60 protein-coding genes and 1 other RNA gene (1 of these 61 only partly in view) are annotated in these 54,746 nt (G+C 69.3%); 32 read left to right on the forward strand and 29 right to left on the reverse strand.

Annotated features, from left to right (window positions below):
* Positions 1-307, reverse strand: partial view of an ATP-binding protein gene (locus tag KB221_04680; protein ID WIY70329.1) — the 5' end (the start) only. 1,292 nt of this gene lie to the left of the window's left edge; 307 of the gene's 1,599 nt are visible here — the first part of the coding sequence; its start codon is at positions 305-307; its stop codon lies off the left edge, out of view.
* Positions 304-1,035, reverse strand: coding sequence for a response regulator (locus KB221_04685; protein WIY70330.1), 732 nt, complete (start codon positions 1,033-1,035; stop codon positions 304-306). The genes KB221_04680 and KB221_04685 overlap by 4 nt, the downstream gene beginning before the upstream one ends.
* Before the next feature lie 130 nt (positions 1,036-1,165).
* On the opposite strand from KB221_04685, the gene KB221_04690 reads away from it, so the two are divergent.
* Both KB221_04690 and KB221_04695 read left to right on the forward strand, forming a co-directional pair.
* The gene (locus KB221_04690; GenBank protein WIY70331.1) at positions 1,166-2,068 is read left to right on the forward strand and encodes a hypothetical protein; all 903 of its coding nucleotides are present in this window, start codon (positions 1,166-1,168) and stop codon (positions 2,066-2,068) included.
* 55 nt (positions 2,069-2,123) lie between these two features.
* Positions 2,124-3,407 (forward strand): S41 family peptidase, encoded by a 1,284-nt coding sequence (locus KB221_04695; GenBank protein ID WIY70332.1) that lies wholly within the window; start codon positions 2,124-2,126, stop codon positions 3,405-3,407.
* On the opposite strand, the gene purT is transcribed toward KB221_04695, so the two are convergent.
* From purT to tkt, 4 genes are read right to left on the reverse strand one after another with little or no spacing between them, the layout of a single operon-like run.
* Positions 3,404-4,597: a formate-dependent phosphoribosylglycinamide formyltransferase gene (gene purT / locus KB221_04700; GenBank protein WIY70333.1), complete on the reverse strand. Its 1,194-nt coding sequence runs from the start codon at positions 4,595-4,597 to the stop codon at positions 3,404-3,406. The genes KB221_04695 and purT overlap by 4 nt on opposite strands.
* Positions 4,598-4,614: 17 nt before the next feature.
* Entirely contained in the window at positions 4,615-5,460 is an 846-nt protein-coding gene (locus tag KB221_04705; GenBank protein WIY70334.1) for an alpha/beta hydrolase-fold protein, read from the reverse strand.
* A complete protein-coding gene (locus KB221_04710) occupies positions 5,457-5,855 on the reverse strand; it encodes a VOC family protein (protein ID WIY70861.1) in 399 nt (132 codons plus the stop codon). Before KB221_04710 ends, KB221_04705 begins: the two co-directional genes overlap by 4 nt.
* Positions 5,852-7,807, reverse strand: coding sequence for a transketolase (tkt, locus tag KB221_04715; GenBank protein ID WIY70862.1), 1,956 nt, complete (start codon positions 7,805-7,807; stop codon positions 5,852-5,854). The genes KB221_04710 and tkt overlap by 4 nt, the downstream gene beginning before the upstream one ends.
* Before the next feature lie 142 nt (positions 7,808-7,949).
* On the opposite strand from tkt, the gene KB221_04720 reads away from it, so the two are divergent.
* The 6 genes from KB221_04720 (at position 7,950) to KB221_04745 (ending at position 10,711) form a co-directional block, all read left to right on the forward strand.
* Positions 7,950-8,207 carry a hypothetical protein gene (locus tag KB221_04720; protein ID WIY70335.1) on the forward strand — a complete coding sequence of 86 codons (258 nt, stop codon included), beginning with the start codon at positions 7,950-7,952 and terminating at the stop codon, positions 8,205-8,207.
* Positions 8,207-8,524 carry a cell division protein ZapA gene (gene zapA, locus KB221_04725; protein WIY70336.1) on the forward strand — a complete coding sequence of 106 codons (318 nt, stop codon included), beginning with the start codon at positions 8,207-8,209 and terminating at the stop codon, positions 8,522-8,524. The genes KB221_04720 and zapA overlap by 1 nt, the downstream gene beginning before the upstream one ends.
* 51 nt (positions 8,525-8,575) lie before the next feature.
* Positions 8,576-8,736: non-coding RNA, 6S RNA (gene ssrS, locus KB221_04730), on the forward strand.
* Positions 8,737-8,852: 116 nt separating this feature from the next.
* On the forward strand, positions 8,853-9,398 hold the full coding sequence (locus KB221_04735; GenBank protein ID WIY70337.1) for a 5-formyltetrahydrofolate cyclo-ligase: 546 nt from the start codon (positions 8,853-8,855) through the stop codon (positions 9,396-9,398).
* Positions 9,395-10,219: a TIGR00282 family metallophosphoesterase gene (locus tag KB221_04740; protein WIY70338.1), complete on the forward strand. Its 825-nt coding sequence runs from the start codon at positions 9,395-9,397 to the stop codon at positions 10,217-10,219. Before KB221_04735 ends, KB221_04740 begins: the two co-directional genes overlap by 4 nt.
* A 207-nt stretch (positions 10,220-10,426) precedes the next feature.
* Positions 10,427-10,711, forward strand: a complete 285-nt coding sequence (locus KB221_04745) for a BlaI/MecI/CopY family transcriptional regulator (protein WIY70339.1) — start codon at positions 10,427-10,429, stop codon at positions 10,709-10,711.
* 1 nt (position 10,712) lies between these two features.
* Here KB221_04745 and KB221_04750 read toward each other — a convergent pair whose 3' ends face one another.
* From KB221_04750 to KB221_04765, 4 genes are all read right to left on the reverse strand, one after another.
* Positions 10,713-12,281: an alkaline phosphatase D family protein gene (locus KB221_04750; protein WIY70340.1), complete on the reverse strand. Its 1,569-nt coding sequence runs from the start codon at positions 12,279-12,281 to the stop codon at positions 10,713-10,715.
* A 52-nt stretch (positions 12,282-12,333) separates the two neighbouring features.
* The gene (locus tag KB221_04755; GenBank protein ID WIY70341.1) at positions 12,334-12,765 is read right to left on the reverse strand and encodes a DUF305 domain-containing protein; all 432 of its coding nucleotides are present in this window, start codon (positions 12,763-12,765) and stop codon (positions 12,334-12,336) included.
* Positions 12,765-14,981 (reverse strand): phosphoribosylformylglycinamidine synthase subunit PurL, encoded by a 2,217-nt coding sequence (gene purL / locus KB221_04760; protein WIY70342.1) that lies wholly within the window; start codon positions 14,979-14,981, stop codon positions 12,765-12,767. Before purL ends, KB221_04755 begins: the two co-directional genes overlap by 1 nt.
* A 68-nt stretch (positions 14,982-15,049) precedes the next feature.
* Positions 15,050-15,847, reverse strand: a complete 798-nt coding sequence (locus KB221_04765; GenBank protein WIY70343.1) for a hypothetical protein — start codon at positions 15,845-15,847, stop codon at positions 15,050-15,052.
* Between the two features lie 123 nt (positions 15,848-15,970).
* On the opposite strand from KB221_04765, the gene KB221_04770 reads away from it, so the two are divergent.
* Complete coding sequence (locus KB221_04770) at positions 15,971-17,002, forward strand: aspartyl/asparaginyl beta-hydroxylase domain-containing protein (GenBank protein WIY70344.1); 1,032 nt, start codon at positions 15,971-15,973, stop codon at positions 17,000-17,002.
* On the opposite strand, the gene KB221_04775 is transcribed toward KB221_04770, so the two are convergent.
* The 7 genes from KB221_04775 to KB221_04805 all read right to left on the reverse strand — a co-directional run bounded on the left by KB221_04775 (position 16,999) and on the right by KB221_04805 (position 20,712).
* Positions 16,999-17,544, reverse strand: a complete 546-nt coding sequence (locus KB221_04775; protein ID WIY70345.1) for a sugar O-acetyltransferase — start codon at positions 17,542-17,544, stop codon at positions 16,999-17,001. The genes KB221_04770 and KB221_04775 overlap by 4 nt on opposite strands.
* A gap of 77 nt (positions 17,545-17,621) precedes the next feature.
* Positions 17,622-18,284: a phosphoribosylformylglycinamidine synthase subunit PurQ gene (gene purQ, locus KB221_04780; protein ID WIY70346.1), complete on the reverse strand. Its 663-nt coding sequence runs from the start codon at positions 18,282-18,284 to the stop codon at positions 17,622-17,624.
* A 33-nt stretch (positions 18,285-18,317) separates the two neighbouring features.
* Positions 18,318-19,031 carry an HD domain-containing protein gene (locus KB221_04785; protein ID WIY70347.1) on the reverse strand — a complete coding sequence of 238 codons (714 nt, stop codon included), beginning with the start codon at positions 19,029-19,031 and terminating at the stop codon, positions 18,318-18,320.
* Between the two features lie 25 nt (positions 19,032-19,056).
* Complete coding sequence (locus KB221_04790) at positions 19,057-19,530, reverse strand: YbhB/YbcL family Raf kinase inhibitor-like protein (protein ID WIY70348.1); 474 nt, start codon at positions 19,528-19,530, stop codon at positions 19,057-19,059.
* Between the two features lie 56 nt (positions 19,531-19,586).
* Positions 19,587-19,718, reverse strand: a complete 132-nt coding sequence (locus KB221_04795; GenBank protein WIY70349.1) for a hypothetical protein — start codon at positions 19,716-19,718, stop codon at positions 19,587-19,589.
* The gene (purS, locus tag KB221_04800; protein WIY70350.1) at positions 19,715-19,954 is read right to left on the reverse strand and encodes a phosphoribosylformylglycinamidine synthase subunit PurS; all 240 of its coding nucleotides are present in this window, start codon (positions 19,952-19,954) and stop codon (positions 19,715-19,717) included. The genes KB221_04795 and purS overlap by 4 nt, the downstream gene beginning before the upstream one ends.
* Complete coding sequence (locus KB221_04805; protein WIY70351.1) at positions 19,954-20,712, reverse strand: phosphoribosylaminoimidazolesuccinocarboxamide synthase; 759 nt, start codon at positions 20,710-20,712, stop codon at positions 19,954-19,956. Before KB221_04805 ends, purS begins: the two co-directional genes overlap by 1 nt.
* A gap of 273 nt (positions 20,713-20,985) precedes the next feature.
* On the opposite strand from KB221_04805, the gene KB221_04810 reads away from it, so the two are divergent.
* Positions 20,986-21,309, forward strand: coding sequence for a DUF1476 domain-containing protein (locus KB221_04810; GenBank protein WIY70352.1), 324 nt, complete (start codon positions 20,986-20,988; stop codon positions 21,307-21,309).
* Between the two features lie 76 nt (positions 21,310-21,385).
* On the opposite strand, the gene KB221_04815 is transcribed toward KB221_04810, so the two are convergent.
* From KB221_04815 to purB, 3 genes are all read right to left on the reverse strand, one after another.
* Positions 21,386-21,979 (reverse strand): fasciclin domain-containing protein, encoded by a 594-nt coding sequence (locus KB221_04815; protein WIY70353.1) that lies wholly within the window; start codon positions 21,977-21,979, stop codon positions 21,386-21,388.
* A gap of 121 nt (positions 21,980-22,100) precedes the next feature.
* A complete protein-coding gene (locus tag KB221_04820) occupies positions 22,101-22,589 on the reverse strand; it encodes a DNA-deoxyinosine glycosylase (protein WIY70354.1) in 489 nt (162 codons plus the stop codon).
* The gene (gene purB / locus KB221_04825; GenBank protein WIY70355.1) at positions 22,586-23,887 is read right to left on the reverse strand and encodes an adenylosuccinate lyase; all 1,302 of its coding nucleotides are present in this window, start codon (positions 23,885-23,887) and stop codon (positions 22,586-22,588) included. The genes KB221_04820 and purB overlap by 4 nt, the downstream gene beginning before the upstream one ends.
* A 103-nt stretch (positions 23,888-23,990) precedes the next feature.
* On the opposite strand from purB, the gene KB221_04830 reads away from it, so the two are divergent.
* Entirely contained in the window at positions 23,991-25,340 is a 1,350-nt protein-coding gene (locus KB221_04830; GenBank protein WIY70356.1) for a Gfo/Idh/MocA family oxidoreductase, read from the forward strand.
* A gap of 17 nt (positions 25,341-25,357) precedes the next feature.
* Positions 25,358-26,008, forward strand: a complete 651-nt coding sequence (locus KB221_04835) for a glutathione S-transferase (protein WIY70357.1) — start codon at positions 25,358-25,360, stop codon at positions 26,006-26,008.
* Between the two features lie 187 nt (positions 26,009-26,195).
* On the opposite strand, the gene KB221_04840 is transcribed toward KB221_04835, so the two are convergent.
* Both KB221_04840 and KB221_04845 read right to left on the reverse strand, forming a co-directional pair.
* Entirely contained in the window at positions 26,196-27,821 is a 1,626-nt protein-coding gene (locus KB221_04840) for a lytic transglycosylase domain-containing protein (GenBank protein WIY70358.1), read from the reverse strand.
* Positions 27,822-28,024: 203 nt separating this feature from the next.
* On the reverse strand, positions 28,025-28,813 hold the full coding sequence (locus tag KB221_04845; protein WIY70863.1) for a uracil-DNA glycosylase: 789 nt from the start codon (positions 28,811-28,813) through the stop codon (positions 28,025-28,027).
* Between the two features lie 202 nt (positions 28,814-29,015).
* Here KB221_04845 and KB221_04850 point away from each other — a divergent pair, with 202 nt between their 5' ends.
* From KB221_04850 to KB221_04865, 4 genes are all read left to right on the forward strand, one after another.
* On the forward strand, positions 29,016-30,665 hold the full coding sequence (locus KB221_04850) for an electron transfer flavoprotein-ubiquinone oxidoreductase (protein ID WIY70864.1): 1,650 nt from the start codon (positions 29,016-29,018) through the stop codon (positions 30,663-30,665).
* A gap of 67 nt (positions 30,666-30,732) precedes the next feature.
* On the forward strand, positions 30,733-32,532 hold the full coding sequence (locus KB221_04855) for a tetratricopeptide repeat protein (protein ID WIY70359.1): 1,800 nt from the start codon (positions 30,733-30,735) through the stop codon (positions 32,530-32,532).
* A 3-nt stretch (positions 32,533-32,535) separates the two neighbouring features.
* Entirely contained in the window at positions 32,536-33,402 is an 867-nt protein-coding gene (locus tag KB221_04860; protein ID WIY70360.1) for a 4-(cytidine 5'-diphospho)-2-C-methyl-D-erythritol kinase, read from the forward strand.
* A 53-nt stretch (positions 33,403-33,455) separates the two neighbouring features.
* Positions 33,456-34,379 carry a hypothetical protein gene (locus KB221_04865; GenBank protein ID WIY70361.1) on the forward strand — a complete coding sequence of 308 codons (924 nt, stop codon included), beginning with the start codon at positions 33,456-33,458 and terminating at the stop codon, positions 34,377-34,379.
* A gap of 4 nt (positions 34,380-34,383) precedes the next feature.
* On the opposite strand, the gene KB221_04870 is transcribed toward KB221_04865, so the two are convergent.
* Positions 34,384-35,124 (reverse strand): polysaccharide deacetylase family protein, encoded by a 741-nt coding sequence (locus KB221_04870; protein WIY70362.1) that lies wholly within the window; start codon positions 35,122-35,124, stop codon positions 34,384-34,386.
* Between the two features lie 116 nt (positions 35,125-35,240).
* Between KB221_04870 and KB221_04875 the strand changes: the two genes are divergently transcribed.
* Together KB221_04875 and glyS are read left to right on the forward strand one after the other, a co-directional pair.
* On the forward strand, positions 35,241-36,128 hold the full coding sequence (locus KB221_04875; GenBank protein WIY70363.1) for a glycine--tRNA ligase subunit alpha: 888 nt from the start codon (positions 35,241-35,243) through the stop codon (positions 36,126-36,128).
* Entirely contained in the window at positions 36,128-38,218 is a 2,091-nt protein-coding gene (glyS, locus tag KB221_04880) for a glycine--tRNA ligase subunit beta (GenBank protein WIY70364.1), read from the forward strand. Before KB221_04875 ends, glyS begins: the two co-directional genes overlap by 1 nt.
* A 501-nt stretch (positions 38,219-38,719) precedes the next feature.
* On the opposite strand, the gene KB221_04885 is transcribed toward glyS, so the two are convergent.
* The 5 genes from KB221_04885 to KB221_04905 all read right to left on the reverse strand — a co-directional run bounded on the left by KB221_04885 (position 38,720) and on the right by KB221_04905 (position 43,501).
* Positions 38,720-39,712, reverse strand: coding sequence for a glycerophosphodiester phosphodiesterase family protein (locus tag KB221_04885; protein ID WIY70365.1), 993 nt, complete (start codon positions 39,710-39,712; stop codon positions 38,720-38,722).
* Positions 39,713-39,974: 262 nt separating this feature from the next.
* Complete coding sequence (locus tag KB221_04890) at positions 39,975-40,880, reverse strand: cobalamin biosynthesis protein CbiG (protein WIY70366.1); 906 nt, start codon at positions 40,878-40,880, stop codon at positions 39,975-39,977.
* A gap of 87 nt (positions 40,881-40,967) precedes the next feature.
* A complete protein-coding gene (locus tag KB221_04895; GenBank protein WIY70865.1) occupies positions 40,968-41,474 on the reverse strand; it encodes a hypothetical protein in 507 nt (168 codons plus the stop codon).
* 11 nt (positions 41,475-41,485) lie between these two features.
* Positions 41,486-42,283: an exodeoxyribonuclease III gene (locus tag KB221_04900; protein WIY70367.1), complete on the reverse strand. Its 798-nt coding sequence runs from the start codon at positions 42,281-42,283 to the stop codon at positions 41,486-41,488.
* Positions 42,284-42,502: 219 nt separating this feature from the next.
* Positions 42,503-43,501 (reverse strand): hypothetical protein, encoded by a 999-nt coding sequence (locus KB221_04905; protein ID WIY70368.1) that lies wholly within the window; start codon positions 43,499-43,501, stop codon positions 42,503-42,505.
* Between the two features lie 140 nt (positions 43,502-43,641).
* Between KB221_04905 and KB221_04910 the strand changes: the two genes are divergently transcribed.
* Genes KB221_04910 through KB221_04935 form a run of 6 tightly spaced genes read left to right on the forward strand, consistent with a single transcriptional unit; the run spans position 43,642 to position 48,508 of the window.
* Positions 43,642-44,733, forward strand: coding sequence for an MBL fold metallo-hydrolase (locus KB221_04910; GenBank protein ID WIY70369.1), 1,092 nt, complete (start codon positions 43,642-43,644; stop codon positions 44,731-44,733).
* On the forward strand, positions 44,730-45,506 hold the full coding sequence (locus tag KB221_04915; protein WIY70370.1) for an enoyl-CoA hydratase: 777 nt from the start codon (positions 44,730-44,732) through the stop codon (positions 45,504-45,506). The genes KB221_04910 and KB221_04915 overlap by 4 nt, the downstream gene beginning before the upstream one ends.
* 34 nt (positions 45,507-45,540) lie before the next feature.
* The gene (locus tag KB221_04920) at positions 45,541-46,029 is read left to right on the forward strand and encodes an N-acetyltransferase (GenBank protein ID WIY70371.1); all 489 of its coding nucleotides are present in this window, start codon (positions 45,541-45,543) and stop codon (positions 46,027-46,029) included.
* A 51-nt stretch (positions 46,030-46,080) separates the two neighbouring features.
* Complete coding sequence (locus tag KB221_04925; GenBank protein WIY70372.1) at positions 46,081-46,647, forward strand: DUF1285 domain-containing protein; 567 nt, start codon at positions 46,081-46,083, stop codon at positions 46,645-46,647.
* On the forward strand, positions 46,644-47,303 hold the full coding sequence (locus KB221_04930) for a CoA pyrophosphatase (GenBank protein WIY70373.1): 660 nt from the start codon (positions 46,644-46,646) through the stop codon (positions 47,301-47,303). Before KB221_04925 ends, KB221_04930 begins: the two co-directional genes overlap by 4 nt.
* Positions 47,300-48,508 carry a CCA tRNA nucleotidyltransferase gene (locus tag KB221_04935; GenBank protein ID WIY70374.1) on the forward strand — a complete coding sequence of 403 codons (1,209 nt, stop codon included), beginning with the start codon at positions 47,300-47,302 and terminating at the stop codon, positions 48,506-48,508. The genes KB221_04930 and KB221_04935 overlap by 4 nt, the downstream gene beginning before the upstream one ends.
* A 49-nt stretch (positions 48,509-48,557) precedes the next feature.
* Here KB221_04935 and KB221_04940 read toward each other — a convergent pair whose 3' ends face one another.
* Positions 48,558-49,469 carry an endonuclease/exonuclease/phosphatase family protein gene (locus KB221_04940; GenBank protein WIY70375.1) on the reverse strand — a complete coding sequence of 304 codons (912 nt, stop codon included), beginning with the start codon at positions 49,467-49,469 and terminating at the stop codon, positions 48,558-48,560.
* A gap of 120 nt (positions 49,470-49,589) precedes the next feature.
* On the opposite strand from KB221_04940, the gene KB221_04945 reads away from it, so the two are divergent.
* The 8 genes from KB221_04945 to KB221_04980 all read left to right on the forward strand — a co-directional run bounded on the left by KB221_04945 (position 49,590) and on the right by KB221_04980 (position 54,464).
* Positions 49,590-50,063 (forward strand): DUF4112 domain-containing protein, encoded by a 474-nt coding sequence (locus KB221_04945; GenBank protein ID WIY70376.1) that lies wholly within the window; start codon positions 49,590-49,592, stop codon positions 50,061-50,063.
* A gap of 61 nt (positions 50,064-50,124) precedes the next feature.
* Complete coding sequence (locus tag KB221_04950) at positions 50,125-50,685, forward strand: sigma-70 family RNA polymerase sigma factor (protein ID WIY70377.1); 561 nt, start codon at positions 50,125-50,127, stop codon at positions 50,683-50,685.
* On the forward strand, positions 50,682-51,407 hold the full coding sequence (locus KB221_04955; GenBank protein ID WIY70378.1) for an anti-sigma factor: 726 nt from the start codon (positions 50,682-50,684) through the stop codon (positions 51,405-51,407). The genes KB221_04950 and KB221_04955 overlap by 4 nt, the downstream gene beginning before the upstream one ends.
* A gap of 280 nt (positions 51,408-51,687) precedes the next feature.
* Complete coding sequence (locus tag KB221_04960) at positions 51,688-53,166, forward strand: DUF2793 domain-containing protein (protein WIY70379.1); 1,479 nt, start codon at positions 51,688-51,690, stop codon at positions 53,164-53,166.
* A gap of 8 nt (positions 53,167-53,174) precedes the next feature.
* A complete protein-coding gene (locus tag KB221_04965) occupies positions 53,175-53,330 on the forward strand; it encodes a hypothetical protein (GenBank protein WIY70380.1) in 156 nt (51 codons plus the stop codon).
* Entirely contained in the window at positions 53,327-53,602 is a 276-nt protein-coding gene (locus KB221_04970; GenBank protein WIY70381.1) for a hypothetical protein, read from the forward strand. The genes KB221_04965 and KB221_04970 overlap by 4 nt, the downstream gene beginning before the upstream one ends.
* On the forward strand, positions 53,599-53,982 hold the full coding sequence (locus KB221_04975) for a M15 family metallopeptidase (protein WIY70382.1): 384 nt from the start codon (positions 53,599-53,601) through the stop codon (positions 53,980-53,982). Before KB221_04970 ends, KB221_04975 begins: the two co-directional genes overlap by 4 nt.
* Entirely contained in the window at positions 53,979-54,464 is a 486-nt protein-coding gene (locus KB221_04980; GenBank protein WIY70383.1) for a hypothetical protein, read from the forward strand. The genes KB221_04975 and KB221_04980 overlap by 4 nt, the downstream gene beginning before the upstream one ends.
* Positions 54,465-54,746: the final 282 nt, after the last annotated feature.

The following is a 54,746-nucleotide window of genomic DNA, read 5'->3' on the forward strand; positions in this document are numbered from 1 at the left end:
CGTCCGGTTCAACCCCCAGCCGCTGGGCGAGTCCGGCGCGGATGGCCAGGGCCATCGGGTCCAGCCCGTTGTCGATCTCCGGTCCCGGCGGCCGGTCGACGATCCGGCGACGCAGGGCGCGGCCGTCGGCCGTCTCGGCCGGCTCGCCCTTCAGGGCGTCGGCCGCGGCGCCGATGCTGAAGCCGGCCGGGCGAGGCTCGGGCGCAAACACGACCACGCCGAAAGCCACCGCCTGGGACATGATCACGGCCAGCACGGCCAGGGCCGCTACCTGGACCATGACGGGGAAGGACGAGGGGCGCCTCATGCGGCACCCCGGATCGGACCGTTGTGGCGCTCGACCCTGACGTCGAACATATAGCCCTCGCCGCGCAGGGTCTGGATCATTTCCAGACCGGAGCCGTCATCCAGCTTCTTTCGAAGCCGACTGATCTGCACATCCATGGCCCGGTCGAAGACATCGGCCTCGGCGCCCCGGGCGCGTTCCAGCAGCTGGTCGCGGGTCAGGACACGGCCCGGCCGTTCGGCGAAGGCGCGCAGCAGGGCGAACTCCCCGGCCGACAGGGACACGGCCCGCCCATCCGGCCGGGTCAGTTCCCTGCGCAGAAGATCAAGCCGCCAGCCGGCGAAGGTCAGGGCCGGGCCTTCGGCCGCGGCTTCGTCGCGCGGGCGGCGCAGCACGGCGCGGACGCGGGCCAGCAGTTCGCGGGGATTGCAGGGTTTGGCCAGGTAGTCGTCGGCCCCGAGCTCCAGGCCGATGATCCGGTCGGTGTCCTCGCCCATGGCCGAGAGCATGACGATCGGTGGTCCCTTGCCGGCCAGACGGCGGCAGACCGACAGCCCGTCCTCGCCCGGCATCATCAGGTCAAGCACAATGAGATCCGGTGCCTGCTGCGCGACGGCACGATCCATTTCCGCGGCCGAGGCGGCACCGACCGCGTCGTAGCCGTGCAGGACCAGATAGTCGCACAGCACCTCGCGGATGCCGGGGTCGTCGTCGACAACGAGAATACGGGGAGCGGCGTCGGCTTGCATGGAGGACATTGTGGCGAACCTGACGCTCGCCGTCATTTCAGCTTTGAAACAAACGGCGCGACGCCTGAAACACTCCGGCAAGCCGGCCGTGTTCGAACAAGGGCCGCACAACAACGGGAGCCGACCGCTCATGCTGACCCTGATCGCCCTTTCCGCCGCCCTGCTGCAGGAGCCGCCGGCCCCGCCCGCACCGCCCGAGGTCCGTACCCGGATCATGCTGATGGGCGCAGATGGACCCGGCGGCCTCGACAAGGATGGCGACGGGCAGATCACGCGCGAGGAGTTCGCCGCGCCGATGAACGACCATTTCGCCCGTATGGATGCGAACAGCGACGGTCGCCTGTCGACCGGGGAACTGTCGGCCGGTCATGTGGAGATGGCGGGCGACGATCACGACATCATGATGATGCATGGTCCCGGTGGTCCGGGTGGCCCGGGCGAGCGGCATATCGAGATCCATCGTGTCGGTGGCGGCGAACCGGGTGTCCGGGTCGAGCGGGTGGTTACCCAGACACAGTTCGTCGCCGGCGAGCCCGGTGCAGACGGCCGGCGTGAGATCGTGATCCACAGCGGACCCGGAGGGCCCGATGGCCCGGCCGGTGCCGAGGGGCACCGCGAAACCTGGGCAGAATGGTCGGCCCGACGGGGGCAACAGCCGGGCGGAGGCCACGGCCCCGCCGGCGCGCCGCCGCGGATCGAGCTGCGCCGCGCAGACGGGCCGGGCGGTGAGCCCCGGGTCATGGTCTTCTCGGGCCCCGAGGGTCTGGCCGAACTCGGCGGGGCCCTCGGCGAGGGCGGGCCGGGTCAGCGGGTCGAGATCAGGCGCGTCGGAGGCCCCGGCGGTGAGAACGACCTGGACTCCGACAACGACGGCAAGGTCAGCGAGGCCGAATTCAGCGCCCCCCTGCGCGAAGCCTTCGCGCGGATGGATGCCGATCGTTCGGGCTTCATCGAGCCGGGTGAGCGCGGTTCCGGCGACGGCACCGAGGTCTTCGTGCATCGCTTTGAAATGCGACAGAACAGTGAAGACTGATCCGTAGGGCGGCCTGGTGGATTGAACCCTGGTCCTGGTGCCCTCTAATGGCACCATGATCCTGCGACGCTCCTTCCGGATGCTGACAGTCACGGCGGCGATGAGTCTTGTGCTCATCGCCGCGCCTGTCCTTGCGGCCGATCCCGAGGCGCCGACGCCCGTCCCTGTCGCCGCAGCCGTCGCCAGTCCCGAGCGGGCCCGGATGAACCAACGGGTCTTTGACCGCGTCTGGTATGAGGTGCGGGGCCAGTATTACGATCCCGAGCTGCACGGCGTGGACTGGAACGCTGCGCGCCGGACCTGGCGGCCGGTCGCGCTCGCGGCGCCGGACGACCGGACCCTTTACCGCGCGCTCGGTGAGATGCTCGATCTGCTGGACGACGACCATGCGGGGGCCTCTCCGCCGGCCGTGGCTCGCCGCCAGGACACGGTCCGTCAGCGCCGCGCCGCCATCGGCGTGTCCCTGCGCCCCGAGCCGTCGGGCGAAAGCTATCTGATCGAACAGGTCCGGCCGGACTCGCCCGCCGCAGAGGCCGGTCTGGCTGTGGGCTGGCGGCTGGTCACCGGCGAAGGGGCACCATGGACCCCCGAACAGGATATTGCCGAGGGTCGGCCCGTGACCCTGTCGCTGGTCGATACCGACGGCGCAGCCCGGACCCTGACCCTGATCCCGCGCCTGATGGAGCCCGCGCCGGCCTTTGTCGCTGACCATTCCCGACCGGGTGTGCTGGTGCTGACCGTGGACGGCTTCGAGGCGGGGCTGGGCCGGTGGATGGGCGATCAACTGGCGAACCTGCCGCCCGAGACGGACGTGATCATCGATCTGCGCGGCAACCCCGGTGGGCGGCTGGCCGAGGCCGATGCCGTGCTGAGCTGTTTCCTGCCGCGTGACCGGCTGTGGGCCGCGCGCACAGGCCGCTCGGGTCGCCGGGTGGACCTGAGGACCGCCGGCGGCTGCGGCGATCTGGATCAGCCCGTGACGAACGAGGTGGCGATTCTGGTGGACGCCAACAGCCGCAGCGCCGCCGAGCTGACGCCCGCCGCTCTTCAGGAGGCGGGACGCGCGGTGGTGGTCGGGGCTCCTACGGCGGGGTCCGTCCTGATCTCCCAGGAGACCCGGCTGCCGGACGGCGGACGCCTGAGCCTCAGTCGGGCTGACTTCGTCACGGTCGGCGGGGTTCGGCTCGAAAAGCGCGGCGTGACGCCCGATGTGGCCGCGCCCCTGACCCCGGAGGACCGGCTTGCCGGTCGTGACCCCGGTCTGGGGGCCGCCCTGGCCGCCCTGGCCGGCCCCCGTTCCGGGCCCGTGGTGGCGCTCCAGGCCGCCCCGGCGCTCTAGCCCGCGACCACCCGAACCCGCGACGCCGCCTCGCGCGCGCGTTCGCGGGCCTGTTCGACGGTGTCGCCGCGCGCCGTGGCCACGCCCATGCGGCGGCTGACATAGCTCTCGGGCTTGCCGAACAGGCGAAGGTCGGCGGTCGGCACCGACAGGGCCTCCGCCACGCCCTCGAAGGCGACCCCCACCGCATCCATGCCGCCATAGATGACCGCGCTGGCACCGATGTCGCGCTGGCTGACGTCGACGGGCAGGCCGAGGATGGCGCGGGCGTGCAGGGCGAATTCGCTCATGGTCTGGGTCGCGAGGGTCACCAGGCCCGTGTCGTGCGGTCGCGGCGACACCTCCGAGAACCAGACCTGGTCGCCCTTCACGAACAGCTCGACTCCGAACACCCCGAGGCCGCCGAGCGCATCGGTGACCTTGCGGGCGATGTCCTGTGCCGAGGCGAGGGCGGCGGGCGTCATCGCCTGCGGCTGCCAGCTCTCGACATAGTCGCCCTTGACCTGACGGTGGCCGATGGGGGCGCAGAAGTCGGTGCGAACCGCGCCGTCACGCAGGGAGCGAACGGTCAGCAGGGTGATTTCGAAGTCGAAATCGATCCGGCCTTCGACGATCACCGTCGCGGTCTCGACCCGCCCGCCGGACTGGGCATAGGCCCACGCGTTGGCGGCGTCCTCGAGCGCGTCGATCATCGACTGGCCCTTCCCCGACGACGACATCACCGGCTTGATGAAGACCGGCAGGCCGATGCGGTGGGCCGCCTCGGCCAGTTCGGCGGCGGAGGTGGCGAAGGCATAGGGGCTGGTGGGCAGGCCGAGGTCCTCGGCGGCCAGCCGGCGGATGCCCTCGCGGTTCATGGTCAGCTGGGTGGCCCGCGCGGTCGGGATCACCGTCGCCAGCCCGGCGGCCTCGATCTGCGCCAGCACATCCGTGGCGATGGCCTCGATCTCGGGCACGATGATGTGCGGGGCCTCGGCCAGGATGACGCCGTTCAGCACCTGCGGATCGGTCATCGGAATGACGTGGCTGCGATGGGCCACCTGCATGGCGGGGGCGTTGGGATAGCGGTCGACAGCGATGACCTCGGCACCCAGCCGCTGCAGCTCGATGGCCACCTCCTTGCCGAGCTCGCCCGCGCCGAGAAGCATGACGCGGACGGCGCTGTCGGAGAGAGGGGTGCCGAGTTTCATGGGTTGCTTTCCAGCGGTCAGTTCGCGGGCGGGGGTACGGCGTACAGGCGGCGGACCGCGTCGAGCGCGGCCCCGTGATAGATGGTGGCGTGGGTTTCATCCGGGCGCGGCTGGAAGGTCCAGGTCAAGCCGGGGCTGGCGTGTTCCCGCAGGTTGGCGGTCAGGGTCTCCATCAGCGCCTGCGCTTCGGCCCCCTCGTTCCCCATGGTCAGGATCAGGGTACGCGCATCGTTCGAATGGTCGCGAAGGTGAGCGCCCGACTGTTGCGCCAACCGTCCGCCGTCCCACCAAAGGCTGGGGCTCACGGCGACCCAGGCGTCGAACATCTGCGGTTCCTTGAGGAAGGTCTCAACGACGAAGAGACCCGCCAGCGACTCGCCCATCAGCGCGGTCTCGCCGTTGGTGCGGAAGCGGGACTCGACGAACGGCTGGACCTCATCGGCGATGAAGCGCCGAAACCGTTCGGACTGGCCGTGTGTCGGATAGCGCGCGATCAGTTCCGGGTTTTCTGTCGGCAGGGCCAGTTCGTTGCGGCGATCCACCGAGGCGATCCCGATCAGGATGATGTCCCGCGTCGTGCCGTTGACTGTGCCCAGCTGGGCCAGGCCCGAGATGTGATGGAAGTCCTGCCAGGTCGTCCCGCCATCCAGCAGATAGAGCACCGGGTAGCTGCGGCCACTTTCTGCATAGCCGGGCGGGAGCCAGACATTGATCTCGCGCGTCGCGCCCAGGACTGCGGAGGGCAGGGCGTAGGACTGGCCGATGACGATCGGCGTCGGTTCCGACTGCGCCTCGACTGGCGATGCCGCCGCCAGAATCGCGCCGGTCGCCAACAGGGCCGCGATCGCGCTTCGCAAACTCATCTCGTCTCCCCGGCCGGTTCGATCAGATCCCAGGCGTTGCCGTACAGATCCTCGAAGACGGCGACCACGCCGTACTCCTCGCGCCGGGGCGTTTCGCGGAAGTGGACGCCTGCCGTGAGGAAGGCCGCATGGTCCCGGTCGAAATCCTCGGTCTCGAGGAACAGCCAGACGCGCCCGCCGGACTGGTTGCCGACCGCGGCCCGCTGTTCGTCCGTTACGGCGCGCGCGAGCAGCAGGGAGGTCTGGCCGCCGCGCGGCGTGACCCGGACCCATCGCTTGCCCCCGCCCCGATCGGCGTCTTCGCTCAGTTCAAACCCCAGCTTGCCGACATAGAAGGCGATGGCCTCGTCATAGTCGCGGACCAGCAGGCTGAAGGCGGCGATGTGGGCCATCAGCCCTTGAGCCGTGCCTTCGCCGCCGCGACCACCGCGTCCGTGGTGATCCCGAACTTCTCGTACAGAACTTCGGCCGGAGCGCTGGCACCGAAACCGGTCATGCCGACGAAGGCACCGTCCTCGCCGATGAACCGTTCCCAGCCCTGCTGGATGGCGGCCTCGACGGCGACGCGGACCGTGCCGCGGCCGATGACCGAGGCCTGGTATTTGGCGGTCTGCTCAAAGAAGAGCTCGAAACAGGGAACCGAGACGACGCGGGTCGGCGTGCCTTCGGCCTCCAGCACATCGGCGGCGGCGAGCGCGAGCGCCAGTTCCGTGCCCGTGCCGAACAGGGTGACTTTCGCCGTGCCCTTGGCGGCCCGGATTTCATAGGCCCCCCTGGCCGACAGATTTCCGTCCGAAGCGACGGTGCGCACGGCCGGGGTCTTTTGACGCGACAGGGCCATGGCCGAGGGTGCGGTCTTGTGCTCCAGCGCCGCCTGCCAGCACTCCATGGCCTCGACCGTATCGGCCGGGCGGAAGACGAGCAGGTTCGGAATGGCGCGCAGGGCGGCCAGATGCTCGACCGGCTGGTGCGTCGGGCCGTCCTCGCCGAGGCCGATGCTGTCATGGGTCAGGACGTGGATCGCCCGCACGCCCATCAGGGCACCGAGGCGGATCGCCGGGCGGCTGTAGTCCGAGAACACCATGAAGGTGCCGCCGTAGGGGATGATCCCGCCGTGCAGCGCCATACCGTTCATGGCCGCGGCCATACCGAACTCGCGGATGCCCCAGTTGACGTAGCGGCCTTCATAGGACGGCGCGTCGAAGATCGGCGTGCCCTTGACGAAGGTGTTGTTCGAGCCGGTCAGGTCGGCCGAGCCGCCGACCAGTTCGGGGATGGCGGCGAACAGTTCGTCCAGCGCCGCGCCCGACGACTGGCGCGTGGCCTGGGCCGGCTTCGTCTCGACCAGTTCGGCGATCTTCGCATTCAGGGCGTCGAAGGCACCCGCCGGCAGGTCGCCCTTCATGGCCCGCGTGAAGTCGGCCGCCTGCGACGAGGCGTTCAGCCGGGCTTCCCAGGCCTTGCGCTCCTTCGCGCCGCGGCGTCCGACCTTCTTCCAGGCCTTTTCGATCGCCTCAGGCAGTTCGAACGGCTCGTGGGTCCACGACAGACCGAGGCGCGTGGCCGCGATCTCGGCCGCGCCCAGCGCGGCACCGTGGGTCTTGTGGCTGCCTTCCATGGTGGCGGCGCCGCGGCCGATCTTCGTCCTGCAGGCGATGAGGGTCGGCTTGTCCTGGCGCGTCGCCCACTGCAGGGCTGACTTGATGGCCTTCATGTCGTGGCCGTCGATGGCCTTGACGGCCCAGCCGGCGGCCTTGAAGCGTGCCTTCTGGTCGGTGGCGTCCGACAGGGAAACGGCCCCGTCGATGGTGATGGCGTTGTCGTCCCACAGCACGGTCAGCTTGTTCAGCTTGTAACGGCCGGCCAGGGCGATCGCCTCCTGCGACACGCCCTCCATCAGACAGCCGTCGCCGGCGATCACCCAGGTGCGGTGGTCGACCAGGTCCTTGCCGTATTTGGCGGCCAGATGGCGCTCGGCCATGGCGAAGCCGACGCTGTTGGCGAGGCCCTGGCCCAGCGGACCGGTGGTCGTCTCCACGCCCGGCATATGGCCGAACTCGGGGTGACCCGCGGTCTTCGAGCCCCACTGGCGGAAGTTCGACAGCTCGTCCCTGGTCGCGGCCTTGTAGCCGGTCAGGTGCAGCAGGCTGTAGATCAGCATCGAGCCGTGGCCGGCCGACAGGATGAAACGATCCCGGTCCGCCCAGTCGGGGCGGCTGGCGTCGAACTTCAGGAATTTCGAGAACAGCACCGTGGCCACATCGGCCATGCCCATCGGCATGCCGGGGTGGCCGCTCTTCGCCTTCTCGACCCCGTCCATGGACAGCACCCGGATGGCGTCGGCCATCTGCTTGGGCGTAGCTTTTTCGGATACGGTCTTGCTGTTGGCCACGGGCGGCACTTTCGTCGGGAGGCGGAAAAAGGGAGGCGCGCCGCTTTACCCCGACGCGTCGGCGGGTTCTATACGGATTCTGGAGGATGTGACCCGAATGGACGCTGCATCGGCCGCCAAGGACCGAGTCGACCGCGCGCTGGCGCTGCTGGAACGCCGTCTGCTGGAGCTCAAGAGCCGGGCGGCCGGCTCCAGCCGCGTGCCGGACGACGACCTGTTCGCGCCTGAACCGTCGACCGAGACAGACCGCGCGCGCATCCATGAGCTGGAAGCCGCCGGCCGGGATGCCGCCGAGGCCCTGTCGCACGCCGCCGATGCGATTCGCGAAAGTCTTGCCGAACAGGAGGCCCGCTGATGGCGACGGTGACCGTCGAGATCAACGGCCGCCCCTATGCCGTCGGTTGCGCCGACGGCCAGGAAGAGCGCGTCCGCATCCTCGCCAAACAGTTTGACGGCCATGTGCGTCAGGTGGCGGGCGAGGTCGGCCATGTCGGCGACATCCGCCTGTTCCTCATGGCGGGGCTGATGCTGGCCGACGAACTGCATGAGGTCCGGCTGGGCAATCCCGGTGCCTCCGCCGTGGCCGCCGCGGCCTCTGCCTCGACCGACGGCGTGGCCGAGGCGCTGAACGCCGTCGCGGCCCGGCTGGAGAAGATCGCCCAGGGTCTGTGACCCCCGGCCATTGTTCCGCCCCCGCTTAGGGACTATCTTGGTCAACGGCGGGTCCTGCTGCGGCTCTCGTCGAAGGCAACATTTCCTTGCGACCTTAATTCACTCAAAGGGAGCTGTCCCTGATCAGGCCCGTGGGCCTGGGCACACGGCGCCCACCTGGCTACCCAGGTCGAGAGGATTTAAACGCCCTTCACGGTTCTTGCGGCGCCGCCAACCCTTCCCCTTTTCCGGACGCTGACGCCCGCGATGCGGCCGCGCGCTGCTTGAGCGCGGTTGCTGCGCGCGGTACGGCTGGCCGGCGTGTTCGACGCGGCCGGCGGCTTCTTTCATGACTGACAAACATCAGCTCCGCGCCGCCATGCGGGCCGCCCGCAAGCGTCTGGCCGGGCTGGATGCGGGTGCGGCCGGCCGCGCAGCGGAACAGGCCGGGGCCCTGCCGCCCGGACGGGTCGTCGCCGTCTATCGCGCCATCGGATCCGAACTGGACGTCGAGGCCCTGTCGCACGCCCTGATCCAGGCCGGCCGCGAACTCTGCCTGCCGGTGGTGATCGAGCGGGACGCCCCGATGATCTTCCGTCGATGGTCTCCGGGCGAGCCGCTGGAACTGGACGAAGCCGGCGTACCCGCGCCGTTTCCGCTCGCCGAGGTGGTTGAGCCCGATCTGATCCTGACGCCGCTGCTGGCCTTCGATGCCCGGGGCGGTCGGCTGGGGCAGGGCGGGGGCTATTACGACCGGACCTTCGCCGCGCGGCCTGATGTCACCCGGATCGGCTTCGCCTATGCCGGCCAGCAGGTCGACGACCTGCCCGTCGAATCCCACGACATCCGTCTGCATGGCGTTCTGACCGAGACCGGCTATAGACCCTTCGCATGAGACTGGCTTTTTTCGGTGATGTCGTCGGCAAGTCCGGACGGGACGGGCTGAGCGATCACCTGCCCGGCCTGAAGCGCGACCTGAAACTCGATTTCGTGGTGGTCAATGCAGAGAACGCCGCGGGCGGTTTCGGCATCACCGAGAACACGGCGCGCGAGCTGTTCATGGCCGGTGCCGACTGCCTGACGCTGGGCAATCACAGCTGGGACCAGCGCGAGGCCCTGACCTATATCGTGCGCGAGCCGCGCCTGATCCGCCCGGCCAACTATCCGCGCCTGATGGACGCCCCCGGGGCGGGCGCCAATCTGTTCGAGACCCAGAGCGGCAAGACCGTGCTGGTCATGAATGTGCTGGGCCGCATCCACATGGATCCGATGGACTGCCCGTTCAGCGCGGTCGAGAAAGAGCTGGCCGCCTGTCCGATGGGCATGGCCGCCGACGCCATCATCGTCGACATGCATTGCGAGGCGACCTCCGAGAAGATGGCCATGGGCCATTTCTGCGACGGCCGCGCCTCGCTGGTGGTCGGCACCCACACCCATGTCCCGACCGCCGACTGCCAGATCCTGCCTGGCGGCACGGCCTACCAGACCGACGCCGGCGGCTGCTGCGACTACGACAGCGTCATCGGTAATGAGAAGGAAGAGCCCCTGCGGCGGTTCACGACCCGGCTGTCGGGCGGGCGCTACACCCCCGCGCACGGCCCGGCGACCATCTGCGGCGTCTATGTCGAGACCGACGACAAGACCGGTCTGGCCACGCGGGTCGAACCGATCCGGGTCGGCGGACGGTTGAGCCAGGCGATTCCTGTACCGGCTTGACGGAAAAGTTTACGAGCGTAATCTCATAGGATTACAAACGTAGTCTGAAGGTCTCGCCGTGCGCCCATCCCTGTCTCCCGTCCTCGCCGGCCTGATCGCGGGCGGTGTCGGGGTGGTCTGCCACTGGATCATTGAGGCCCGGATCGACCGCACGGTGCTGCGATCCTGAACCCGGCGCGCATACTGGCCACCCAGGCCGAGAGCGCGGTGCTCGCCGCGCTCTGGAGGCGCGGCCCCCTGTCTTTCGCCTCCCTGATCGAGGAGGTGAGGGCCGGCCAGCCCTGGGCGGACGCGACCATCAAGACCCTTCTGCATCGCCTGATGCAGAAGGGGGCGGTCCGTTCGCAGAAGGACGACGGCCGCCTGCGCTATCACGCCGTCATCGACCGCCAGGCCTATGTCGAGGGCGAGGTGCAGGACCTGCTGGACCGGCTGTTCGACGGCAAGCCTGATCGACTGGTCGCCTTGCTGGCGGACCGGCTCGACCTCTGAATCAGGCCGCGACCACCCGCGCGTCCCCGCTGGCAACAGCGAATTTCGCGCGCGTGGTCAGCGTGCCGCCCCGTTCCGACACCTTGTCCAGCACCTTGAACTCGGTCTGCCAGCGCTCTGGCGTCACGTCGCAGACGACATAGCCGCGCTGGGCGTTGTTGAACTTCAGGAACGGATTGTCGGCCAGATAGCGCCGCCCGTCCGCCCGCTGATCCTGACCGTCGCCCGATGAGCTGATCGAGGTGCCCACGAATTCCGAGGCGATCGGCGCGCCTTCCGGGTTGCGGCTGTCGCGGTAGAGCTCACCCGCATAGTTCTGATGCTCGTCGCCGGTCAGGACGATGGTGTTGCCGATCCGGCGTTCCCGCAGCCGGTCGAGCAGCCGTTGCCGCGGGATCGCATAGCCCGCCCAGCTGTCGAGATTGTAGCCGGGCTCCGGGCCCTCCTTGCGGTCCAGATCCATCACCATGATCTGCTGGGCCAGCACCTTCCAGTGCGCCTGCGACTGGTCGAGGTTGCGGTACAGCCAGGCCTCCTGGGCCTGACCGAGCACCTGGGCATCGCGGGCCGACACGGCGGCGCAGGTCGTGGCCCATGCGTCGTCGCAGGGCTGGTCCGAACGGTTCGACCGGGTGTCGAGGAAGTTGAGGTCCAGCAAGTCGCCCCATGCGGCGTGACGATACAGCTGCATCTCCGCCCCGCGCGGGAAGGCCGACCGGCGCAGCGGCATATGCTCATAGAAGGCCTGGGCCGCCGCCTGCCGGCGCAGCATGAAGACCTCGGGCGGCACGCCGTCGTCGATGTCGGAGACCCAGTTGTTCGCGATCTCGTGGTCGTCCCAGGTGACGAACCACGCGGCCGCGGCGTGGCTGGCCTGCAGGTCGGTGTCCAGCTTGTACTGGGCGTAGCGCCGCCGGTAGTCGTCGAGGCTGTAGACCTCGCCGCCCAGATGCTGGCGCGGGTTTTCGATGGTCCCGCCCGAGCCGGTGTAGGTCCGGTTGCCGCGACCCTCGTAGATGTAGTCGCCGTAGCAGTAGACGAAGTCCAGGTCCTCGCCCGCGATCTTGCGGTGGGCGGTGTAGAAGCCCTGCTCATAGGCTTGGCAGCCCAGCACGCCGAACCGGGCCTGCGCCACCGACGCACCGACAGCCGGGGCCGTTTTCGCCCGCCCCGAGGGGGTGCGTTCGGTGCCGGCCGTGAAGCGGTAGAAATAGTCGCGGCCGGGCTCCAGCCCCGCGACCTCGACGTGGACCGCGTGGCCGAGTTCGGGTTGCGCGATCGCCTCGCCCCTCTGCGCCACGTTGGAAAAGCCGCGATCGGTTGCGACTTCCCATTTTACCGGCACCGGAGCCGAGGGCATGCCGTGGCCGATCTCGAGCGGGCGGGGGGCCAGACGCGTCCAGATGACGAAGCCGTCAGGGGTCGGATCGCCGGCGGCGATGCCCAGCTGGAACGGGTATTCGGCGAAGACCGGATCGGCCAGGGCCTTGCGGCCGGACCCCAGCACGACCCCGCCGGCACCCAGCGCCAGCATGAGGCCTCGGCGGGAAACAGAATCGAGCGAACGCATGCGGACCTCCGGACGGCGACGGTCCAGACCTAGCCCGGATTTGTGACGCGCGTCACCGGGTCTCGGCGGGCGAAGGCCTCCAGGCCCGCATCTCGGCGATCTCCCGCGTCTGCGCGTCCTTGACCAGCCGGGCCATGCGCAGGATTTCCGGGTCGCGCGACTGCGCCAGCGCAACATCCGCCATGGCCACGGCGCCGCGGTGGTGTTCGATCATCTTGGCGATATAGGCCTCGTCCACGGTCTCGCCCGAGGCCTTCGCCATGTCGGCGTGCATGGCGGCTTCGGAGGCGGCAAAGGCCTGGTCGCCCGGCGTCGCGCCATGGCTGACCGCGTGCGCCGGGGCGGAAACAACGCCCTCCTGCACCGTCGCGGCGTGGTTCTCGGCCGAGGCGTCGCGCAGGGCCTGCTGGACGGGATCTCCGCCGCCGTCACAGGCCGACAGGGTCAGGGCGAGGGCGGTCAGGGCGATCGGGGCAAGGCGCATCAGGCGTGTCCTTCAATCCAGGTCGGCATCCAGCTCTCATGCATCTCGCGCAGGTGATCCAGCGGCAGGCGGAAGAGGTCGCCGCCGGGTCCGCCCGAGGCGAAATCCCGCCCGTTGGCGCGGCCGACCACCGAGGCGCGCAGGCCGGCGGCCTGGGCGGCGGTGAGGATCTCCGTCGCATCGGCCACGGCGACGAGATAGCGCGCCTGGTCCTCGCCGAAGAGCAGGATATGGGCGTGGGCGTCCGAGCTGGCATCCAGTTCGACACCACAGTCGGAAGCAAGGGCGATGTCCGCCGCCGCCCCGATCAGCCCGCCGTCCGACAGGTCGTGCACACAGGTCAGGGCTCCGGCCTCGATCTGCTCGCGGACGAAGTCGCCGGTCCGGCGCTCCAGTGCGAGGTCGACCGGCGGCGGGGCACCGTCCTCGCGGCCCAGCACTTCGCGCAGGTAGATGGAGGAGCCGAGCTCGCCCCTGGTCTCGCCGATCAGCACAAGGACATCGCCCTCGACCATGCCGCCGAAGCCGACCACCACATCGTAGTTGGTCAGCAGGCCGACAGCCCCGACCGTGGGGGTCGGCGGAATGGCCGCGCCGTTGGTCTCGTTATAGAGGCTGACGTTGCCGCTCACGACCGGGAAGTCCAGCACGCGGCAGGCCTCGGCCATGCCGTCGATGGCGCGGACGATCTGGCCCATGATCTCGGGCCGCTGCGGATTGCCGAAATTGAGGTTGTCGGTGATGGCGATGGGCCGGCTGCCGACGGCGGTCAGGTTGCGCCAGGCCTCTGCCACGGCCTGTTTGCCGCCCTCATAGGGGTCGGCCTGGACATAGCGGGGCGTGCAGTCCGAGGTCATGGCCAGACCCTTGTCCGTACCGTGCACCCGCACCACGCCCGCGTCGGCGGCGGTGGCCGAGTCGTGCAGGGTGTCGGCCATGACGTGGCGATCATACTGCTCCCAGATCCAGCGCTTGGACGCCATGTCGGGGCAGCAGACCACCTTGATCACCGCATCGACCCAGCTCTCGGGCGCGGGGACGTCGGCCGGGGCGAGGCGGGGCTGGAGCGTGGGCTGGACCCACGGACGATCATACAGGGGCGCGTCGTCGAACAGCGGGGCCAGCGGCACGTCGCAGACCGTTTCGCCATGGTGCTTCAGCACCAGCCGACCGGTGTCGGTGGTGACGCCGATCACGGCGGCGTCCAGTCCCCACTTCCTGAAGATCCGGTGGCCGTCTTCCTCGCGGCCCGGCTTCAGCACCGCCAGCATCCGCTCCTGGCTTTCCGACAGCATCATTTCATAGGCCGTCATCCCCTCTTCGCGCTGGGGCACGGCGTCCATGTTCAGCTCGATGCCGACTGCGCCCTTGCCGGCCATTTCGACCGAGGATGAGGTCAGGCCCGCGGCGCCCATGTCCTGAATGGCGGCGACCGCGCCCGAGGCCATCAGTTCGAGTGTCGCCTCGATCAGCAGTTTCTCGGCGAAGGGATCGCCGACCTGCACCGTCGGGCGCTTCTCGTCCGAATCCTCATCAAACTCGGCGGAAGCCATGGTCGCGCCGTGGATGCCGTCGCGGCCGGTCTTGGATCCGAAATAGACCACCGACAGGCCCGGCGCCGGGGCGGCCGAATAGAAAAGGGCATCGGCCTTGGCCACGCCCACGCACATGGCGTTGACCAGGATGTTGCCGTTGTAGCCGGCGTGGAAATTGGTCTCACCGGCCACCGTCGGCACGCCGACGCAGTTGCCATAGCCGCCGATGCCGGAGACCACGCCCTTGACCAGCCGCTTCGTCTTCTCGTGAGACGGATCGCCGAAGCGCAGGGCGTTGAGCAGGGCCACGGGCCGCGCGCCCATGGTGAAGACGTCGCGCATGATGCCGCCCACGCCCGTCGCCGCACCTTGATAGGGCTCGATGAAGCTCGGGTGGTTGTGGCTCTCCATCTTGAAGATGCACGCATCGCCATCGTCGATGTCGATGACCCCGGCGTTCTCGCCCGGTCCGCAGATGACGCGGGGACCCTTGGTCGGGAATTTGCCGAGGTGAATTTTCGACGACTTGTACGAGCAGTGCTCGGACCACATCACCGAGAACACGCCGAGTTCGACGTTGTTGGGCTCGCGCCCCAGCCGGTCCAGGACGACCTGATACTCGTTCGGAGCCAGGCCGTATTCGGCGGCCAGTTCGGCCATGGTCTTTTGGGGAGCGCTCATGGGCGCGCCTTCTAGCCGTTGAACAGAGTCGTGTCAGCCACTGCTTGGGACGCGTGCAAGATCAGGGCTCAGGCGGTCGTCCGTTCGACGCCGGCGCGCAGGCGGAATGACAGCACGATGGCCCCCACCAGAACGGTCACGCCGGCGGCCAGCGCCACATAGGCCAGCATCGGGTTGCGCGCCTGCTCGGCGACGAAGGCACCAAGCAATCCCCAGGCGATCGGCAGGCCATAGGCCAGGGTCCGCAGCCGCTGCGTGACGCCGAGCGCCACGCCCGCGACAACGACGATGGCCAGAATCGCCCAGACGGTCGGCGACAGAACCTCGGGCAGCCAGCCGTTGCCGGTGGCCACGGTGATCAGATTGACCGGGGCCGCGACGGTCAGCCAGCCGGCCAGCATGGCCAGCGGCCAGACGGTCATCCACCGGTCACGATCGCCGCGGGGCAGGGCGCGGATGGCACCGGCATTGGCCAGCAGGGGAATCAACAGGACGGCCAGCGAGCCGAAGATCAGCACGATCGTCGCCATCTCCTGGTCGAAGGCCGCCGCCACGACCCACCAGCCGATGCCGAGCAGGGCGGCGACAGACGGCCAGCCCAGACGATGGATCAGCACACTCTCCCCGGTCTGGGGCAGGGCTTGCCGGACCGCATAGACGACCAGCCAGAGATAGATCACGCCCCAGATGGCGAAGGCGTAGCCGGCGACCTTCAGGGTGGTGTCGCTGTCGGCGGCAAACTCGGCCGGGCTCTGGCCCCATTGAAGCAGAACCTGTGTCTGGCCGATGACGATGGCGAAGATCGTGGCGGCCAGGACCACCAGTCGACGGGTCATCTGCGACGGTGTGGGACGTACAATGGACATGGCGACTCCGAATGCGGTGATCACCAGTACGCGCTCGAACGGTGAAGGTTCAATCGGCCCCTGTCGTGGTCGGTTTGACGCTTTCATCTTGACGGACGCCGTTAGCCCGCCTCCGATCTGCAAATGGCGAACACCGAACAGGGCCTCCGTGCCGCGCTCGAAGCGGCAGACCGCGCGCTGGCCGCGAATCCGCGCGATCTGGCGTCTCTTATCGCCAAGGGCGACGCCCTTGAGGGGCTTGGCGACAGCCGGGCCGCGGCCAGCTTCTACAGTTCGGCCCTGCGCACGGCGGGCGACGGCAGGGGTCTGGCGGCCAGTGTGATCGCGGACCTGCGCCGCGCCCGGGCCGCTGTCGAGGCACAGGCCCAACGGTTTGAGGCGCATCTGTCGACCAGCCTCGCCGGCGCGGGCTTCAGCACCTCCACCGCAAGCGATCGCTTCGCCCTGTCCCTCGATCTGATGGCCGGCCGCAAACGGCTGTACCAGCAGGAGCCGCGCTTCTACCTGTTTCCCGGCCTGCCCCAGGTCCAGTTCCAGCCTCGCGAGACCCTGCCGTGGCTGGGGGCGATCGAGGCGGCGGCGGGCGAGATTCGCGCCGAACTGGACGCGTTGCTGGCCGAGCCCGAACTGTTCCGCCCCTATGTCGAGCCGCGTGCGGACCGGCCCAACCGGGACGCCGTCGGCATGATGTCGAACGCCGACTGGAGCGCCCTGTTTCTGTGGAAGGACGGGGAGGAACAGCCCGGGATCGCCCGACGCTGCCCGCGCACCCTGGCGGCGCTGGCTGAGGTCCCGCTGTGCCGCGTGCCGGGCCGGACGCCGTCGATCCTGTTTTCGAAGCTGAAGGCCGGCGCGCGAATCCCGCCGCACCACGGCCTGATAAATACGCGCCTGATCTGCCATTTGCCGCTGATCGCGCCGCCCGGCAGCCGGTTCCGCGTCGGCAATGACACGCGCGAATGGCGCGAGGGCGAGGCCTGGGCGTTCGACGACACCATCGAGCATGAGGCCGCGAACGACAGCGGTCAGGACCGCACCATCCTGATCTTCGACGTCTGGAAGCCGGAGATGAGCGAGGAGGAGCGGGCGCTGGTCTCGGCGTTGTTCCAGGCGGTCGATGCCTACGGAGCCGGCGGTCAGGCCTGGGGGGTCTAGGTCTTCAGGCGAGCCGGGTTGCCCACGGCGGTCGCGCCCTGGGGCACATCCCGCGTGACCACCGATCCGGCACCGATGATGGCGTCATCGCCGATGGTGACGCCGGGCAGGATGATGGCACCGCCACCGATCCAGACGTTCCTTCCGATCGTGATGGACCGGCCGAACTCGATCCCTTGAGCCCGCTGGACCGGATCGCGAGGATGGTCGGCGGTGAGGATCTGTACCCCCGGACCAATCTGGGTCTGGTCGCCGATCTCGACCTCGCACACGTCCAGCACGACGCAGTTGAAATTCATGAACACGCCGCGGCTGAGCCGGATGTTGTAGCCGTAGTCACAGTGGAACGGCGGCCGGACGATCGCGCCTTCGCCGACCTCGCCCATACGCTGGCGCAGCAGGTCGCGGCGCTCGGCCGGGCTGGCCGCCATGGCAGCGTTGTAGCGGGCCATCCATTGTTTGGCGGCGGTCTGGTCGGCCTGAAGCTCGGGATCGCCCGGATCATAGGGCAGGCCCGAGATCATCTTCTGGCGTTCGCTCATGAACATCGGTCGGCCCCCGGGACTGCGCCCCGGGAGATCGACCGACACGCGGCGTCAGGTCAAGGCCGCAGACCGATTCAGGCCGCCGCGAAGACGCTGCGGAACAGGGTCGCGCCGTCGGCTGAGCCGAGCTCTTCCTCGAACGCCCGGTCCGGGTGGGGCATCATCCCCAGCACATTGCCGCGGGCGTTCTGGATGCCGGCGATGTCGGCCACCGAGCCGTTGGGATTGTCGACATAGCGGAAGACCACCTGCCCCTCGCCCTCGATGCGGGCCAGGGTCTCGGCGTCGGCGAAATAGTTTCCGTCGCCATTGCCCTGGGTCATGACGACCTCGCGCTGGCCCTGGTAGCCGGCGGTGAAACGGGTCTGGCCGTTGGCCACGGTCAGGGCGATCGGCTTGCAGACGTATTTGAGCCCGGCGTTCCGCAGCAGGGCGCCCGGAAGCATCCCCGCCTCGCAGAGGATCTGGAAGCCGTTGCAGATGCCGACAACCGCCACACCGTCGTCCGAGGCCTTCTTCACTGCCTGCATGACCGGCGACTGCGCGGCCATGGCGCCGCAGCGCAGATAGTCGCCGTAGGAAAAGCCGCCCGGCAGCACGATCAGGTCGAGGCCCGACGGCAACTCCGTCTCCTGGTGCCAGACCATTTCGACGCGCTCGCCGGTGGAGCGTTCGACGGCGACCTTGCAGTCGCGGTCGCAGTTGGAACCCGGGAAGACGATGACGGCTGCGCTCATGGCGCGGCCCTGTAGCAGCGTTTGCCGCTCATGTCAGGGTCTGGCGCCCTCGGGCGTCTCACGCCGCACCCGGGCGAGGAAATCCGTCATCACCTCGACCCGGTCGCCGGCCAGCGCCCGGGCCGCCGCCGTCTTCAGCCGCGGCGGAATGTCGACAGCGAATCGCTCGATCCGACCCAGCGCCTGATCGTAGTCCGGTCGGTCGGCGGTCGCCGCCAGCAGTCGCGCGGCACCGAGGGCCCCGAGGAAGTCCAGCGCATCGGCGTCGTGCAGGACAACGGCTTCGGCCCCGTCCGGCTCCTTGTCGTACATATGGCCGAGGATGGCGGCGCGGACGGCGGGGAATTTCTCCATTGGAAAGCCGGCCTCCGTCAGGAAGGGCTCGGCCAGTTCCACCGACCGGACCGCATGGTCCTTTCCGGCGACCGCGAAGGGCGCGATCCCGCCCCAGTCATGCAGGAAGGCCGCGGCGAACAGCACGTCAGCATCGACGGTCAGTCCCTCGGCCTCGGCCAGAGCCATGCCCAGCAGATAGTTGCGCTCGGAGTGACGCACGCCCCAGCTCGGGTGCTGGAGATGGGTGTTCGCCTGCTCGTACACCGCGCGCCGCCACGGGCTGTCGAGCGGGATGCCCGCCGGCGTCGCCGTCAGGGGTGCCGCGACTGCCGCGGGCTCCTGCGCCGCCGAAGCGCTCGCCGGGGCCAGCAGAAGCGCGCCCGCTGCGATGGCCAGAACCAGGGTCTTCATGCCGCCTCTCCCGATGGATGCCTGCTCAGCCGCGGTTCTCGTACACGCCGGTGATCGAGGCCCTGGCCAGCGTATGGAAATGCAGGTTGAAGCCGAACACGGCACCCGAATTCTCCGGCGTGACCTCAAGGCGCTCCGTGTCCACGGCGAAGACGGTGAAGATGTAGCGGTGCGGCCCGTGGCCTGCAGGCGGCGCGGCACCGCCGAAGCCCGGCTCACCGAAATCCGTGCGGCCTTCGACCGCGCCCTCGGGCAGGCCGGTGGACGAGGCACCCTCGGCCAGTTCGGTCACATCGGCCGGAATGTTGGCCACGGTCCAGTGCCAGAAGCCCGAGCCCGTCGGCGCGTCGGGATCGTAGCAGGTGACGGCGAAGCTCTTCGTACCTTCGGGCGCGCCGGACCAGGCCAGCTGCGGCGACCGGTTGCCCTTCGCATACACCTGGTCGTCCGGCAGGGCACCGCCGTCGGCGAATCCCGTGGAGGTGAGGGTGAAGGTCATGGGGCGCTCCTCGCTGCGTATGGACTGACCCTAACGCACGAACGCGGCCCGCGTCGCTAGTGCGCCGCTTCCTTCGCGGCCGGCGTGAAGGCCCGATCGTCGGTCAGGCCGCCGGCCAGGGCCGCGGCGAAAATCAGTGCGCCGACGACGACAAACGCTACGACCGAAAAGCGGATCAGCCGGTTCATGCGACCTCGATGCGGTAGCTTTCGATCACGGTGTTGGCCAGCAGGGTCTCGCACATGCGTTTGACCTCGGCGGCCTTGTCCTCGACGCCGTCGGCGAGGTCGAACTCGATCATCTTGCCGACGCGGGCATTCGACACGCCGGTCCAGCCCAGGCCGTGAAGCGCGCCCTCGACGGCCTTGCCCTGAACGTCCAGCACGCCCGGCTTGAGGAAGACGTGAACCTTGACCTTCGCCATCAGTGCAGTCCCCCCTGAATCACGGTCGGCATGTCCTTCATGATGCCGAGGCGGCGGGCCACCTCGGTGTAGCTTTCGATCACATTGCCCAGATCGCGACGGAAGCGGTCCTTGTCCAGCTTCTCGCCCGTGTTGGTGTCCCACAGGCGGCAGGAGTCGGGGCTGATCTCGTCGGCCAGAAGCACGCGCGAGAAATCGTTCTCCCACACGCGTCCGAACTCGATCTTGAAGTCCACCAGGGTGATTCCGACCGCGCCGAACATGCCCGACAGATAGTCGTTCACCCGCACGGTCATGGCCAGGATGTCGTCCAGCTCCTGGGTCGTGGCCCAGTTGAAGGCGGTGATGTGCTCCTCGGTGACCATCGGGTCGTTGAGCTCATCCTTCTTCAGATAGAATTCGATGATCGAGCGGGGCAGGGGCGTGCCTTCGTCGATGCCGAGGCGCTGGCTCATCGAGCCGGCGACGATGTTGCGGCAGACGACCTCGAGCGGGATGATCTCGACCTCGCGGATCAGCTGCTCGCGCAGGTTCAGCCGCTTGATGAAGTGGTTGGTCACGCCGATGCCGTTCAGGCGCGACATGACGAACTCGCTGATACGATTGTTGATCACGCCCTTGCCCTCGAGCTGGGCCTTTTTCTCACCATTGAAGGCGGTGGCGTCGTCCTTGAAATACTGGATCAGGGTGCCGGGCTCGGGTCCTTCGTAGAGGATCTTGGCCTTGCCCTCGTAAATCTTCTTGCGCTTGACGTTCATAGTGGCTGGTCCGGACGGGGCACGACGGAAACGGCTATCGCGCGGCCAGATGGGGGTCTGGGCGGCTCAATCCGGAATCGGGCGGGCGGGAAAAGTCGCGGGAACCCTTAGCGGATGCGTTGCCGCGACACAAACCGATGGCATTGCGGCAAGGCCTGCCGTCGCGGTGTCGCAACCCGGCGGGTTCCGGTTGCGTTCGGCCATGGGGTGGCTATAGACCACCTCGACTGCGGCCGTGCTTTCAGGCCGCCCAAACGGAGCCTAGCGACGCCCATGACCACCTTCGACGATCGGGAAAAGGGCTTCGAGTCCAAATACGCCCTCGATCAGGCCCAGGAGTTCAAGGCGGTCGCCCGGCGCAACAAGCTGCTGGGTCTCTGGGCCGCCGAGAAAATGGGTCTGAACGCCGACCGCGCCGAGGAGTACGGCCGCGCTATCGTGAAGGCTGACTTCGAACAGCCGGGCGAGGAAGACGTCTACCGCAAGATCGCCCAGGACCTCGAAGGTGCCGGCCTGACCGTCTCCGAAGGTGAGATCCGCCGCAAGATGGATGAACTGTCGTCGGTCGCGCGCGAGCAGATTCGCAACGACGAATAGTCTGCCGCAGCATTCGAACGAAAAAGGGCCGCTCCAGTGATGGAGCGGCCCTTCTCGTATCCGGCTGAGGCCGGGTTTAGTTCGGCATCACCACCGTATCGATGGCGTGGATCACGCCGTTCGAGGCCGGAACGTCGGCCTGGACGACGCGCGAGGCGCCACCGTTCTCGTCGGTCAGGGTGACCGAGCCGTCGGCACCGATACGGGCCGTCAGCACGCCGCCTTCGACCGTGGTCAGGGCGGCGCTGCCGCCACCGGCCTGGATCTGCTGCGTCAGAGCGGCCGCATCCACCCGACCCGGGACCACGTGATAGGTCAGGATCCTGGTCAGGTCGGCCTTGCCGGCGGGTGCCATCAGGGTCTCACGGGTCGCGGCGGGGACCTTTTCAAAGGCGGCGTTGGTCGGGGCGAAGACGGTGAAGGGGCCGGCACCGCCGAGGGTTCCGGCCAGATCGGCCGCGGTCACGGCGCTGACCAGGGTGCTGAAGTCGGCATTGCCCTGGGCGACGGCGACGACCGTGCCGGTGCCGGCCGGAGCCGGGGCCATGGCGGCGGTGTCGGCAGCGGTGGCATCCGCCGGGGCGGCCTGCTCGGCGTTGTTGCAGGCTGCGAGGGCCAGCAGGGCGGCGATCGATACGCCGGCAAGCGTGGCGGTGCGGGTGAACTTCATGGGTCTACTCTCCTGAGCGACCGCCCTGTCGGCGGTTCGCGGGGAGGTACTGCTCAGCGGCCCAAAGGATGCATGCCCGCCCGCAATCAGGGCGCGACACGTGACCGCACCCCTCCACTTTTCAGAGAAGGCGCGTCAGGACTGACCACGCCGCCGCCTTCTCCGACAACGGCCTGGTATGGGCGGGGCTGGAAGAGGGCAGATCGATCAGATCGATGCCTGCAGGGCGCAGGAGGGTGCGCCTGCCCAGCCTTGCGGCCGTTCCGCCATTGAAGGCCACGGCCCGCAGGGCGGGCAGGGTGTTGATCAGCCGGTTCAGATCGGCGGCCTCGACGTCGCGGATGGCGGTGTCCAGACTTCCGGGCCGACGGGCGCTGGCGATCACATCCCACAGGCCCACGCCGGCCGCCTTCAGCGCCTCCAGCCGGTCGGGGTAGGGCTGGGCCACAAGGTCGACACTGATCACGCCGCCGACCAGTCGCCAGAAGCCGTTCTGCGGGTGGCCATAGTATTGACCGGCCTTCAACGATGCATCGCCGGGCAGGCTGCCGAGGATCAGCAGTCGCGTGTGCGAATCGACGACAGGGTCGAAAGCGCGCTTGAGGCTCACGCCGTCCCGAACACGCGGGCGAACACCGTGTCGACGTGCTTGGTGTGATAGCCGAGATCGAACAAGGCCTCGAGCTGGCTGGCCGGGAGGGTCACGCGGGCGTCAGCCTTCAGGAAGTCGAGGAACCGCCCCTCGCCGCGCCAGACCTTCATGGCGTTCTCCTGCACCGCCGCATAGGCGTCCTCGCGCGACACGCCCGCCTGGGTCAGGGCCAGCATGACCCGCTGGGAATGCACCAGCCCGCCGAGCAGGTTCAGGTTCTTCTCCATATTGGCCGGATAGACGTTCAACCGCTCGACCACGTTCGCCAGCCGGTGCAGGGCGAAGTCGAGGTGGATTGTGGCGTCCGGGCCGATGCCGCGTTCGACCGAGGAATGGCTGATGTCGCGCTCATGCCAGAGGGCGACGTTCTCCATCGCCGGCACGACTGCCGACCGGACCAGACGGGCGAGGCCGGTCAGGTTCTCGGTCAGGATGGGGTTGCGCTTGTGCGGCATGGCCGACGACCCCTTCTGACCCTTGTCGAAGAACTCCTCGGCCTCCAGCACTTCGGTGCGCTGCAGGTGGCGGATTTCGGTCGCCAGTCGCTCGATCGACGAGGCGACGACGCCAAGGGCCGCGAAGAAGGCGGCGTGACGGTCGCGCGGAATCACCTGGGTCGAGACCGGCTCGACCTGCAGGCCCATCTGGTCAGCCACATAGGCTTCCACCGCCGGATCGACGTTGGCGAAGGTGCCGACGGCACCCGAGATGGCGCAGGTGGCGATCTCTTCCTTGGCCGTCAGCAGACGCCGTTTCGCCCGCTGAAACTCGGCGTGATAGCCGGCCAGCTTGAGACCAAAGGTGACCGGCTCCGCATGGATGCCGTGGCTGCGGCCGACGCACGGGGTGAGCTTGTGCTCCTTTGCACGCGTCTCCAGCGCCGTCAGAACGCGATCGACGCCCTCGATCAGCAGATCAGACGCGCGCGCCAGCTGGACCGCAAAACAGGTGTCCAGCACATCCGAGGAGGTCATCCCCTGGTGCAGGAAACGGGCTTCCTCGCCGACGATCTCTGACACATGGGTCAGGAAGGCGATGACGTCGTGTTTGGTGGTGCGTTCGATCTCGTCGATCCGGTCGGCGTCGAACACCACATCCTTGCCCTTGGCCCAGATCGCCTCGGCGGCCTCGGTCGGGATCACGCCCAGTTCGGCCATCTTCGTGGCGGCATGCGCCTCGATCTCGAACCAGATCCGGTATTTGGTCTCCTGGGACCAGATGGCGACGGCGGCGGGGCGGGAATAGCGGCTGATCATGGGCGCGGGGTGTCGGTCTCATGCGTCCCTGAGTCAACCGGCGGCTTGTCCGGGTTCGTGAATTCGGGTCTGGTCCGATCGCCCAAGCCGTCCGGAGGAGCCGATGAATCGGCGCGAATTGATTGCCACCGCCACCGCTGTGACTGGCGGGGCCCTGACCCTCCCCACGCGGGCTACCGCAGCGACACGGGCCTCGGGCCGCCTGCGGCTGGGTATGATCGGTGTCGGTATGCGGGGCCGGGTCCTGCTGCGGGAGCTGGTGCGCCGCGAAGACGTGGAGGTCGTGGGCCTGTGCGATATTGAGGCCTTCACCCTCAATGAGGCGCTGACGCAGTTCACTGAAGCCGGCCGACCGGCACCCCGCCTCTACACCGGGTCAAACGAGGCCTGGCGTGAGATGCTGGCGTCAGCCGATCTCGACGGTGTGGTCATCGCCACCCCGTGGGAGCTTCACGCACCGATGGCCATAAGTGCCATGCGCGCGCGCGTCGCCGTGGCCTGCGAGGTGGTGGCCGGGATCACCCTCGACGACCACTGGCGGGTGTTGCGGACCCAGCAGGAGACCGGCACGCCCTATATGCTGCTGGAAAACGTGTGCTTCCGGCGGGACGTGATGGCGGTGCTGAACATGGTCCGTCAGGGCGTGTTCGGCGAGATGATCCATCTGGAAGGCGGCTATCAGCACGACCTGCGTGAGGTGAAGTTCAACGCCGGCATCCCCGGGGAGGCCTATGGCGGTGGGGTCGAGTTCGGCCGCAACGGCTGGTCCGAGGCGCGCTGGCGCACCCAGCATTCGGTTGACCGCAACGGCGACCTCTACCCCAGCCACGGCATCGGGCCCTGCGCCATGTGGGCCGACATCAACCGCGGCAACCGTTTCACCCATCTGACCAGCTACGCCTCCAAGGCGCGGGGTCTGCACAATCATGTCCTGGCGAAGGGCGGGGCCGATCACCCCAATGCGCAGGTGAATTTCCGCCTCGGCGACGTGGTCCAGACGATGATCGGCTGCGAGAACGGCGAGACGGTCCTGCTGAGCCACGACACCAACCTGCCGCGCCCCTATTCCCTGGGCTTTCGGGTCCAGGGCGAGAAGGGCCTCTGGATGGACGTCAACAAGTCCATCTATGTCGAAGGGCAGAGCCCGCGGGCGCACCGGTGGGAGGAGGCCCAGGCCTGGCTGGACCGGTACGACCACCCCCTCTGGAAGGCGCACGCTGCCGATGCCGAGGGTGCCGGCCATGGCGGCATGGATTTCTTCGTGATCCACGCCTTTGTCGAGGCGCTGAAGGCTGGAGCCCCGATGCCGATCGACATCTATGACGCCGTCACCTGGAGCGCCGTCACGCCGCTGTCCGAGGCCTCCATTGCGGCCGGGAACCGGACCGTCGACTTCCCGGACTTCACCGAAGGCAACTGGCGCGACCGCACGCCGATCTTCGCCCCCGCCTGACTTCGAGAGCATTCGCCATGGAACTGATCATTGGCCCCCGGCTGTATTCGACCTGGTCGCTCCGCCCATGGCTGGTGCTGAAGCGCTGCAAGGCTGACTTCACGCTACGCGAGATGGACATCTATTCCCCGGAAGGTCAGGCCGAACTGGAACAGATATCGCCATCCCGCCTCGTGCCCCTGCTCGAGGTTGAGGGCGTCAAGGTCTGGGACTCCATGGCCATCTCGGTCTGGTGCGCAGAGCGCTATCCCGAGGTGCGGCTGTGGCCCGCCGATCCTCACGCCCGATGGCTGGCCCGGTCGGCGGCCTGCGAGATGCACGGCGGCTTCGCGGCGCTGCGGAACGACTGCGGCATGGGGCCGGACCACACCATGGTCGGACCGGACCGCTCGCCGCCGCCCAAGGGCGAAGCGGTCGAGCGCGACATCCGCCGCATCGTCAGCCTGTGGATGGAGATGCGCGACCGGTTCGGCACCGGCGGGCCCTGGCTGTTCGGCGAATGGTCCGTGCCCGACGCCTTCTTCACACCCGTCGCCGCGCGGTTCCGGCATTACCAGATCGATCTGGCCGCCCATGGCGACGACGGCTCGGCCGCGGCCTACCGCGACGCGCTTCTGGGCCAGCCGGACTTCCTCGAATGGTCGGCTGAGGCGCTGTCGAACCGTTAACCGACCCGCGGAACCCGGTCTTAAGACAACAGCGGTATATCCGGGGCTTGAGGAGCGCAGAAGCGTTCAGGGGTCCGCAGATGTCCATGCCCGCCGAACAGCCCGGAGCAAGCCGTCCCAGCCTGATGGTCTATGGCCTGATGATCGTGATCGCCTGCTGCCTGCCGGCCCTGCTGCTGGTCAATATCTAGTTCGCGCTGACCGCGGGGGCAGCCGCGACCTCGAGCGGCTGTACCGGAACCGGCGGCGGCGCGACATAGTCGAGCGACAGCGGGATCAGCGTGGCCCCGGACGCCACGGCGTCCAGCGTATTCAGCGGCCGGCCGTTCATGCGCTGGTAGATCCAGTAGGCCGCCACGACCTTTTCCACATATTCCCGGGCCTGGGGCACATCGATCGTCTCGATCAGCAGCAGCGGATCGGCGTCATGGCCCAGCTTGCGCACTGCATCGACCATGGGCCCGGGCCCGGCGTTGTAGGAGGCCGCCGCCCGCAGCAGGTCGCCATTGATCGCCGGCAGGGCCAGCACGCGGTTCACATAGGCCTGACCCAGGCGCGCGTTGACGTTGGGCTGGAACAGTCGCTCGGGGTCGCTGACGAAGGCCCGGTCGCCGGTCAGTTCGACAGCGGTCGTGGGCATGACCTGCATCAGGCCATAGGCACCGGCACCGGAGCGGGCGCGGGCGTTGAAGCCGGTTTCCTTGCGGGCGATGGCATAGACCAGCGAGCGTTCGACGGTGAAGCCGCCGTCGGGCTCGATGACCGGCTGGGCGTAGCGTGTGGCGTCGATGCGGCGCACATCGTCGCCCGAGCCCGTCACCCGCGGGCCCAGCGCGCGGCCCAGCGCGGCCCAGAGCTGGCGGCCCCGGTCGGTGACGGCGGCGCGAAGGCCGGTGCGCAGCTCCTCGCGGGCGTCGGCGCGACGGCCGACCTCGAAGAAGGCGACGGTCCGGCGTGCGCGGGGCTCGGTCCGGATGAACTCGTCCAGTTCGTCGGCACCGACGCCGATCGGCTCTTCGGCCTGATAGGACGCCGGGCGCAGGCTTCCGGCGGCATAGGGCGTCGGCCCCAGGTTTTCGATCACCGGCTCCTCGCCCAGCTGACGCAGGGCGATCTGGCCGTAGAAGGTGGCCGGCCAGGTGGCGGCGCGGTGCAGCAGGGGCTGGACGCGATCCTGCTGACCGGACCGGCCGGCCGAGCGCGCGGCCCAGAAGGCGGCACCGGAACGCACCCAGCCATCTTCGGTCGGATCGTCGAGAACCCGCTCAAAAGCGATCTTGGCGGCGGCGAACTCGCCGAGACGATACTGGGCCAGGGCGACGGACCACCAGTCGCCGATCTGCTCGCCGATCGTGACCGCGCCGCTCAGGTCCTCCCGGTTCAGGGCGACGCGAGCCGCCTTCATCGGGTCGGCTTCGGTATTGCCGCCGGCGGCCTCGATACGGTTCCAGTAGCGGCCACCGCCCATGCGGGAGGGCTGCCTGGGCTCAGGCGCGCCGTCGGGGCGGCGTCGCATGGCGAGGTTCCAGGCGCGTTCCGCGACGGGAAGGTCGGCATACTCCTCCAGCCAGGCCGCCAGTTCGTCGTAGGTCGCCGTGTAGTCGGCGTGGAACAGGCGCTCGAATTCAACCTGTCCCAACAGGACGTGATCGTTGGCCTGACGGGCCGAGTTGCGGGCGGCTTCGAGGTCTCCGCGACGCAGGGCGTCGAAGGCGGTGGTGTAGTTCAGGCGGTCCGCGGCGCTCAGCGTGGAGGGCGGGCGGCGGTCGTCCTCTTCGGCGTGCACGGCGCCGGCGAAGGCGAACAACGCCAAGGCCAACGTCGGCGCGAAAATCGCGCGGCGGAAATCAGATCGCACTTGAGGCGGCCCCCCTGAGAGCATCGAACGGCCGGTCTCGATCCGGATCAATTCGCGCTGTTCGTTCGGTCGTCAGGCCAGAAAGGCGCCACCGCCCCGACCCATGTCAATATTTCACCCCTTTTTGGGGCGGTTTTGAGTCTGAACGGTGAACGAGCTTAACCGTCCGCCTCGATACGCGCCGCCAGCGATAGCAGGTCGGCCCAGACCTCGCGCTTGGCGATGGGCTGGCGCAGCAGGAAGGCGGGATGCAGCGTCGGCAGGGCCGGGGCCGAAACGGCACCCTCCGCCAGTCGCCATTCACGCCATTGTCCGCGCATCCGCATGATGCCCTCGTCGGTCGCCAGCACCGACTTGGCCGAGGCCGCGCCAAGCAGCAGGACCGCCCTGGGCTTGAGCAGGGCGAAGGCGCGCTCGACAAAGGGCGCGCACACCGCCTGCTCCGCCGCCGTCGGCGTGCGGTTGCCGGGCGGTCGCCAGAAGACCGTGTTGGTGATGAACACCCGCCCCTCCAGCCCGGCCTCGGCCAGCATCCGGTCCAGCAGCTGGCCTGCCTTGCCGATGAAGGGCTGGCCGCGCTCTTCCTCTTCCGCGCCGGGGCCTTCGCCGATGATCAGCACTTCGGCCTGGGGATTGCCGCGACAAAACACCGCCTGTTTCGCGCCCATGCCGCGCAGGGGGCAGCCCTCGAAGCCGGCGATGGCCTGACCCAGAGCCTCCAGCGTATCCGCGCCGGCCGCCAGCCGCCGCGCGTCTGACAGGGCGTCGCCGGCCGGAATGATGGGCGTCACCGAGGCCGTGGCCTTCGCCACAGCCTTGACGGCCGGCGGCGGAACGACATGCGTCCGGTCGACCGGGGCGTCCTCGAAACAGGCGTCGACGCCCGCGTCCCGCCAGAAGGCGAGCAGGCTTTCGGCGCTGGCGGTGTCGAGGTGCGGCGTTGTCATCGGGTGGATGCGCACAGGGATAGTCCTTGACCACCCTTGCGTCACCTTCCGATAAACGGAAAACAGCAAGACCCCACGGAACGCGAGGACATCCACCATGGCCGAGAACGCCATCGAAGGCGGCGCAACCAACGCCTGGCAGGACGCCGTGATCGACAAACTGCCGCCCGCCGAGGCCCTTGCCGGGGTCGAGCGCGAGGTGATGGAGTATGACGTCGTCATCGTCGGCGGCGGCCCCGCCGGCCTGTCCGCCGCCATCCGACTGAAACAGCGGGCGGAAAAGGACGGCAAGGAGATCACCGTCGCGGTGCTGGAGAAGTCGGCCGAGGTCGGCGGGCACATCCTGTCGGGTGCCGTGATCGATCCGAAGGCGCTGAACGAACTCTTCCCCGACTGGAAGGAACGCGGCGCGCCGCTGGAGACGCCGGTCACCGAGGACCGGTTCATGATTCTGGGACCGATGGGCCAGGCCTCCCTGCCCATGCCCCTGCTGCCGCCGATCATGCACAATCACGGCTGCTACATCGCCTCGCTGGGCAATGTGGCGCGCTGGCTGGGCGAACAGGCCGAGGCCATGGGCGTCGAGGTCTATCCCGGCATGGCCGCCAGCCATGTTGTCTGGGACGAGCCGTCCGGGCGGGTGAAGGGTGTGGTCGCCGGCGTCTTCGGCATCGACCGCCACGGCAAGCCCACCGACGACTTCCAGCCCGGCATCGAACTGCACGGCAAATACGTCTTCATCGCCGAGGGCGTGCGCGGCTCGCTGGCCAAGACCATCATGGCCCGCCACAACCTGTGCGACGACGCCCAGCCGCAGAAATATGGCATTGGCCTCAAGGAGTTGTGGCAGGTCCCGGCCGAGAAGCACCGTCCCGGCCTGGCCCAGCACACCACCGGCTGGCCGCTGGACGAGTTCACCGGCGGCGGCAGCTTCATGTACCATTTCGGCGACCGCTACGTGGCCATCGGCTACGTCGTGCACCTGAACTACAAGAACCCGTTCCTGTCGCCGTTCGACGAGTTCCAGCGCTTCAAACATCACCCGGCGATCAGCGAGCATCTGGAGGGCGGGACCCGCATCTCCTACGGCGCGCGTGCCATCACCGAGGGCGGCTTCCAGTCTGTGCCGAAGCTGTCGTTCCCCGGCGGTGCCTTGATCGGCTGCTCGGCCGGTTTCGTGAACGTGCCGCGCATCAAGGGCAGCCACAATGCCATGAAGACCGGCATGCTGGCCGCCGACGCCGCCTATGACGCGGTGCAGGCCGGGCGCGCGGGCGACCAGCTGGTCGAATACCAGGCCGCCTATGAGAAGAGCTGGGTCTACAAGGAGCTGAAGCAGGTCCGGAACGCCAAACCCTATCTGTCGAAATTCGGCACGACGATCGGCGGGGCGCTGGGCTTGTTCGACATGTGGTTCTCGTCCCTCTTCCGCGTGAACCTTCCCTGGACGCTGAAGCACGGAAAGACCGACGCCGCCTCGACCCAGAAGGCCGCGAAGCACCAGGCGATCGCCTATCCGAAGCCGGACGGGAAGCTGTCTTTCGACAAGCTGTCGTCGGTGTTCATCTCGAACACCAACCACGCCGAGGAACAGCCCGCCCACCTGAAGCTGCTGGATCCCTCGACCCCGATCCGGGTCAATCTGCCGGAATATGGCGAGCCGGCGCGGCTTTACTGCCCGGCGGGCGTCTACGAGGTCCTGTACGACGAGGACGGCACGTCCAATCCGCGCTTCCAGATCAACGCCCAGAATTGCGTCCACTGCAAAACCTGCGACATCAAGGATCCGTCGCAGAACATCGTCTGGACCACGCCGGAGGGCGGCGGCGGGCCGAACTATCCGAATATGTGACGCCAAAACTTCTTGGGGCGGGCGAGAGGCCTTGTCGCCGCCGCATAATCCGGGAAGGGTCGCGCTCATGCGCCTTTCCCGCCTCGCCCTTCTGCTCTCCGGTTGCGCCCTGACGGCGCTGGCCTCGCCTGTGTTGGCGCAGGATGCGCCGATTGTGGTGCCGCCGCCTGCAGCGTCCGCAATCGTGATCCAGAATGAGGCGGCGGCCCCGGTTTCACCTGTCGCCGTTGCCATTCCCGCCGAGTGGTCGCCGGTCCCGGCCGATGAGTTGGGCCGGACCGCCTATGGCCTCTATCTGTCCGGACGACTGGCCGCCTTCCGGGGCGACACCGTCATGGGCGCTGATCTGCTGGCCCAGAGCCAGGCCCTGACCCCGGAGCAGCCTGTCGTGGGCGAGGAAGCCTTCCGGTCGGGCCTGTTTGCCGGGGACCTCGAGACGCTGGCTGAGCTCGCCCCCTCGGTTCAGGACACGCCGTTGCTGGCGGAGGCCGCGCGGCTGGTCGTGATCGTGGACGACCTGAACAATGGAGACGCCTCGGCCGGACTGTCCATCCTTCGGCAGCAGCCCTTCGCCGAGCCGTTCGAGACCATCGGGCGATACATCCTGCCGTCGGTCGCGGCGGCGGCTGGCGACTGGGACCTCGCCCTGGCGCCGGTCACGGCACCGTCCACCGACATCGACTCGCTGGTGCTGCGCCATCAACGGGTGAGGCTGCTGGAAATTCGCCGGCGCAATGCGGAGGCCGAGGCGGAGTACCGCGCGCTAACGGCCTCGATGCTGGGCGCGCAGTTGTTCTCCGCGGACTTCGGTCGGTTCCTGGAGCGCCGCGGACGGCGCGATGAGGCGCTCGCCATCTATGAGGCTTCGCTGACCGGTTCGTCGCCGGACCCTGAGGCCCTTGTGGGCCGTTCGCGGGTGCTGGACCGCGCCGCGGCGCCGTCCCTGCCGACGATCCGCGAGAACGCCGCCTTCGCCATCAAACTGGCGGCAATCCAGTCGGCCGAACGCCGCGAACGCGATGTCGCTGCCATTTTCCTGCGTCTCGCCGACAGCCTCGGGCAGGATGACGAGGTATCGCTGCGGATGGGGCTGAGCCTGGTGTCGCTCGGCCATGAGACCTCGGCCCGCGAGGCGTTCAGTCGCGTGAGCAGTGCCAATCCGATCCTGTATGCGGGTGCGCAGTTCGGCCTCGGGCTGAGCTTCCAGCGGGGTCAGATGTACGACGAGGCGCTCGCCGCCTACCGCCGCGCGGACACTGCCGCCCCCGGCCAGATGGAAGTCATCCTGCGCCTGAGCCAGCAGCTCATCGCCATGGACCGCCAGGAGGACGCCCTGGCCGTCCTGAACCGGCCCCAGGTAAATGTCGTCGGACAGCCCGCTGAACTGCGCTTCCTGCGCGGTGCCACACTGGAAGCGCTCGGCCGGATCGACGAGGCGGAAGCCGAGCTCTGGGCTGCGCTTTCGGCCGCGCCGGACAATCCCACCATCCTGAATACGCTCGGCTATATGTGGGTCGACAGCGGCCGACGCGTCGAGCAGGGGGCCGAGATGCTGGCCCGGGCCCACGCCGCCGAGCCCGAGAACGGCAACATCCAGGATTCGCTTGGCTGGGCCCAGTTCCGGCAGGGTCAGTACGACGTCGCCGTCGAAACCCTCGAGGGTGCCGTCAGCAAGGAGCCCGCCAATGCCGAGATCAACGATCACCTCGGCGACGCCTACTGGCAGGTCGGCCGGACGCGCGAGGCCCAGTGGCAGTGGAACCGCGTGCTGACGCTCGATCCGGACGCCGAACGCCGCGCCGAGGTGGAGCAGAAGCTGGCCAAGGGTCTGACGATCGCGCCGCCGGTGGCCGCCGGCCAGTCCTGAACCATGGCCGCGATCGCCCGGCTCGCCCCGGCCAAGATCAATCTGTTCCTGCACGTCGGACCCCTTGAGGCGGACGGCTATCACCCGCTGGCCAGTCTGGTCGTCTTCGCCGACGTCGGCGACCGGCTGACGGTCGAGCCGGCGGAGCGCCTGTCGCTGACGGTCACCGGCCCGTTCGCCGGCGCGCTCGAAGGCGAGGGCGACAATCTGGTGCTGCGGGCGGTGCGGGCGCTGGGCGCGGCGGCCGGGATCGGGGAACCGGGACTTCGCATCACCCTCGACAAGCAGTTGCCGGTGGCCGCCGGCCTGGGCGGCGGGTCGTCCGACGCCGGGGCGGCGCTCAAGCTGGCGCGCAATGCGCTGGGTTTGCCGCTGGACGATGCGGCGCTGGCGGAGATCGCCGCCGGCATCGGTGCCGACGGACCCATGTGCCTCCACGCCCGTGCCGCCTGGGCCGAGGGGCGGGGCGACGTCCTGACCTTTGAGGACGGCCTGCCGGCTCTGCCGGCCTTGCTGGTCAATCCGGGCGTGCCCTCCTCGACCGGGGGCGTCTATCGCGCCTTCGACGAGGGCGTCGCGGGCCGGGCGGACCGGCCGGCATCGCCCTCGGCCCGGGATGCCGCCGCGGTCATCGACTGGCTGTCGGAGCAGCGGAACGACCTGCAGGCCCCCGCTGTGGCCCTGGCCCCCGCGATTGGCGAAGCGCTGGCAACGACAGCGGGCCTGCCCGGCGCGCGCCTGACCCGGATGTCGGGCTCGGGGGCCACGGTCTTCGCCCTGTTCGATACGGCCGCCGCCGCCGAAGCCGCCGGGCGCTCACTTGCGGCCCTCCAGCCCGACTGGTGGGTCCGGCCGACGACCCTGCGGTAGCCGCCGGGCACCGCCTTAACCGTCGGCAAACGCGTCTCTGGCAGAGTGCCGGTATGGAAACGCTCTCGCCCGCCTGGATCGCCGCGTTCGAAGCCGTGCTCAACAAGGTCCCGCTCGAGGATCGCGCCCGCCTTCACGCCCTCAAGGACACCGCCGCCGCCGCGGCTGCCGCCTCGGCCCCGCACTGGGATTTCGACCAGCCCGGCCACCGGGCCGAAGAGGCCCTGGCCGAAGCCTTCGGCCCTGCGCTGACGGACGATCACCGCCGTGCGCTGGTCGCGCTGTGGGCGCTGGAGATGCCGGCACGCATTCCGGCCGCCGACCTGCCGGGCACCGTCCTGGAGCTCTATCCGGAATGGATCCAGCGGCTCGCTGACTTCCTGACCGCCGCCGCCGATCCCTATGACCGCGACTTCTGGGCCAAGGACGTGCGGATCTCGCTGGTGCTCAGCGTGCCCGGTGCCCGGACCCAGATGATCGACCTGAGCTCACCGATGGGCCCGGGCCAGGTGCTGCGTCACGCCCGCGAAGGCTGGGGCTGGTCGGTGATCCCGGCCTATGCCGCCGCCCAGGCCTGGAAGCCCTGGCTGGAGGTCCATACCGAGAGCCGCGAGCTGTCTGATTTCAACGAGGCCGGCTGGGACCGCGCATGGGCCACGGCCGCCGAGATCTGCAAGCGCCGCCCGGAGATGGCCGGCATGCTGGGCTCCAGCTGGTTCTACGATCCGCCGCTGGAGCAGATCAGCCCGCGGCTGGCCTATCTGCGGCTCAACCTGCTGAAGCACGGGGCCTTCATGGTGCATCAGGGGCCGGGTGAGATTCACACCCAGCGGGCCGCCACCTCATCGCCGACCCGCGCCGCCCTGATCGAGGCCGGCGAGTACACGGCCCGTTCGTGGATCGTCGCCTTCCCCCGCGCCGCCCTGATCAAATGGGCGGACGGGCGCAAGGCCGCGATGATGCGCGAAGCGGCGTAAGCGGTCAGGCGCGGGTCACTGCGGCCCAAGCCGCGCCGACCGGCGCGATCTCCAGCCCGGCCGCCTTGGCCGCGTGCAGCACCCGGTCCAGATCGGCCGGGGTGCAGCCGTAGTCTGTGGGCCGGTCGCTCACGTCATGGCCATAGGCGGTCAGCCAGCCGTTCGAGGCGGCGGTTTGGGCCATCAGGCCTTCGAGGTCGTAGCCGGGGAGGCGGCGGCTTTCGAGGCCGATCGACTTGATCAGGGCCCGGTCCTCGCGGCCGGCGTTGACGCCGTCGCGGACGCCGCGGGCCATGGCGAAGCGCTCGCGCACCACGCGCTTGGCCCCCACGGTCGCATCGCCGAAGGGCCAGGCGAAGGTGGTCATGCGGTGGCCGTCCAGCCGCTCGCCCACCCAGGCGGCATTGGCGTCGAGGCTGAGCCGAAGGGCCTCGGCATCCATGCGCAGGGCGCTGGTGTGGCCGAAGGTGTGGCAGCCGACCTCGTGGCCGGCGGCGTGCAGCGCCTGCAGGTGCGGGACCTGGAACTGGTCGCGGTCCATGTTGATCCCGTCGGCGAGGCCGCCGCAGACATAGTAGGTGGCTTTCACCCCGTGGTCGGCGAGGATCGGCCCGGCCTCGGTCCAGGCGCTGGCGGGGAAGTCGTCGAAGCTCAGCGAGAAGACCCCGCGCGCCGGCGCGATGGTCACCGGGTCGATGTCGAGATAGCGCGCGGCCCGCCGGCGCATCTGGTCGATCTGCTTCATACGGCGGTCATAGCCCGGGGGCGCTTAAGGAAGGGTTTGGCGGGCCTTCGCCTTGCCCGCAAAGGGCCGCCCGTCTAGGGTCCGCGCCTCTCATTTTGCGACTGCGAACAGCCTCTGTGACAACCGAACCGCTCGCCTTCCAGGACCTGATCCTGACGCTCCACAAATACTGGGGCGATCAGGGCTGCGCGATCCTGCAGCCCTATGACATCGAGGTCGGGGCGGGGACGCTGCATCCGGCGACTGTGCTGAGGGCGCTGGGGCCGCGTCCGTGGAAGGCCGCCTATGTCCAGCCGTCGCGGCGGCCCGGTGATGGCCGCTATGGCGAAAATCCGAACCGGCTCCAGCACTATTACCAGTATCAGGTGATCCTGAAGCCGAACCCGGACGACCTGCAGGCCCTGTACCTCGGCTCGCTGGCGGCGATCGGGATCGATCCGAAACTGCACGACATCCGCTTCGTCGAGGACGACTGGGAGAACCCCACGGTCGGGGCCTGGGGGCTGGGCTGGGAGGTCTGGTGCGACGGGATGGAGGTGACCCAGTTCACCTATTTCCAGGGCGTGGGCGGGATCGAGGTCGACGTGGTCTCGGGCGAGCTGACCTACGGGCTGGAGCGTCTGGCCATGTACGTCCAGGGCGTCGACAACGTCTACGACCTGAAGTTCACCAAGGAGGGCCTGACCTATGGCGAGGTCTTCCTCGAGAACGAGCGCCAGCAGTCGGAGGCCAATTTCCACGGCTATGACGTCGACGGGCTGAAGCGCCGGTTCGAGGACATGGTCGGCGAGGTCGGCCGTTTGCTGGCGATGAAGGGGCCGCAGGATCAGGCGCTGGTGCTGCCGGCCTATGACCAGGTGCTGAAGGCCAGCCATCTGTTCAACCTGATGGACGCGCGCGGGGCGATCGCCGTGGCGGAACGCCAGAGCTACATCGGGCGGATCCGCGATCTCTGCAAGGCTTGCGCGACCGAATGGGTCGAGCAGGAAAGGGGGCGCGTCTGATGGCCCAGCTGCTGATCGAACTGTTCTCCGAAGAGATCCCGGCCCGCATGCAGGGCGGGGCGGCGCGCGACCTCGAGCGGATGGCCGCCGAGCGGCTGAAGGCCGCCGGGCTGACGTATGACGCCCTGACGACCTTCGCGGGGCCGCGGCGGCTGACGCTGGTGGTCGAGGGGCTGCCGGCGGCGACGCCCGACCGGGAGGAAGAGGTCAAGGGACCGCGGGCCAATGCGCCGGAACAGGCGCTGGAGGGCTTCCTGCGGAAGACCGGCCTGACCAAGGACCAGCTGGTCGAGCGGGACGGCGTCTTCTTCGCCGTGCTCAGCAGCAAGGGCCAGCCGACGGCGGCCCTGATCCCGGAGATGGTCGACCAGATCGTGCGCGGCTTCCCCTGGCCCAAGTCGATGCGCTGGGGTTCGGGCACGCTGCGCTGGGTGCGGCCGCTGAAGCGGATCGTCGCCCTGTTCGACGGCCATGTCGTGCCGTTCGAGATCGACGGCATTCAGAGCGGCGACCTGACCGAGGGGCATCGCTTCCTCGGCTGCGGCCGGGCTTTCGCGGTCAAGGATTTCGCGGACTATCGGGCGAAGCTGGAGAGCGATTTCGTCCTGCTGGACGCGGCCGACCGGCGGCTGAGGATCCTCGAGGCGGCCCGGAAGGTCTGTGCCGACAAGGGCCTCGCCCTCGTCGATGACGACGGCCTGCTGGACGAGGTGGCGGGGCTGGCCGAATGGCCGACGCCGATCCTCGGCGACATGGACCCGGCCTTCCTCACCCTGCCGCCCGAGGTGGTCCGGCTGTCGATGAAGGTGCACCAGAAATACTTTGCGGTGCGCGATCCGGCGAAACACGGCCTGGCCCCGCATTTCGTGGTCGTGGCCAATGTCGAGGCGACCGATGGCGGCAAGGCGCTGGCCGCCGGCAACAGCCGCGTGCTGTCGGCCCGTCTGGATGACGCCCGCTTCTTCTGGGACGAGGACCTGAAGACCGGCTTCGACGTCTGGGCGAAGAAGCTGGAGGGCGTGACCTTCCACGCCAAACTGGGGACGCTGGCCGAGCGGGTCGAGCGGATCGCTGCCCTGGCGCGTGAGATCGCGCCGCTGGTCGGAGCCGATCCGGATCAGGCCGAGGCCGCGGCCAAGCTGGCCAAGGCTGATTTGTCGGCCGCCATGGTCGGTGAGTTCCCTGAACTTCAGGGCGTCATGGGCGGCTACTACGCCCGCGCCGCTGGCCACCCGGACGCCGTCGCCGACGCCGTGCGCGATCACTACAAGCCGCAGGGACCGGCGGACTCGGTGCCAACTGCGCCGCTGACGGTGGCTGTGGCGCTGGCCGACAAGCTGGACACGCTGGTCGGGTTCTTCGCGATCGATGAGAAGCCGACGGGGTCGAAGGATCCGTTCGCGCTGCGACGGGCGGCGCTGGGGGTGATCCGGCTGGTGCTGGAAGCCGGCGTAAGGCTTCCGCTGACCAAGCTCATTATTAGGTGGGTTGAGCAGAACTCCGGAAAGCCAGTGCTTTCAGATCCTCAGCTCGCTTCGCAGGCGATCAACGTGAAAATGGACCTGCCGGGCTTCTTCGCCGACCGCCTGAAGGTTCTCCTCCGTGATCAGGGCAAGCGTCACGACCTCGTCGACGCCGTCTTCGCGCCAATCGACGGCAAGGCCGACGACGACCTCGTCCGCATCGTGCGGCGGGTGGAGGCGCTGGACGGCTTCCTCGCCACGGACGACGGGGCCAATCTGCTGGCCGGGTACAAGCGGGCGTCCAACATCCTCAAGGCCGAGGAGAAGAAGGGGGCCGTGCCGACCGGCGAGGCCCTGACCGGCCTGCCGGGACAGCCGGAGCAGGAGACCGCCCTGGCGCTCGCCGCCGCCGCCGCCGCGACGGCCGTGGACGCCGCCCTGGAGACCGAGGATTTCGCCGCCGCCATGACCGCGCTTTCGCGGCTGCGGGCGCCGGTGGACGCCTTCTTCGACAAGGTGATGGTCAATTCGGACGTCGCCGAGGAGCGGGACAACCGGTTGAAACTGCTGGGGCAGGTCCGCAGCGTCATGGGCCGGGTGGCGGACTTCGGGATGATCGGGGGGTAGGGCGCGAGCCCCCACCACATCCGCTATCGTCATTCCGGGCGAAGAGACGCGAAGCGGCTCGAAGACCCGGAACCCAGCGGCGCCGCGACGGCGGCGAAACACGGGCGGTCCCAAGCAAGTCGACCCGGTAACACCGCGCTCCCGACAGGTTCGCGCTCGCGCGCGCCGCTGGGTTCCGGGTCTCCGCTGCGCTTCGCCCGGAATGACGATAGCGGGCGGGGGTGCGCAGGGCGGCCCGCAGCTCTCCCGGAAAAAATCGCGAAAAGCTGCCTTCTCGACCCTCTTTGCGCGTGGGCTATGCGCAGCTGACCTGTGGAGTTCACCGCGCCTGGGGCGGTCGCGGGGGTGTGGATTGTCAAAGACCGGCGGCGCTCCGGGGAGCGCCGGGGTCTATTTTACGGTGGCCGGGACGGGCGCCAGGCTGAAATATTTCGCGGAGGGGCGAGAAGGAAGCTTCGGGGGTCGGAAGGGGAGCGAGGATCGGGGGCGGGATGGGAGGCTTCAGCGGCCCAGAACCGGCTGGTCCATGAAGGCGGCGTCCAGTCCGTAGGTCGCGAACCTTGCGAGGCGCTCGCGCAGCCGACCATGAGCCGCAGGTTCGGTGCCGATGCGGTCGGGCCCGGGCAGGAACTGGTTTTCGGCACGGAAGGTCCAGGCGGCGACCTTGAGGCCGGCGGCGTGGGCGTCGGCGATCAGAGCGGTCGGGGCGGCGGGGGCCGGTTCGATCAGGGCCGTGTCGATGCCGATCCAGTCAGCGTATCGCGCGATGTCGGCGAGGCCGGCGGGTGTGGCCATGGCGGCGTAGCTCAGGTCCGGGCGGTCGGCCGGGCCGCCGCCGGAGGCGACCAGCTGCAGCAGGGGCGTGGCGATACGGGCGCGCAGGCGCTGCAGGGGGGCGACCTCGAAACACTGGACGATCACAGGGGCGTCGGCGCCGGTCAGGCCGCGGCGTTCGAGCGTGGCGACGAAGACGTCCTCCATCGGCAGGCCGAGGGCGGCGAAATACGACGGGTGTTTCAGCTCGGGCGCGATCCCGACGCCCGCCGCAGCGGCGATGTCCAGCACCTCGTCGAAGGTCAGGATCGGCTCCTGTCCGTCGAAGGCGGTGTTGGCCGGGCGCAGCTCGGGCAGGCGTTCGCGGGCGCCCAGGGTCTTCAGCTCGGCGAGGGTGAAGTCCTCGGTGAACCAGCCGGTGACGGTTTCGCCGTCGATGGTCTTCCTGGCGCGGCGGTCGGTGAATTCGGGGCGGGCGGCGACGTCGGTGGTGCCCCCGATCTCGTTCTCATGGCGCACGATCAGGACGCCGTCGCGGGTCATGACCAGATCGGGTTCGATAACGTCGGCGCCCTGTTCGATGGCCCGATCATAGGCCGCGCGGGTGTGCTCGGGCCGTTCGCCCGAGGCCCCGCGGTGGGCGATGATCAGAGGGTGGGTCTGGGCCAGCGCGGGGCTCGCGGTGAGGAGGACGAGGGTCAGCAGGATGAGCCGGATCATGCCCCGGGGATAGGGGCGAGCGGTGACGGGGGGATGACGGCGGTTGTTTCTGCTTTCGTCATTCCGGGCGGAGCGCAGCGAAGACCCGGAACCCAGCGGCGCGCGAGAGCGCGAAGCTGTCGGGAGCATCGATGGCGGCGATCCATTCGCACAGGCCGGTGTTTCGCCGCCGTCGCGGCGCCGCTGGGTTCCGGGTCTCCGAGCCGCTGCGCGTCTCTGCGCCCGGAATGACGATAGCGGTGGGGGTGGCGCCGGGGGCGCCTTACGCCCCCAGAATCCAGCCTTCTTCCTGCTCGACCTTCGCGATCAGGGCCCCGTCGGCGCCCTTGGGCGGGGCGAAGGCAGCGGAGAGGGTGCCGGCCTCGTCTAGGGCGGCGAAATGTTCGGCGGTGACGCGGACCTGGGCCTGGTCCTTGAACTCGCCCTCATTGGGCTTGGCGTCGAACATGGAGGGCCAGACCTCGACCAATAAGGCAGAGAGCGGCTCAACATCGGCAGCGTCCAGGGCGCGCCAGCCGGTGCCGAAGGGCCAGACGGCGCCCGAGGGGCCGAGCTTCTCGAGCAGACGGCGGACGGCGGGGACGCCGACCAGGGTCTGGCCGCCGACGGCGCCGGCACCGTGCATCTGCCAGACCGACTTGGGCTGGAGCTTGCCCTTGCGGACCGCGTCCTGCGTCGCGCGATACTCCGGGATGTCCGCGCCCGAGCCCACGGGGGGCTTGGTCGTGGTCAGCCAGCGCTGGGCCTGATTGGCCGGAGCGCCCCACATGGGCCAGGCGTTGTCGGTCATCAGCCGGTTGATCTTGGCCGCGACCTGGTAGCGGTTGTTGGTGTTGTCGGGCTTGTCGACCACGTTGGCGGCGAGGAATTTCCACATCGCCGACCAGGGCGTTCCCGTCAGCTTGAGCCGTTCGGCCGTGCCGGCGGGGAAGCCGAAATTGAAATCGAAGCCGACCAGCACGCGGTCGCCGCGCTTGCGGTGCTCGGCCAGCAGGGAGGCCAGCAGGGCCTCGCCCTCGGCGCGCGTCGCGACATTGTGGGTCTCGGAATAGAGGCGGAAACGCACGTCGCGTTTGGCCACGCCGAGCCACAGGGACGTATCGCCGAGCTTCTTGCCCTCGGCGGCGGTCCAGTCAGCGATGATGTAGGCGTCGAACAGGCGGGCCACGGGGGCTCCTCAGGGTACTCGGTCACAGGGAATGGGGGGTTCTAGCGGTCCGGGGGCGGGGGCGGAAGGGCGCCCGCCTGATTCCGCTCACCCCTTCAGCAGGGCTTCCAGATGGGAGAGCCAGCGGCGGCCGAGGCGGAGGGCCTCGCCGGGGGAGCCGGTCTGGACCGGGAGGGTGGCGTCCCAGAGGGCGAGTTCGAACTCGGGGTGGCGGGCGTCGGCGAACATCAGCCGCAGCACCACCTGTTCGGCGTCGGGGGCCATGAGGTCGAGCGCCTTGCGGGCCTCGCCGCGGCGGACGCGGGCGACGACGTGGCCGTCGACGATGATTTCACCGCCCTCGATCTCCTCGAAGGCATAGACCAGACCGGAGCCACCGCGGTTCCAGAGCACGGCGACCTGGGCACCATCGAAATCGAGGCCGGCGGCGCGGCCCTCGGCGGGCGACAGGGCCTCGGCCTCGGGCGTGGCGCCGAGCGATTTCAGCAGGGCCCGGCGCATGCGGCGGATCGGCTCCATCCACCAGTTCAGGACCAGGGCGCCCGTGGTCAGGGCCGCCGCCGCGAGGGCGACCAGCAGTATGACCCTGAGCACATCGGCCAAGTTCAGTCCTCCAGTTCGACGACGACGGGGACGTGGTCGGACGGCTTGTCCATGTCGCGGGCGTCGCGATGGGTCTCGACGCCGACGAAGCGGTCGGCCGCCTGGGGCGACAGCAGGTGGAAGTCGATGCGGATGCCGTGGTCGCGCTGCCAGGCGCCGGCCTGGTAGTCCCAGAAGGTGAAGGTGCCGGGCGGCTGTTTGCCCAGGGCTCCGGCCTCGGACAGGCCGAGGTTGTTCAGGGCCCGGAAGGCGGCGCGACTCTCGGGCTGGAACAGGGCGTCACCGGTCCAGGCAGCCGGGTTCTTCGCGTCGTCCGGGGTGGGAATGACGTTGTAGTCGCCGCAGAGGGTGAAGGCCTCTTCCTGCCGGAGCAGGTCCCTCGCATGGGCCTGAAGCCGGTCCATCCATGCCAGTTTGTAGGCGAATTTTTCCGTGCCGATCGGGTTGCCGTTGGGCAGGTAGAGGCAGCCGACGCGGACCGGGCGCGGGCATTCGATCACGGCCTCGATGTAGCGGGCCTGTTCGAACTCCGCCTCGAAACCGGAGGCGTCCACGCCGGGCAGGCCGCGGCGCACGTCGCTGAGCGGATATTTCGAGAGCAGGGCGACGCCGTTGTAGGTCTTCTGGCCGTTGGTCTCGACGTTGTAGCCGAGCGACTCAAAGGCCTCGCGGGGGAATTTCTCGTCCAGGCATTTGATCTCCTGGAAGCCGACGACGTCGGGCTGGGCCGCCTCCAGCCACGCCAGCACCGTCGGCAGGCGGGCGTTGACGGAGTTCACGTTCCAGGTGGCGATGCGCATACGCCATGCTTAAGGCGCGTCGGGGCGGTCTGTGAAGCCGGCATCGGCCGGACCATTCTGCCGTCAGGTCGAATCGAACTGACGGCAAAAATGGTCCGGAGTTATGCTGGAGCGAAATCTGAGCCTTGGCGGACTGCGTCCACCAAGACCGATTTCGCTCTAACGAAAAACGCCCCGGAGCGAACTCCGGGGCGTCGTCTCGATGGATTTTCCGGCCGATTACTCGGTCGGCGGCAGGGCCGGGGCCGGGGTGAAGCGGCAGCCCCCGCCGATCCGCTGGGCGGTGGCGCAGGGGTAGATCTGCTGGGTCACGCCCTCATTGTTGATGCGGGCGATATAGCCTTCACCTTCGGCGGCGCATTTGGCTTCGTAGAAGCGGCCGTTGGCATTGGAGCCCATCAGGCGGACCTGGGTGACGTCGCAGGCCGCGGCGTCGGTGCCGGCCAGCTTGGGCTCGAAGCCGTCAGCCTGTTCCTGACCCGTGGTGAAGCGGCAGATGCCGCCGGTCGAGTTGACCTGCAGGCAGTCCTTCAGGTCCCAGCCGGTGCCGACGCGTTCCAGCCAGTAGCCGTCCGTGCCGGCGCAGCCGATTTCGTAGACGATGTTGTCGGCGTCGCTCTTGCCGATGGCGACGGCCTCATCGACCGTGCAGGTGACGCCGGCACCGCGGGCCCAGCCACCGATGACGGCCAGGCCGTTCTGGTTGGCGGGGAGGGCGCATTGCTGGCCCACGTCGGCGGCGGGGTCGCGCAGACGGGCGGTGTAGGCGGTGCCGGCCAGCTCGAGGCAGTCGAAGCTCTGGGGCGGGGTCGACTCGATCAGGATCAGGCCGGGGCCTTCCGAACAGGCGGCTTCATAGATCTTCTGCTGTTCGGCGTTCATGCCGGGCTGGGCGGCCTCGGTCACCGAGCAGGCAGCACCGGTGGCGACGACCAGGACCTGGGCGGCGGCCTTGATTTCCTCGGGCGTTGCGACCGCCGGAGGGGGAGCCGGACGATTGCGGGTGGCGCGGTTGTCCGGCACGCGGTCGCGACGACCGCCGCCGACGCGGCCGGGCAGGACGCTCTCACCGCGGATGGTACCGGAGGCCCGGTCGGATTCCGTCCGGCCGGTGGTCCCGGGATTTTCAGGACTATCCTGGGCGAAGGCGGGCTGGGCCGCGATCAGCGCGAGGGCCAGGGCACCGCCCGCAAGCGCGAGCCATTTTCTGTGGAACACGAGAACACTCCGAACAGGATAACCGTTGGCTCAACCCTTGGCGGGCCGATGTGGCGGGGTCAAGGCGTGCGCGTGCGAGCGGCTGGACGGAGACCGCCGGTTGAGGGTATCAAGACGATCAGTTGCAATTGGAGACGGACTTGGCAGACGGCGCGGTCCCGGCAGAGATCGATCAGGCGGCGCGCGACGGGCGCGGCCTGACCTATCCGCATCCGGTCCCGCCCGGGTTCGGCGAGGCCATCACGGTCGCGCCGGGCGTGCTGTGGATGCGGCTGTCGCTGCCGATCTCGCTGAACCACATCAATGTCTATGCGGTCGAGGACGGCGAGGGCTGGGTCCTGATCGACACCGGGCTGAACATCCCCGATTCGCGCGACCGCTGGGACGCCCTGCTGGCGGGACCGCTGGGCGGACGGCCGGTGACGCGGGTGATCTGTACCCATATGCACCCCGACCATATCGGCCTGGCCGGATGGCTGTGCGAGCGGACGGGCGCGCCGCTGGTGATGACGCGGGTGGAGTATGTGACCGCCCGGATGCTGCTGGCGGACACGGGACAGCCGGCACCGGAAGCGGGCGCGGTCCACTATCGCGCCGCCGGCTGGGATGCCGAACAGGTTGAGACCTACCGCCGCGAGTTCGGCCAGTTCGGCCGGGCCGTCTCGCCCATGCCGACCGGCTATGTGCGGATGCGCGAGGGCGACCGGCTGAGCATCGGCGGGCAGGACTGGCGGGTGGTGGTCGGCGAGGGACACAGTCCGGAGCACGCCTGCCTGTGGCGCGAGGCCGACGGCGTGATGCTGGGCGGGGACCAGATCCTGCCGCGGATATCGTCGAATGTGTCGGTCTGGCCGACCGAGCCGAATGCCGACCCGCTGGGTGACTGGCTGGACTCGCTGGAGCGGATGAAGGGCATCCTGCCGCACGACGGCCTGATCCTGCCCTCGCATGGCGAGCCCTTCCATGGGGTGCACACGCGGCTGGACGCGCTGATCCGGGGGCATGAGGTTTCGCTGAAGCGGCTGGAGAAGACGTTGCAGACGCCGAAGCGGGCGGTGGACGTCTTCGGGGCCCTGTTCGCGCGCGCGGTCGGCGACGGGGTGCGGGGGATGGCCACGGGCGAGGCGATCGCGCATCTGAACTATCTGCTGCATCGCGGCCGCGTCACCCGGACGCGCGATGCCGACGGCGTGGACTGGTGGACAATGATCAAACGGGGAGAGGCCGCGTGAGCGACCAAATTCAGACCGAACTGGCGGGCGGCGTCCTGACCGTCACCCTGGCGCGGCCGGAGAAGAAGAACGCCATCACCCAGGCCATGTACGCGGTGCTGGCCGAGGCGACCCAGCGCGCGCGGACGGACGATGCCGTGCGGGTGCTGGTGTTCAAGGGCCAGGGCGACAGCTTCTCGGCGGGCAATGACATCGCCGACTTCATCGCCCTGGGCTCGCAGGGCGGGGGACAGGTCACCGACGCCCCTGTGTTCCATTTCCTCAAGGCCCTGGCCGATCTGGACAAGCCGGCGGTTGCCGCTGTCCGGGGACGGGCGGTCGGCATCGGCCTGACGCTGCTGCTGCATTGCGACATGGTGGTGGTGGCCGAGGACGCCCTGCTGTCGGCCCCCTTCATCAATCTGGCACTGGCCCCGGAGGCGGCGTCCTCGATGTTGCTGCCGGCGGTGCTGGGCCATCAGCGGGCGTTCGAGATTTTCGCCCTCGGCGAGCCCATCGACGGCCGTACGGCGGTCGCCTGGGGGCTGGCCAACCGGGCCGTGCCCGCGGACCAGGTCGATGCCGTGGCGGCGGAGCTGGCGGGCAAACTGGCCGCGCGGGCGCCCAACTCCATCCGCAAGACCAAGCGGCTGATGCGGGACGCCGCGCAGCTGTGGGCCCTGATGCAGCGCGAAGGCGAGGCCTTCGGCAGCCAGATGTCGAGCCCCGAGGCGATGGAGGCCTTCATGGCCTTCAGCCAGAAGCGCGCACCTGATTTCTCGAAAGCCGGTTGATTCGCAGGTCGGCGAGCCCTAGTTGCGCGCCCTCATGTTGGACGCCCCCGCCAGACCCGCGCCCCAAGACGCTTCTTGGCGCATAGAGATCGAAGCCTCCGCCGACGCAGCGGCGGTCGAGGGTCTCGTGCTGGCGGCTTTCGGGCCTGGCCGGTTCGCCAAGACGGCGGAGCGGCTGCGCGAGCGGGCGCGGATCGCGGCCGGGTTCGTCGCGCGCGAGAACGGCAAGGTCATCGGCTCGGTGCGGCTGTGGGCGATCACGGTCGGCGGCGAGCCGGCGCTGTTTCTCGGCCCGATAGCGGTGTCGGCGGACAGCCGCCGGGCGGGACTGGGCGCCGATCTGGTGCAGGCCTGCGTGGATCATGCCGGAGATGTCGGCATCCTTCTGGTCGGTGATCTTCCCTATTTCGGCCGGTTCGGGTTCCGGCCGGCCCGGGAGGCGCGCCTGAACGGGCCCGTCGATCAGCGGCGTGTGCTGTGGCGGGGCGAGGGCGAGGCGACGGGAACCGTGTTGCCGGCCTGACTCGCCGGCGGACGCCTTTCCGATCCGACCGACGCGGCCTAAGTCTGGGGCATGGCTGAATCCGCGGGCAGCAAGACAGGACTGGCCGGCGTGGCGGCTGCGGCGAAACAGGCGCCGGGCCGTGGGCCGCCGCCGGTGCATCTGTGGCATCCGGCGCATTGCGGCGAGATCGACATCGTCATCCGCCGCGACGGCCTGTGGATGCACGAGGGCTCGCCGATCGGCCGGGCGGAACTGGTGCGACTGTTCTCGACCGTGCTGCGCAAGGACGACGACGGCTATGTGCTGGTCACGCCCGGCGAGAAGCTGTCGATCACGGTCGAGGACCTGCCGTTCCGCGCCGTGAGCGTCGAGCGACGGGGAGAGGCTCTGGTTTTCACTACCGATGTCGGGGACGAGACCGAGGCCGGGCCGGACCATCCCATCCGCGTCGAGACTGATCCTGCAACCGGCGAGCCGTCGCCGTCGGTGCATGTCCGGGCCGACCTTTGGGCGCGGATCGCGCGGCCGGTCTTCTATGAACTGGTCGAGATGGCGGGGGTCGAGGACGGGCGGCTGACGGTGCGGTCGGGCGGCGTCGCCTTCGCCCTGGGCCCGGTCGGGGCGGGCCTGGAATGAGCCTGTCGAGCCTGCGCGCGCGTTTGATCGAACATCTGGAGCCGGCCGCCAGCTGGACGGCGGACCGGGCACCCGCACGCTCGGACTTTGACCTGAACCCGGAGGCCGAACGGCCGGAGCGGATCCTGAGGCCCGCCGCGGTGTTGATCCCCGTGATCGCGGGGCCGGACGGGGCGACAGTGTTGATGACACGCCGGTCGGACACGCTGGCCAGCCATACCGGTCAGATCGCCTTTCCCGGCGGACGGCTGGATCCCGGTGAGACCGCGGTCGAGGCGGCCGTGCGTGAGGCCTTCGAGGAGGTGGCGCTGGACCCGGCCCTGGTCGAGGTGCTGGGCGTCGGCGACGCCTATGAGACGGGCACCGGCTTTCTGGTGACGCCGGTGGTCGGCTGGCTGACGGCGACGCCCGCCACCGAGGCGGCGCTGGACGAGGTGGCCGAGGTGTTCGAGGTGCCGTGGGACTTCATCATGGACCCGGCCAATCATCGCCGGGATTCCTACGACCGTGAGGGCCAGCCGCGCCGTTGGTACTGGGCCATCACCCACCAGGAACGCTACATCTGGGGGGTGACGGCGGGGATCGTTCGGGCGCTGCGGACGCGGCTCTACGGCGAGGATGTCCTCCCGGACATCGTGGCGGAGGATGCGGCGTGAGGCGGCTCGATGACCAGCCCTGGCTGACGGCCCCGGCCACGCGCGCCGTGATGGCGGCGCTGGAGGCGGCGGGCGGGCCGGACTGCGCCCGCTTCGTCGGCGGCTGCGTGCGCAACGCCCTGATCGGGGCACCGGTGGCCGATGTCGACATCGCCACGACCCTGAAGCCGGAAGAGACCGACCGCGCCATCCGCGCCGCCGGGCTGAAGGCCGTGCCGACCGGAATCGCCCACGGCACGGTGACGGCGGTTTCGGGACGCCAGCCGTTCGAGATCACCACCCTGCGCCGCGATGTCTCGACGGACGGTCGCAACGCCACCGTGGCCTTCACCGATGACTGGGCCGAGGACGCCGCGCGCCGCGATTTCCGTCTCAACGCCCTGTATGCCGACGGCGAGGGGCGGGTGTTCGACCCGACCGGCGAAGGCGTCGCGGATGCGGCGGCGGGACGGATCGTCTTCGTCGGCGACCCGGAGACGCGCATCCAGGAAGACTATCTGCGCATCCTGCGCTTCTTCCGCTTCTTCGCCTGGTACGGCCGGGGCGAGCCGGACGTCGCCGCGCTGGCGGCATGCCGGGCTTTGGCGTCAGGCATGACGCGGTTGTCGGCCGAGCGCGTGTCCAAGGAGCTGATGACCCTGCTGGCCGCACCCGATCCGCGGGTCGCCGTGGCGGCGATGGCGGACACCGGGGTGCTGGCTCAGGTCCTGCCCGAGGCCGTGGCAGGCCCGTTGTTCGAGGCGGCGGTCGAGCAGGGCGACGACCCGGTCATGCGGTTGATGGCCCTGCTCCCGAGCAACGAGCGGATTGTGAGAGAGGCCTCGGCGCGTCTGCGGTTTCCGAATGCAACGCGTGACCGACTGGCGGACGCCGCCGTGGCGGCCCCGGTGGTCAGCCTGACGATGAGCGACGCCGAGGTTCGCGCCGCCGTCTATCGTTTCGGCGGGCGGGCGGTGGCCGACGCCCTTTGCCTGAGGATGGCGGAGCGCCCTGCGCAAACCGGCGACGGGCACCGTCTGCTGGCGCTGGCCGAGGGCTGGCGACGCCCGTCGATGCCGGTCGGCGGCCGGGAGCTGGCGCGGCTGGGCGTGGAGCCGGGGCCGGAGACCGGACGGCTGCTCAAGGCGTTCGAGGAAGCCTGGATTGCGGATGACTTCCCCGCCGACGGCCATGCCGAACGGCTGGCCGCGCTGGTCAGGTCCTGATCCCGACTGAAATCCGGGCCTTGCCGGACGTCGTCCAACAAGACCGGTTTCAGTCCGTCGCGCGGGTGAATTCGGTCACCACCGGGCGATGATCCGACCCGGTCGGGCGGCCGAGGCGGCGACTGATGAAGGCGAGGTCGGGCGAGGCGTAGACCTGGTCGATGGTGATCCCCAGGCCTGATGGCAGGTCGCTGGGCCAGGTGCCGGGGAAACCGGGCGCGGGACGAAGGCCGATGTCGCCCTGGACCTGTTTGCCGATGCGGGCGCTGGACACGCTGTTGAAGTCGCCGGCGACCACGACCGGCCCGGTCAAATCCCTGACGACAGCCTCCAGGGCCATGGTCTGACTGATCTGGCCCCATGAATGCTGGAATGGCCATGGCCGGGTCAGGTGGACGCCGACCACATTGACCGGACCCAGCGGCGTCCGGACGGTTGCGGCCACGGCGTGAAGGCCGTCGGGTGGATCAGCGCGCACGGTCAGGGGCCAACGTGAGGCGATCAGGGACCGTGACGGCCCGCGGGTCTGGTCCAGGCGCATGGACGCGGCCCGGTGCGGATAGCCGGCGAGCAGTTCGTCAACGGACGCCGCCGGATCGCTGGCCAGTTCGATGAGCACGACGATGTCGGCGTCGGCGGCCTCGATCGACCGGCGAATCCGGGCCGTATCGTTGTTCAGGTAGAAGAGGTTCGCCGAATAGACCCGCACCACGGCTGCGCCGGGGTCCGGAGCAGAGGCCTTGGGGAACCACTGCGGCCAGACCGCCAGGGTCAGAACGAGACAGGTCAGGACGCCCGCTCCGGCAGCGGCCTTCATCCGGAACAGGCCCAGACCGGCGGTCAACAGGAGCATTGTGATCAGCATCGGCGCCATGAACTGGGCCAACAGGTCCACGGCCCGGTTGTCGATGCCCGCAAGCACAAGGAGCCCGGTCCCCGCCACCGGAATCAACCCCAGCACCAGCAGCGCTTCCAGCCGCTGGCACCACGTAAGGAGGTGAAATCGAATTCGCGGACCTTGCCTTTCCGGCTGAACGGGGTTCGTCATGGCGCGTTACGGTCTCGCTTCAGGAGGGCAGACATGGCCAGACGGTCCGTCGCGGATATCGAGAAAATCTGGTCCAATGTCGAGGGCGTCAAGAAGCTGTCCGACCGGGCGCTCGGCATCGGCCCGTTCGGCATCGGGCTCGACGGCCTGCTGACCTGGATACCGGTGGTGGGCACGGCCTACAGCGTCGGGGCTGCCGCCTGGCTGCTGGTGCAGGCGGCCCGGGCCCGGGCCGCGCCGGGCACACTGCTCCGAATGGCGACCTATCTCGGGCTCGACAGCACGGCGACCGCTGTGGGCGAGGTCATCCCGTTCGCACCGGACGTCGTCGACATGCTGTTTCCCGGCCACCTGATGGCGGCCAAGGCGCTGCAGAAGGACATCGAATCCACCCACTGGGTCGAGGCGAACGAGCGCGAGGCGCGGGCCTCGGGGGCGCATGAGGGCCATGTCGCGGACATGCGCCGGAATCCGAAGCTGCGGCGGATCGTCTATCTGCACGACTGAACCGCTTGACGAAGGCGCGCCGTCACCGCCAACTCGAAACTCACCTACGCCGGACCTGTGAATGAGCGCGATACTGACCCGAGATGAACTGGCCCTGGCGCTCGGTCGCACGGGCGAAGGGGACCGCGCCGCCTTCCGTCGTGTCTATGAAGCGACCTCCGCGAAGCTATTGGGGGTGACCCTGCGTATCTTGGCCGACCGACAGCTCGCCGAGGACGTTTTGCAGGACACCTATCTGACCGTGTGGAGGAAGGCCGGAAGCTTTGATGCTTCGCGCGCCAGCCCGATCACCTGGCTGGTGACCATCGCCCGGAACCGGGCGATCGACCGCCTGCGGTCCGGTGCGGCCATGCGCAAATCGACCCCGATCGATGAGGCGGTGAACGTGATCGCAGATGACGCCCCCTCGCCGGCCCAGGCGCTGGAGACGGGCGATGACGTGCGCCGGCTCAACGACTGCCTCGGCCAATTGGACGACAGAACCGGCGGCGCCATCCGCACGGCCTTCATCGAAGGCGTGACCTATGATGCGCTGGCGGTGCGGGAGAATGTGCCCCTGGGCACGATGAAGAGCTGGATCCGGCGTGGATTGATGCGGCTGAGGATGTGTCTCGAATCATGACCGATCCCACGGACGTCGGCGGAATGGATGAAGATCAGGCCCTGGCCGGGGAACTGGCCCTGCGCGTTCTCTCGCCGGAGGACGAGGCCGCGGCCCGCGCCCGCGAGGCAAATGACCCGGCCTTCGCGGCCCATGTCGAGGCGTGGAACGAGCGGCTCGGCGGCCTGGTGGAAGGGATCGTTTCGGTCGAGCCTTCGCCCCTGGTCTGGCCCAGGGTCGAGGCGGGGCTGACGCCGCCTGCCGCCAATGACAACAGCGTCGTCTTCTGGCGCCGGTGGGCCATCGGCTCGACGGGTCTGCTGGCGGCCAGCGTGGCGGCGGTGGTCATGCTGCTGGCCCAGCCGGCCCCGGCACCGATCGCCCCGGCCGCTCCGGCCCCCGCGGTTATCCGGGTCGCGACCCTGACGCTGGAGAGCGGCGCGGCGGCCATGACCCTGGCCTATGACGCCACCTCGGGCGAACTCTATCTGGCCCCGACCAATGAGATGGCGGGCGATACGCGGGTGCCCCACCTGTGGCTGGTGATGCCCGAGGGCGGTGTCCAGCTGGTCGGTGCCATCGACGGCTCGACCACGTCGCGCCACAACCTGGGCCAGGCCCTGTTCGGCCCGGCCGGACATGCGAACGCCGTCGCCGTCTCGATGGAGGCCCCCGGCCATACGCCGGCGCCGGACAAGCCGGATGGCCCGGTCGTCGCCCAGGGCGCGCTCCAGCGGCTGTAGCTGCATCCGTCGGGCGACCGGCGGCGTAGCTTTGCTGACGGGTTCGTCGCGGCGCCGCGCAAGCGCGCCGTCTGGTCCTGACAGCCTGCGGGCCCGTCTGCGGGGAGGCCGTCCAGCCCTTCCAACACCGGTCTCCCCGCTACCTTTTCGCCGATTGTCAGCATAATCCGGTGACGCAGGCCATTGATGTTGCGCCATTTCATGGCGACGACAGCGTCATGAGCCCGCCTGAGGAAGGCCGCCCGCCAGACTGATCTCCGACACGATTTCGGAGATTTCCATGAGCGACGATCACAGCGCGCGGCTGGCCCTGCCGTATCTGGCGGCCGGGCAGATGCAGAAGCACGTCACCCTGAACGAGGCCCTGACGCGGCTGGATGCCCTCGTCCAGACCGTGGTGGTCAGCCGCACGACGACGGCCCAGCCGGGGGCACCGGGGGACGGGGCCCTTTGGATCCTGCCGTCCGGGGCAACCGGGGCCGACTGGAGCACGCGGCCTGAAGGCGCGCTGCTGCGGGCGGAGGGTGGTGGCTGGACCGTCGTCCCGGCCGGCGACGGCCTGATTGCCCTGGTGGCGGACGCGGGAGAGGTCGTCGTGCGGCACGGCGGGTCATGGGTGCCGCTGGGCGCGCGGCTGGGCGTGGCCCAGGCACTGACCCGGCTCGGGCTCGGGACGACCGCGGACGCGGCCAATCCCTTTGCGGCCCGGCTGAACACCGCCCTGTGGACCGCGCTGGAGGCCTGGGCCGGGGGCACCGGAGACCTGCGGCTGACGCTGAACAAGGAGGCGGCCGGGGACGTCCTGTCGCTGCTGTTCCAGAGCGGCTGGGGCGGGCGGGCGGAGCTGGGCCTGGCCGGGGATGACGACCTCAGGCTGAAGGTCAGCGCCGACGGTTCGAGCTGGCATGAGGCCTTTGTGGTCGACCGCGCCACGGGGCGGCTGACCCATGCGCTGGGTGCCGGACGCCGGGCCGTCTCGGTCTTGACCGCCGATGGGAGCTACGCCGTGCCCGCATGGGCGCGCAGCGTTGAGGCCGTGGCGGTCGGAGGCGGTGGCGGCGGCGGGGCCGGGGCCTTCGGCGCGTCCGGATCGCGCTTCGGGGGCGGCGGGGGCGGGGCCGGCGGGATCAGCCGGGGCGCGTGGGCCGCGGACATGCTGGGCGGAACGCTGGATGTGGTCGTGGGAACCGGCGGGGCCGGCGGCAGCGCGGCCGGGGGCGCGAACGGCACCGACAGTACGGTCGTGATGGGCGGGCTCAGCCTGCTGGTCGCGGGCGGCGGTGGTGGGGGCGGGCAGGGAGACAGCACGAGCGGCGCGGCGGGAGCCGCCGGGGCGGGCGCTCCGGCCTGCAATGGCGGTGGGGCTTCCAGCGTCGCGGCGACGGGCGGGAGCGGTCGAAGCCTCGACCGACCGGACGGGCCGGGCGGCGGCGGGGCCGGCGGTGGTCTGGACGGTGTGGGCGTCGCGCGGGCGGGTGGAGACGGCGGTGACGGCGGGGCGCTGGCGGTGAAGGCGCCTGGCGGAGGCGGCGGAACAGGCGCGGCGGGTGCGCCGGGGACGACGGCGCCGCAGCCGACCTTGCACTGGGCCGGCGGTGGCGGGGGCGGTGGTGGCGCAGCGGCTTCCGGTGCGGGCCATGCGGGTGCCGCGGGCGGGTCCGTCGGTGGCGGCGGCGGCGGTGGGGGAGCCGGGGTCGCCGCGGGTGGCAACGGCGGGGGCGGCGCGCCCGGCGTGGTCTGGCTGGTTGCCGTCGGATGAGCCCTGCCATGAGCCGCTCCGAAGATCACACCGACCCCTGGCTGCTGGACGAGGAAGCCTGGGCGAGCCCCGGCCGTCTGAGCGAGGCCGATCTGTTTGCCCACGCCAGCCCGGGCTGGCGCCGGGGCGACGCACCCCTTGATGATCCGGAGGATGACCGATGACGACGCCTTCACTGCCGGGTGCCCCGCTGCTGGCCGAGGGTCGGTGGCTGTGGCGTCGGCTCTATGTCTTCGCGACCAGCGGGGCTGCCTGGCTGCTGCTTGACCGCCTGATCGCCGCGACGCCGCCCGAGGCGGTGCCGCGGCTGGCGCAGGGGCTGATGGCCCTGCTGGCGCTGGTGCTGGTTCTCTATCTGGTGGCCCCGACGGCCCAGCAGCTGATCGCGACGCTGGCCGTGCTGCGGCCCCGGATCGGTGGGGAGGGCCGGCCATGAGCTTTCGGCTGTCCGGGCGATCCCTCAAACGGCTGGTCGGGGTGCATCCGCGCCTCGTCGCCCTGGTGCGGGAAGCCGCCGCCCTGAGCCCGGTGGAGTTCATGGTGACGGAGGGGCTGCGCACGCCCGAGCGGCAGGCGGCCCTGGTCCGGGCCGGGGCCAGCCGCACCAAGCGGTCGCGTCATCTCACCGGCCATGCGGTCGATGTGGCGGCTCTGGTCGACGGGCAGGTCCGCTGGGACTGGCCGCTGTATCCACGCATCGCGGCGGCGTTCAAGGCGGCGGCTGCGCGTCAGGGCACGGCCATGATCTGGGGCGGCGACTGGACCACCCTCAGGGACGGCCCGCATTTCGAGCTGGACCGGAGGGTGTTCCCGTGAGGGCTCCGGCGCTCCTGCGAACCCTGACTCCCTGGGGCTGGGGGCTGGTCGTGGCCGGTGTGCTGGCTGCGGTGCTGGTCGGCCTGCACGGACTGGGCTTTCGATGGGACCCGCTGGGGCTGGCGGAGCGACGGCTGCGCTCTGCCGAGGCGAAGGCCTCCGCCGCGGTCGAGGACGCCGCCGCGCGCCGGCTCGAGGTCGCGGGTGCCGCCGAACAGGCCCGGCGTCTCGAACACCTTCATCAACTGACCGTGACGGTCGCGCGCGAGACCGCGCAGGCCACGACGCAAGCCAGGAGCGCCCCTGATGCCGATACCCCGCTGGACCCTGATCGTGTGGCTCGCCTTGCCGGCCATGACCGCGAGCTGTGCCGTCTCGCGCCCGCCGTCTGCGGAGCCGCCGCGGCTGACCCTGCCGGAGACGGCGACAAGGCGGTGCGTGCTGGCGCGGTTGCCGGACGCGCCGACGATCGCCGATCTTGAGATCGCCTACGTCGAACGCGGTGCCCAACTGGTGGCCTGCGAGCTGGCCCGGGCCGCAGCGGTCGATACCCTCATGGCGGAGCGGGCGCTGCAGGATCGTTGGCGGCGGGAGGCCGGGACACGGCACGGACCGACAGTCTGGCCCTGACAGGCAGGCGCAGACCGGTCCCGAATGTATGCCCGGCATTTCCCGACCGGCATGACCTGCCCAGCGCCCGGCAAAAGTTGCTCGGCCCTTGCAGGCTTTGCCGGAGGGAACACGCGGCGCTTCAGGAAATTGTC

This window comes from Aquidulcibacter paucihalophilus (assembly GCA_030285985.1).
Lineage (GTDB): Bacteria > Pseudomonadota > Alphaproteobacteria > Caulobacterales > Caulobacteraceae > Brevundimonas.

Bases quoted from the DNA above. Each gene is read 5' to 3' on its own strand.
- KB221_04685 (WIY70330.1), bottom strand. From the start codon at position 1,035: ATGCAAGCCGACGCCGCTCCCCGTATTCTCGTTGTCGACGACGACCCC.
- KB221_04690 (WIY70331.1), top strand. From the start codon at position 1,166: ATGCTGACCCTGATCGCCCTTTCCGCCGCCCTGCTGCAGGAGCCGCCG.
- KB221_04695 (WIY70332.1), top strand. From the start codon at position 2,124: ATGATCCTGCGACGCTCCTTCCGGATGCTGACAGTCACGGCGGCGATG.
- purT (WIY70333.1), bottom strand. From the start codon at position 4,597: ATGAAACTCGGCACCCCTCTCTCCGACAGCGCCGTCCGCGTCATGCTT.
- KB221_04705 (WIY70334.1), bottom strand. From the start codon at position 5,460: ATGAGTTTGCGAAGCGCGATCGCGGCCCTGTTGGCGACCGGCGCGATT.
- tkt (WIY70862.1), bottom strand. From the start codon at position 7,807: ATGGCCGACGCCATCCGGGTGCTGTCCATGGACGGGGTCGAGAAGGCG.
- KB221_04720 (WIY70335.1), top strand. From the start codon at position 7,950: ATGGACGCTGCATCGGCCGCCAAGGACCGAGTCGACCGCGCGCTGGCG.
- zapA (WIY70336.1), top strand. From the start codon at position 8,207: ATGGCGACGGTGACCGTCGAGATCAACGGCCGCCCCTATGCCGTCGGT.
- KB221_04735 (WIY70337.1), top strand. From the start codon at position 8,853: ATGACTGACAAACATCAGCTCCGCGCCGCCATGCGGGCCGCCCGCAAG.
- KB221_04740 (WIY70338.1), top strand. From the start codon at position 9,395: ATGAGACTGGCTTTTTTCGGTGATGTCGTCGGCAAGTCCGGACGGGAC.
- KB221_04750 (WIY70340.1), bottom strand. From the start codon at position 12,281: ATGCGTTCGCTCGATTCTGTTTCCCGCCGAGGCCTCATGCTGGCGCTG.
- KB221_04755 (WIY70341.1), bottom strand. From the start codon at position 12,765: ATGCGCCTTGCCCCGATCGCCCTGACCGCCCTCGCCCTGACCCTGTCG.
- purL (WIY70342.1), bottom strand. From the start codon at position 14,981: ATGAGCGCTCCCCAAAAGACCATGGCCGAACTGGCCGCCGAATACGGC.
- KB221_04765 (WIY70343.1), bottom strand. From the start codon at position 15,847: ATGTCCATTGTACGTCCCACACCGTCGCAGATGACCCGTCGACTGGTG.
- KB221_04770 (WIY70344.1), top strand. From the start codon at position 15,971: ATGGCGAACACCGAACAGGGCCTCCGTGCCGCGCTCGAAGCGGCAGAC.
- KB221_04775 (WIY70345.1), bottom strand. From the start codon at position 17,544: ATGAGCGAACGCCAGAAGATGATCTCGGGCCTGCCCTATGATCCGGGC.
- purQ (WIY70346.1), bottom strand. From the start codon at position 18,284: ATGAGCGCAGCCGTCATCGTCTTCCCGGGTTCCAACTGCGACCGCGAC.
- KB221_04785 (WIY70347.1), bottom strand. From the start codon at position 19,031: ATGAAGACCCTGGTTCTGGCCATCGCAGCGGGCGCGCTTCTGCTGGCC.
- KB221_04790 (WIY70348.1), bottom strand. From the start codon at position 19,530: ATGACCTTCACCCTCACCTCCACGGGATTCGCCGACGGCGGTGCCCTG.
- KB221_04795 (WIY70349.1), bottom strand. From the start codon at position 19,718: ATGAACCGGCTGATCCGCTTTTCGGTCGTAGCGTTTGTCGTCGTCGGC.
- purS (WIY70350.1), bottom strand. From the start codon at position 19,954: ATGGCGAAGGTCAAGGTTCACGTCTTCCTCAAGCCGGGCGTGCTGGAC.
- KB221_04805 (WIY70351.1), bottom strand. From the start codon at position 20,712: ATGAACGTCAAGCGCAAGAAGATTTACGAGGGCAAGGCCAAGATCCTC.
- KB221_04810 (WIY70352.1), top strand. From the start codon at position 20,986: ATGACCACCTTCGACGATCGGGAAAAGGGCTTCGAGTCCAAATACGCC.
- KB221_04815 (WIY70353.1), bottom strand. From the start codon at position 21,979: ATGAAGTTCACCCGCACCGCCACGCTTGCCGGCGTATCGATCGCCGCC.
- purB (WIY70355.1), bottom strand. From the start codon at position 23,887: ATGATCAGCCGCTATTCCCGCCCCGCCGCCGTCGCCATCTGGTCCCAG.
- KB221_04830 (WIY70356.1), top strand. From the start codon at position 23,991: ATGAATCGGCGCGAATTGATTGCCACCGCCACCGCTGTGACTGGCGGG.
- KB221_04835 (WIY70357.1), top strand. From the start codon at position 25,358: ATGGAACTGATCATTGGCCCCCGGCTGTATTCGACCTGGTCGCTCCGC.
- KB221_04845 (WIY70863.1), bottom strand. From the start codon at position 28,813: ATGACAACGCCGCACCTCGACACCGCCAGCGCCGAAAGCCTGCTCGCC.
- KB221_04850 (WIY70864.1), top strand. From the start codon at position 29,016: ATGGAGTATGACGTCGTCATCGTCGGCGGCGGCCCCGCCGGCCTGTCC.
- KB221_04855 (WIY70359.1), top strand. From the start codon at position 30,733: ATGCGCCTTTCCCGCCTCGCCCTTCTGCTCTCCGGTTGCGCCCTGACG.
- KB221_04860 (WIY70360.1), top strand. From the start codon at position 32,536: ATGGCCGCGATCGCCCGGCTCGCCCCGGCCAAGATCAATCTGTTCCTG.
- KB221_04865 (WIY70361.1), top strand. From the start codon at position 33,456: ATGGAAACGCTCTCGCCCGCCTGGATCGCCGCGTTCGAAGCCGTGCTC.
- KB221_04870 (WIY70362.1), bottom strand. From the start codon at position 35,124: ATGAAGCAGATCGACCAGATGCGCCGGCGGGCCGCGCGCTATCTCGAC.
- glyS (WIY70364.1), top strand. From the start codon at position 36,128: ATGGCCCAGCTGCTGATCGAACTGTTCTCCGAAGAGATCCCGGCCCGC.
- KB221_04885 (WIY70365.1), bottom strand. From the start codon at position 39,712: ATGATCCGGCTCATCCTGCTGACCCTCGTCCTCCTCACCGCGAGCCCC.
- KB221_04900 (WIY70367.1), bottom strand. From the start codon at position 42,283: ATGCGCATCGCCACCTGGAACGTGAACTCCGTCAACGCCCGCCTGCCG.
- KB221_04920 (WIY70371.1), top strand. From the start codon at position 45,541: ATGTTGGACGCCCCCGCCAGACCCGCGCCCCAAGACGCTTCTTGGCGC.
- KB221_04925 (WIY70372.1), top strand. From the start codon at position 46,081: ATGGCTGAATCCGCGGGCAGCAAGACAGGACTGGCCGGCGTGGCGGCT.
- KB221_04930 (WIY70373.1), top strand. From the start codon at position 46,644: ATGAGCCTGTCGAGCCTGCGCGCGCGTTTGATCGAACATCTGGAGCCG.
- KB221_04945 (WIY70376.1), top strand. From the start codon at position 49,590: ATGGCCAGACGGTCCGTCGCGGATATCGAGAAAATCTGGTCCAATGTC.
- KB221_04950 (WIY70377.1), top strand. From the start codon at position 50,125: ATGAGCGCGATACTGACCCGAGATGAACTGGCCCTGGCGCTCGGTCGC.
- KB221_04955 (WIY70378.1), top strand. From the start codon at position 50,682: ATGACCGATCCCACGGACGTCGGCGGAATGGATGAAGATCAGGCCCTG.
- KB221_04960 (WIY70379.1), top strand. From the start codon at position 51,688: ATGAGCGACGATCACAGCGCGCGGCTGGCCCTGCCGTATCTGGCGGCC.
- KB221_04965 (WIY70380.1), top strand. From the start codon at position 53,175: ATGAGCCGCTCCGAAGATCACACCGACCCCTGGCTGCTGGACGAGGAA.
- KB221_04970 (WIY70381.1), top strand. From the start codon at position 53,327: ATGACGACGCCTTCACTGCCGGGTGCCCCGCTGCTGGCCGAGGGTCGG.
- KB221_04975 (WIY70382.1), top strand. From the start codon at position 53,599: ATGAGCTTTCGGCTGTCCGGGCGATCCCTCAAACGGCTGGTCGGGGTG.